This window comes from Sphingobium sufflavum (assembly GCF_021403115.1).
Lineage (GTDB): Bacteria > Pseudomonadota > Alphaproteobacteria > Sphingomonadales > Sphingomonadaceae > Sphingobium > Sphingobium sufflavum.
Window position 1 is genome coordinate 1 of sequence record NZ_JAJSSH010000021.1, and the last position, 50,766, is coordinate 50,766.

The following is a 50,766-nucleotide window of genomic DNA, read 5'->3' on the forward strand; positions in this document are numbered from 1 at the left end:
AAAACCATCGGTAGACTGTGCGCCATGGCGGAAAGCTGTCGGGCAGAAGCCGCCAAGGACATCCTGCCCGCAGCAAATAGAAAATAGCCTCGAAAATCTCGCGCATCGGCCAACGCCGTCGCCGTCCACATTGGCACGGAGCGGGCAAATACGGTTCGATCAAATACCATTCCGCGTCGGTAAGATCGCTTCCATAGCGAAGCTCTGCACGGCTATGATGCGCGCGGGCGGTCGGGTTCCACATGATGGCTTCCAAGGTTGGTGTCGCAACCCCTCGGAATCATATCGAAACTCGATCGTCCACCGTTACATCAGCGTTCCGACACAGCCTCTAAGCGACCGTGTCGGAGCACCTCAGTCCCGATGCGAACGTCTATTCGAGGCCCTGCTTTATCCCCCAACAGAAAATCTATATTCCTATAGAAATTATAGAAATTAAAAGGGTCGGGCGAGCGGGGATTGCGCAAACGAACCATGGGCCAATCCGGCGTGAGGCTGTCGACAGTCTCGCCTGCGGCATCATGTCGCTTCCTGCTCCAGCGACAACCACTAATGAAGAGATGAGGTCGAACAGATGGTCGGGGGGAATATCCAATATTCGCAGAGTCGCGGGATCAAGCGTGGCCTGGTAATCGGCTTGCTTTTGGCAGGGGCAGCCCTGCCGGTTGCAGCCTTCGCTGCCGATGCGGCGACTGCCGCCGCAGATGACGCGGATGACGCAGGACGCAACGATATCGTGGTAAATGGTCATCAAGAGAAGAAAGCGACGCCGGTCACTCTTTCGGTTCAGCCGACTGCGGGCATCGCCGCCGTTTATGAACTGAATCAGAGCGATATTGCCGGCCTTGCCATCACTACGCCTAACGACCTGCTGCGCGCCATTCCCGGTGTACAGGTGGCGGATCTGGGCAATGGCGGTATTCCGAACGGCGTTACCATTCGTGGCTGGGGTCTTGTGAGCGACGGCACGTCTGTGCGCGGTGTGGTCGATGGCTTTACACGCAATTTCTCTTCCGGTCCCAACGGGAACGGCTCGGACGATCTTAACGTCCTGATCCCCGAAACCATCGGATCAGTGAACGTCATCAAGGGGCCGTTCGATACCCGCTACTCTGGTAATTTTGCCTATGCGGGCACGGCCATCTTCACCACCGCCGATACGGTTCCAAACCGGGCCTCGGTCAGCTATGGCTCGTTCGATCGCAAACGGTTGCTCGTGACCCTTGGCAATGGGCAGGACGCGAATCAGGACACCAAATATTATGCCGCGCTGGAAGGGCTGTCCGAACGCGGCCGCCGTGATAACAATACGCAGGACAAAATCAGCTTTCTTGCCAAACTGACCAAGGAAATCTCGCCTAAAGACGTGTTGAAAGTCACAGGGCAGCTCTACACCAACGTCTTTGGTCAGCCCGGCTATATCCGCAGCGATCTGGTCGAGAGAGGCTTTATCAGCGAGAACAGCGCGACGTCCAACGATGCCAAGGGATATCGTCGGTCGGGCACGGTCACCGCTGAATGGCAGCATCGGGATGATGTGTTCAACTTCGACGCCAATGGCTGGGTAGAACGAGTGAGCCAGTATCGTTCGATCAACCGGCAGGACCTCGCCGTGTCAGAGATTTTCCCGACCAATGCGTTTCGCGACAAACGCTGGTCTGTCGGTCTCGGCTTCAACCCGTGGGTTAATTTCAAGGTCGCCGGGATCGATGCGATCTTGCGGGCTGGCGTGGAACTGCGCGGGGACTTCATCGATACCAAGCGTTATCCGGTCTTTCATAATCAGGCGGTGGCGCAGCCAACGATCCTCAACGCCTGGACCGGTTTCTTCAACTATTCCAACGGCAAGATCTGGAATCCGGATGTCTATGCCGAACTGTCTCTGAAGCCGGCGGACTGGATCAAGGTCACGGCTGGTGTGCGTAACGACTGGTTCCATTATGACGCGACCACGACTTATTATCCCAGCACAGCCACTGGACTGGTTTCCCCGTTCAGCCAGACCCAGCCGGTCGGCGTTGCCGTGCCACTCAGGACCGTCGATTACAGTCGCGGGACCAGTACGCCGACCCTGCATGGCGGTATCGCCATCTCGCCCGGTGCGGGCTTCACCCTTTTGGCCAACTTCGGCGAGGGTATCACCTCGCAGAGCATCAACATTGCGGGTTTCTATACCAGTGCGTTGTCGGCTTTGCCGACGCTCAAGCCAACCAAACTGAATACCAAAGAGATTGTCCTCAAATATGATAATGAGGAACTGGGAATCAATTTGCAGGGCGGTGTCTACCATACGCTGAATCAGGGCGAGTTGGCCGCCGATCCTCTGGGTTCCGGTAATCAGGTCAATCTTGGAAAATCGATCCGTAAGGGTATCGATATTGACGGGCGAGTGCGTCTCTATGATCGCGACGGCACCAGCGTTCGTATCGGGGCAAACTATAATTATCTCGATGCGCGGCTGACTGGTGGCACCAACAGCGGTTCTGGCTATATCACGGGTACGCCGCCCTGGACCGCAGGATGGAATCTCGACGCCGCAACGCCGGTGGGTGCGGAGGGGGAAAAACTGCGCCTCAGTGTCCAGCATAATTTTGTGGCTGGCACCTATTTGAGTTCCGGGAATGTGACGTTGTGGGACGGCACTACGGGTATATTGAAAAATGGCGATTATAACCGCCTCGCCGCCAAGCTGACCTATGAGAAGCCGGAGTCGCATAACCTGCGTGTTTGGGTCTCCAGCATATTCTATAACGGCGACCGTTTCGCCGAAATGGCGACGACGCAGGTCGGCTTTTTCACCAACGATTACACGGTTAGAACCCGTACCTACCGTGTAGGCAACTCGCAGGCACCATTCCGTGCCGAGATCGGAGCGTCCATCGACTTCTGATCCAATTCCTCTATCCCGGCGTGATCCTGCCCTGTGCAGGGCGCGTCGGCATAGAGCGCCCGCTTTCATCCTTGACGGCCATGCCTATTATGTTAGCCCCTGGTGAGTGAAGTGGTACACTTAGAGGGCTGTTCGGTGTGAACCCCGCCTCGGGGTCTGGCTCATAATAGACTGCTAGTCTGGGGGAGTGGAGGGTGCAGGCCGACCAGTGTAGCGGTTCGTCTATCGCTTTTCGGACCCCAGCTACCCTAGATTTTGCGCTCCTTGCGGACATTCGCCGCGACCGGCGCATGCAATCGATGTTGATGGCTATACCTGATCGGACGGATGATGCTGCCATCGCGGAATGGATAGATCGTCGGATCCAGGAGCCTCATGGGCTGTTCCGCGTTATCGTTGCTGGCGAACGGCAGGAAGCGGTGGGCTTCCTCCAGATCAGCCAAGTCCATCTCCGGAATCGTTATGGATATGGTGCGTTGGCCGTTTCAGATGGTTGCACTCTTCCTGGCGTGGCCCTGCTGGCCATGCGGGAATTGATACGGTTTGCACGGTTTGAACTTGGATTGACCAAATTGCTGGCGGAGATACGCGCCGACAATGATCTGGCCATCCGTATGAACGTCCTGCTGGGATATCAAATCATTGGCACATTGCGGAAGCATTTCGTGGATCATGATGGGGCGCGGCACGATGTCGTACTTCTGGAAAAAATCTTCTGATCCGGACATTGTGCGATATAGGCTGCCAACTCCGACGATATTGGGATAGGCGCTTTAGATGACCCTCGAACATAAGGTATTTGGTGCGTTTCAGGAGACATTTGATCTCCCGGATGCCTTTGATCGCACATTGCTGGTGTACCGCGAGTTTCCCGAATGGACCTCCATCGGGCATATGACCTTGGTTGCCGCGCTCGAAACGCATTTCGATACGATGCTGGAAGCGAATGATATATTGGCCATGAGCAGCTTCGATAAAGCGGTCGAGATCATGTCCAGATATGATGATAATTGACCTGTCCGGACGGATCGCTCTGGTCACGGGCGGTTCGCGGGGCATAGGCTTCGCGATAGCGCGGCGGCTTCTTGCCGCTGGTGCGACGGTCGTCCTAAATTCCCGACATATCGACGATAGTGCCGTGGCAGAGCTTCGTGCGACGGCACCGGAACAAGTGCATCTGGAGCTAGGCGATATAGCTCAGCCCGAAAGTGCCCGCCAACTCGTGCGGAACGTCTTTTCTCGCTACAAGCGGCTCGATATCCTCGTCAATAATGCAGGGATCATGCGGCCAGCGATGATTGGCATGATCTCGGATGAAGATGTACAGGCGACTTTCGACATCAATCTGACAAGCCCGATCCAGTTGATTCAGGCGGCTGCGCGTCTGATGGCCAGAACGGGGGGAAGTATCGTCAACGTCGCGTCCGTTGTGGGCTTGGAGGGTGCGCCCGGCCAGTTGGCCTATGCTGCTTCGAAGGCGGGTGTGGTTGGCGTGACCCGTGCGGCCGCCAAGGAACTCGCTCCTAAAGGAGTCCGGGTTAATGCAGTGGCGCCGGGCTACATCGAAACCGACATGACGCAGCATCTTGGGGATGCTGTAAGGGACCAATCTCTCCAGAGCATTGGGCTGGGCCGGGCCGGTTCACCAGATGAAGTGGCCGATGCCGTGCTGTTCCTCTGTTCGGATATGGCGCGCTACATCACCGGGCAGATTCTCCGGGTCGATGGCGGCATGGTTATCTGAGGGCGCGGGTTGCGATGATTGATCCGACATTCGCGGGCTTGCTGAACCGCCCTGCCGGTTTCACGGATCGACCGCTGCTGTGGGATGATATCACGCAGGCATGGACGTCGGAGTGCGAGATTGCCGACCTTTCCCTAAAGCTTGCCAGTCGACTGGAGCATGGAGAGAAGCGTCTTGCTTTCATCCTTGCGACCAACAGTAAGGCGACGCTGGTAGGCTTTTTGGCGCTGGTCGCGGCGGGGCATGCGGTCGCCCTCATTGATCCTGGCCTGCCAGAAGATAGGCTGGCCCATCTGCTGGCCTGCTATCAACCTGATATTCTGCTCGGTTCCGCACCTCTGTCCAGCCTCGCATCGACTATCGCGGGGAACTGGGTATGCAGTGATCCGACCGTCGACGTGCCCGCGACGGCAATACGGCAGGGTGGGAATGAGCCTGCGCGTCTTCATCCCGATCTTGGCCTGCTCCTGCTGACGTCTGGTACCACCGGAGGCGCGAAGTTCGTTCGTCTGTCGTGGAAAGCACTGGTCACTAACGCTCGCCAGATTGCCCATAGTCTTGCCATCACGTCGGAGAGCGTGGGTGTCGGGCATCTACCGTTCCATTATTCCTACGGTCTGTCGGTGGTGACGTCCCATCTGATCGCGGGCGCACGAGTTGCGCTTATGATAGATTCCCTGACGTCCGAGAGCTTCTGGGCCAAGGTGAAGGCAAGCGAGGGCACGCATTTCGCAGGTGTGCCGTTCCACTATACTGTTCTGGCGCGCCTTGGCTTCGATATGGTGCCATCGACGGTGAATATGTTCACCCAGGCCGGGGGTGGGCTTGATGCACGTATCCAGGCCATGGTGCTGGCGAAGGTCGAGGCAAGCCAGTCCCGTTTCTGTGTGATGTACGGACAGACAGAGGCGGCGCCCAGAATTGCATGCCTGCCAAGCGAATTGCTGCTCGACAAGCGAGGCTCTGTCGGTGTGGCGATGCCAGCGAGCGCCATCAGCATTTGCGGGCAAGATGGAGCAGCCTTGCCTGTTGGGCAGACCGGTCATGTCGTCTATGAGGGGCCGAACGTCATGCTGGGCTATGCGGATAGCCGGACTGACCTCGCGTTGGGTGATCTGATGAAGGGCAGGCTGGAAACTGGCGATCTCGGCTGGATGGACGAAGATGGTTTCCTTTATCTTTCCGGGCGTGTGGCCCGCTTTGCCAAGATTGCAGGCCTGCGCCTCAGCCTTGACGACATCGAAACGCAATTGTCGTTGCTCGGCTCCATCGCGTGCGTCGATCTGGGGGAGCAGATCGCGGTTGTGTTCGAAGGCGAAATTCCAGAAGATGCGAAGGCTCAGGCCAAGACATTGGCGCTCGCCAGCAAAATTCCACCAACCAGTTTTTTGGTGCGTAGGCTGGCGGAGTTGCCGCGCAAATCCAACGGCAAGATCGACTATGCTCTCGTGAAGGCAGCGCTCGATGTTTGATCGGCTTCTGGACAGCCAACCCTATTCCTTGAGGCAGGTCGAGAAGGACGCCTTGCTTCTTCCCGCTTTGAAAGATCTCACCCGGTTTCATTATGAACGCTGCCAGCCTTATGCTCAGATCGTGGATGCTGCCTGGGGAGGCGTGCAGGATTGGCAAGGCCTGTCGGATGTTCCTTTCCTGCCGGTCCAGATTTTCAAGGAACATGCGCTGACGTCCACGACTGCGCCGTCCATGATATTACAATCCAGCGGGACCACCGGGCAGACGCCCAGCCAGATTTTCGTAGATTCAGAGACCGCTGAGCGCCAGTCACGCGCCCTTGTCTCGACCTTGCGGCCGATACTGGGAGACAGCCGGTTGCCGTTCCTGGCTATCGACACCAAGGACGTCATCAAGCCCAATAATCTGACCGCACGAGGCGCTGGTGTCCTGGGCATGATGAAGTTCGGGGCCAGGGCAACCTTTGCCCTAACGTCCGATCTCGAAATGGACGAGGCCACGGTGCGCCGCTTTGTTGAGAGCAACCGTGGGCGACCCTTTCTGCTCTTCGGCTTCACGTTCCTCGTCTGGACAAAGCTCTTTGGGCAATTCGCTAACGGTGAACTCGACCTTTCGGATGCGATCCTCATTCATTCGGGGGGATGGAAGAAGCTGGAAGACCAGAAGGTATCCAGTGCGGTGTTCCGTGCGTCGCTTCGGCAACGCTTCAACCTGACGAAAATCTTCAATTTCTACGGTTTCGTGGAGCAGATCGGCTCGATGTTCGTCGAAGGGCCGGGTGGCTTCCTCTACCCACCGAATTTCACCGATGTTATCGTCCGGCGGCCCGGCAGTTGGGAAGTGGCTGAAGACGGCGAGGAGGGGGTGCTCCAGATATTGTCGTTGCTGCCCAAATCCTATCCCGGCCATAATGTCCTGACCGAGGACCGGGGAACAATTGTCACCACCGATGGGGGACTGGGCAATCGACTTGGCAAGGCCATTTCTATCGCAGGACGTGTCGCAAAGGCGGAGTTGCGGGGCTGCAGCGACGTTATTGCGGCTGAAACCGTCCCCCAAGCGACCCGCTGAGCGAAAGATGGTGCGAACATGAATTCCATGTTGTTCGAGGCGGAAGGTCGTCGGAGCGATATCTCCGCACATGTGCTGCGCGCCCGCATAGACGCCTCGCGGCTAAGCTTGCCCGCGCCGTTCGACCCGGACCGGGTGAGTCTGGTGGCGTCGATCGCGGATGTCATCGTCCGGTGGAAAGGGGATGTTGCGCCGGGGATCAAATACCTCGGTTTCTGGACGCGCCGGGCCGCCCTTCGGCATTTGGAGCGCAACTTTCTGGAGCGGTGCCCTGCTGACACTCTGTCGCGGCCGCGCGGGATGGTGTTCCATCTGCCCCCGAAGAATGTCGAGACCATCTTCCTCTATTCATGGATATTGTCCTATCTGGCCGGCAACGCGAACATCGTGCGGATGCCGCAGGCGGTTGGCGGCGATGTGATGCGGGTTCTGGACCGGGTCATTGCGGCGCTGGACGCGGCCCATGATCCGTCCCAGATGTTCGTTCATTATCCGGCCGATAACGACCTCAGCGAGATGATATCCGCCCATAGCGATGCGCGGGTGGTGTGGGGTGGCGATGCTAAGATCGCGACATTTGAACGTATGCCTCTGCGCAATGGTGGCAAGTCTATTTGGTTCGGTGATCGATCGTCGCTGTGCGTGCTCGATGGTGCCGTCGTCGCCGCCCTCGATGGCGCGGGACTGGCCGATCTAGCCCAGCGTTTCGCCAATGACATTTTCCTGTTCGACCAAATGGCCTGTTCTTCCCCGCATGCCCTGTATGTCGTGGGCCGCGCGCCGGAGCATCTTGCCGCGATCAAGGCGTTGCTGGACCTGATCAGTCAGGAGGCGGCAGGGAAGGGGAGCGCCGTCGCGGCGGGGCATCAGATCGCCAAGATGACCGCAGGCTTCTCTGCGGCTGCATCCGGGCAGGCTACGGAAGTGCTGTGGCGTGCCCCCCAATTGACTTCCATCATCTCAGAGACCGCGGCGCGTGCGGATCGCAGCGTCGGAGGTGGCTTCCTGAGCGTCGTGTTCCTGAACGAGCTAGCCGGCCTGAACGACCTGTTGCGGGACAAGGACCAGACGATCACCCATTTTGGTTTCGCGACATCGGACATCCGCCGGGCCGCGGAACGGCACCTTGGTCCCGGTGTGGCACGCTGGACGCCCGTTGGCTTGGCGCTGGAGTTCGACTCTATCTGGGACGGCTACGACATCCTCATGGAGACGACTCGACTGTGCCGGGTGGGCTGATCGGCCTGTATCGCAAGTTCTTCGGGTTCGACCATGATGCACGCTGGCGAGGGGCAACGGCCGGATCGTCGTCGGGAAAGAATTGCCACTAGGCGCTCCCGCCTGCTGTGGGACGATTGCCTGTGTGACGATGGTGACCCCTACGAGAATCGAACTCGTGTTTCAGCCGTGAGAGGGCCGCGTCCTAACCGCTAGACGAAGGGGCCAAATACCGTGCCCGGCATAGTGACAGTCGATGGTGACCCCAACGGGAATCGAACCCGTGTTTCAGCCGTGAAAGGGCCGCGTCCTAACCGCTAGACGATGGGGCCGTTCGACAGCCGCCATCCCGTAGGGTGCAGCGCTTGGGCGAGGGGCGCTTTACGAAGAAGGTGCCGGGGGGTCAACCCTCGTTTGTAAGCAATATGCTTATTTTGCTATCAGGCCCATGCTGCATCGTCGATATGGAGTTCCGCGCTGGTCCGTCCACTCCAGTCGTCGATCTTTGCCCGGCCCGTCAGCCAGAGCCGCCGGTCGCGCCCGCAGCCCAGCAATGCCTGGCCCAACGGCTGGTCCGCCTGGCGAAAGGCGACGGACTTGATCGACTTGCCGTCGTCACCGGAAAAGATCGCGCGGACATGGCCGTTGCCGACGACGTCCGCCTTGATGATGCGGGCAGGCCCGGTGGCGATGCGCGGGGCGGGCCAGCCATTGCCATAGGGACCGGCGCCGTCCAGCGCCTCCACCAGCGCGGGCGTCACGCCGCCGGGGGCGACCATGGTGTCGATGAGGAGGGCGCGATCCTCGCGCGCCTTTGCCACTTTGTCGGTCAGGCGCTGGTTGAGATAGGTGGTGAATTTTTCAACATGACCAACCAAAACGGTGAGTCCGGCCGCCATGGCGTGGCCGCCGCCCGCAAGGAGCAGGCCCTCGTCCCGTGCCGCCAGGACGGCGGCGCCCAGATCGACGCCGGTTATCGACCGGCCCGATCCCTTTCCCTTGCCATCATCGTCCAGGGCGATGACTATCGCGGGACGGCCGGTGCGCTCCTTGAGCCGGCCCGCCACGATGCCGATGACGCCGGGGTGCCAGCCCGTGCCGGACGCCACGACCACCGCGGCATCCTCCTGCGCGGCCAGTTGCGCCTCCGCCTCCTCCTGCACCGCCCCTTCGATGGCGCGGCGCTCCACATTGAGGGCGTCGAGCCGGGCGGCGATCTCCTCCACCTCCAGCGGGTCCATGCTGGTGAGCAGCCGCACGCCCAGGTCCGCTTCGCCCACGCGCCCGCCCGCGTTGATCCGCGGCCCCAGCGCAAAGCCGAGGTCGTGGCACAGGGGCGCGCGCTTCAGCCCGCTGACCCGCAGCAGGGCGGAGAGGCCGATATTCTGCCCGCGCGCCATCACCTTCAGCCCCTGCGCCACGAAGGCACGGTTGAGGCCGCGAATCTGCGCCACGTCCGCCACCGTGCCCAGCGCGACGATGTCGAGCAGGTCGAGGATATTGGGTTCCTTCCTCTGCGCGAACCAGCCCTGACCGCGCAGCCGCCGGATGATCGCCGCGCCCAGCAGGAAGGCGACGCCCACGGCGGCGAGATGGCCATGCTCCGCCGCCTCCGCCACCTCGTCCAGCCGGTTGGGGTTCACGAGCGCGAGGGCGGGGGGCAGGGCGGTGGCGCACTGGTGATGATCCACCACGATCACGTCCAGCCCGCCGACCTGCGCCGCCTCCAGCGCCTCGAACGCCTGCGCCCCGCAGTCGACGGTGACGACGAGCGTGCTGCCCTCCGCCCGCAGGCGCAGCAACGCGTCGCCGGACGGGCCATAGCCCTCCAGCAGCCGGTCGGGGATATAATAGCCCGCATCCAGCCCCAGATCGCGCAGCAGGCGGATGAGCAGCGCCGCGCTGGTCGCGCCATCCACGTCATAATCGCCGAAGATGGTGACTTTCTCGCCCGCGACGACGGCATGGGCGATGCGGTCGGCGGCGGTGTCCATGTCGCGGAACAGCGAGGGGTTGGGCATGAAATCGCGGATGGTGGGCCGCCGCTGCCGCTCCACGTCATGGTCCGGGCAGCCGCGCGCGCGCAGCAGGTCGGCGACGAGCGCGTCGGCATTGCCCGACAACGCACCCCCCGCGCCGCGCCAGCGCCAGCTTTGTCCGGTGAAACTGTGGGTGATGCCAAGGGCTGCTTGCGCGATGAGGGTCATGGCGGGGGTATAGGCGGGGGAGAGGGGGGAGCCAAGGGCGGGGTTTGAGGGGGCGGCGGGAAGGGGGATCAGCCTTGCGGCAGGGTTTCTGTCATACCGAACCTGATCCGGGGTGACGATGAGGTTTACGTCGCTCTCCTTATGTCAGGTATCGCGGACATCCACGGCCAACGGACCGGAAAACGGGGTGCGGGAGGGTGATGATGTTTTCGCCCTCTGGGAAAGGCAGGGCCTTGCCGTTAATTGTGCGCTGCCGCATTTGCGGGCCGTGAGGACGAATCATCCCGCGCCGTTCCCGTCATTTTCCGGTTGAAGATGCCGGGACATGTCGGGGGCTGACGATTTGCACGGGGTCGATCAGGGGGGGGCAGGCCGGGAGTTCAGGCCGGGGTTCAGGCCGGGGTTCAGGCCCGTATCTGGGGAATGATGGTGCAGACAGGTGTGATGGTGCGACGCGCCGGATTCGTGCGGAAATGGCTCGGCCCGACGAGCGGGAGCGGGCGCATGTCCGGTCCCCGGCTCCCCGTTCTGGATGCCGCGATCATCCTGATCGGCATCGCGCTCCAGCGATTGCCGTTCCTGGGCAACCCCCACCTCAATATCGACGAGCAATTCTACCTGCTCACCGGCACCCGGATGCTGCATGGCGCGCTGCCCTATATCGACATCTGGGACCGCAAGCCGATCGGCCTGTTCCTGATCTATGCCTTTGCCGGCCTGTTCGAGGACGGCATATGGGCCTATCAGTTGCTGGCGCTGGCCGCGCTGGGCGCGACCGGGCTGTTGCTGTACCGGATGGCCCGCCGTTATGCCGACCGGCCCAGCGCGATCGTGGCCGCGCTCTGCTATCCGGCGATCCTGCACATGATGCAGGGCGCGGGCGGCCAGTCGCCCATCTTCTACAACCTGACGATGACGCTGGCGGCCCTGCTGGTCATGCAGGTGATGACGGGGGAATGGGCCGGATCACGCAAGGGGCTGGTGTGGCGCGGCGTGTGGGTGATGCTGCTGGTCGGCGTGTCGATGCAGGTCAAATATAACGCCCTGTTCGAAGGCATATTCTTTGGCTGCGCCCTGTTATGGGCCAGTTGGCGCAGGGCGGGGCTGGCCTTTACCGTGCGGGCGGGCCTGCTGTGGATCGCCGTCGCGCTGCTGCCCACGGCGCTGGCTTGGCTCTTCTATGCGGTGCAGGGGGCGAGCGACGAATTTCTCTTCGCGAATTTCCTGTCCATCTTCCTGCGCCATCCCTTTGCCGACAGCGGCGCCGAAGGGCGGTTGATACGGTCGTTGAAAATGATCGGCCTGCCCATCGGCATCGGGTTGCTCAGCCATTATCTGGGCCGTCGGAAAGGCGCGATGCCATGGGGCGGCGAGTTGCGGTTCATTGGCGCATGGACCATCGCGGGCTTTGTCGCCTACCTCGCCTTTCCGCCCTATTTCATGCATTATGCCATGCCGCTGGTGGTGCCCGCGCTGCTGATCTTCGCCTCCGCCGGGCGGGTGTGGCTGCTGCTGCGGATCGCGCTGGTCGGCTATGCGGTGGTTGTCGGCATCGAGGATGGACAGGAGGAGGCGACCTTCCAGACCACGGACAGCAGCTATGCGCGGATCGATACGGCGCTGCGGGACAGCCGAAACTGCCCCTTCATCTATAGCGGGCCGAGCATGTATTATCAGACGGGCGGGCATTGCCTGCCGACGCGATACCCGTTTCCCTATCATATCAACATGATCCGCGAGCGCGGCGCCATCGGCATCGATTCGGATGCCGAACTGGCCCGGATATTGTCGCGGCGACCGGACTTCATCCTGATGCACTGGCCGCCGTTCGACGACATGCATCCCAACAGCCAGCATCTGCTGCTGACCAGCCTGAAGCGGGATTATCGCAAGGTGTTTTCCGGCGTCGATCCGCATTATGCAATGGAGCTGTACCGCCTGAAGCCGGGTGTTCAGCCGTTGCCGAACATCGTGGTGCCCGCCGTGCCGGGGCGGGTCGGGCGGGAACCGTTGCACTGAAGGTGTCGCGGGACGGGGATCGAACCGTTTTCAAACGAAACGAAGTTGCAATGCGGCCTTGCGTCTCTATTTATGCGGCCCAGCGACCAAGGAGACGACTCCCGTGACCAACATCCTGTCGGTGCAGGGCCTGCACAAGACCTACAAGTCCGGCGTTGTCGCGCTGCATCCCACCGATCTGGACGTGCGCAAGGGGGAGATTTTCGCGCTGTTGGGGCCGAATGGCGCGGGCAAGACGACGTTGATCTCGCTGATCTGCGGCCTCGTCATGCCCAGCGGCGGCCATGTGGCGGTCGGCGGGCAGGACCATGTGAAGCGGTTCCGCGATGCGCGTCGCCTGATCGGGCTGGTGCCGCAGGAAATGAACGTCGACATCTTCACCACGCCGATGCGCGCGGTGCGGCTGACGCGGGGGCTGTTCGGCAAGAAGCCGGACGACGCCTATCTGGAGCAACTGCTGCGTGACCTGTCGTTGTGGGACAAGCGGGACGCCCGATTGATCGAACTGTCGGGCGGCATGAAGCGCCGGGTGCTGATCGCCAAGGCGCTGAGCCATGAGCCGGAGGTGCTGTTCCTGGACGAACCCACGGCGGGCGTGGACGTGGAGCTGCGCCGCGACATGTGGAAGCTGGTCCACCGCCTGCGGGAACGGGGCGTGACCATCATCCTGACCACCCATTATATCGAGGAAGCGGAGGAGATGGCCGACCGTGTGGGCGTCATCAACAAGGGCCGCCTGCTGCTGGTCGACGACAAGGATGCGCTGATGGCGCGGATGGGCAAGCGGCAGTTGATCGTGACGCTGCAAAGCCCGCTGGCCGCGCTGCCCGCGTCGCTGGACCGTCCGGGGCTGGCGCTGGGCGGGGAGGGGACGACGCTGACCTACAGCTTCGACAGTCACGCCGGGGATACGGGCATCGCCGACCTGATGCGCGCCTTGCAGGCGGAAGGGATCGCGTTCAGCGACCTGGACGCGCGGCGCAGTTCGCTGGAGGATATTTTCGTGGACCTTGTGGCCGAAGACAGGAGCCGCGCGGCATGACCGGTTATAACCTGCGCGGCATGTGGACGCTGTACCGGCACGAGATGGCGCGGGCGATCCGCACGTCCGGGCAGAGCATCGTGGCGCCGGTGCTGACCACCGCCCTCTATTTCGTGGTGTTCGGAACCGCCATCGGATCGCGCATGGCGACGGTGGGCACGGTCGATTATGGCGCGTTCATCGTGCCCGGTCTCATCATGATGTCCGTCCTGACGCAGAGCATCTCCAATGCGTCGCTGGCCATTTATTTTCCGAAGTTTACGGGCACCGTTTACGAAATACTCTCCGCCCCGCTGGGCTATGGCGAGGCGCTGGTCGCCTATGTCGGGGCGGCGGCGACCAAGTCGGTGATTATCGGGCTTATCATCCTCGCGACCGCCTTTTTCTTCGTCGACCTGCATATCGTCCATCCGGTCGCGATGCTGGGCTTTCTGGTGCTGACGGCGGTGACGTTCAGCCTGATGGGCTTCATCATCGGCGTGTGGGCGGGCAATTTCGAGCAACTGGGCTTCGTGCCCATGCTGGTGGTGACGCCGCTGACCTTCCTCGGCGGGGCCTTCTATGCGGTGGACATGCTGCCGGAGCCGTGGCGGACGGTGACCTTGTTCAACCCGGTGGTCTACCTCATCAGCGGCTTTCGCTGGGCCTTTTTCGGGCAGGGCGACGTGCCGGTGCTGCTGAGCCTGGGCATGACCGGCCTGTTCATGGTGGCGGCGATCGCGGCGATCGCATGGATATTCCGCACCGGTTATCGTATCAAACCCTGACGAAAATCGGACCGGCGGGCAAATAAGCGTTCGATGACCTCTTGCGCGGTGGAGTAACCCGCCCCTAACGGTGGCGGCATATCCAAGATTCCGCACGAGGTATTTATGAAGCGCACCACGCTCACCCGTTTCCTGATCGAACAGCAGCGTCATGAGAATGCGCTGCCCGCCGAGCTGCGCCTGCTGATCGAGACGGTGGCCCGCGCCTGCAAGACGGTCAGCCATAGCGTTGGCAAGGGCGCGCTGGGCGAGGTGCTGGGCAGCCTCGACAGCGAGAATGTGCAGGGCGAGGTGCAGAAGAAGCTGGACGTGATCGCCAATGAGGTGATTCTGGAGGCCAATGAATGGGGTGGCCATCTGGCGGCCATGGCGTCCGAGGAGATGGACACCCTCTATCCCACGCCCAACCGCTATCCCAAGGGCGAATATCTGATGCTGTTCGACCCCATCGACGGGTCGAGCAACATCGACGTCGACCTGTCGGTCGGCACCATCTTCTCCGTCCTGAAGGCGTCGGACGAGGTGGCGGGCCGCGACGTGACGGAGGAGGATTTCCTTCAGGATGGGCGCAAACAGGTGGCGGCGGGCTATGCCATCTATGGCCCGCAGACGATCCTGGTGCTGTCGGTCGGCACGGGCGTTTATGAGTTCACGCTGGACCGGGAAGTCGGTGCATGGCTGCTGACCGACGCGGACATGAAGATGCCGCAGGGCAAGCGCGAATTCGCGATCAACATGTCCAACCGTCGCCAATGGTCGCCCGGTATCACCCGCTATATCGACGAGCGGGTCGCGGGCGCGGCAGGCCCGGCGGGTGAGGACTGGAACATGCGCTGGACCGCCTCCATGGTCGCGGACGTGCACCGCATCCTGAAGCGGGGCGGGGTGTTCCTCTACCCCTATGACGACCGCACCCCCGGCAATGGCAAGGCCAAGCTGCGCCTGATGTATGAGGCGAACCCGATGAGCTATCTGATCGAGCAGGCGGGCGGCGCGGCGACCGATGGCTTCATCCCGATCCAGGACGTGGCGCCGACCGCTCTGCACCAGCGCGTCGGCGTGGTGCTGGGTGACAAGGCGGAAGTGGCGCGGATTACGGAATATGGGAAGGCGAACTGAGGCGAACTGAGGCGGGCGCGCTGCCCGCCGGATGACAAGAAAAACGCCGCCCGGTCGATCCGCGCGGCGTTTTTCTTTGGGTGGAGAGGCGGTTTAGTTGCTGGCCGTGATGACCTCGATCGTCAGGGCGGGGCCACCGGCGGCGATGGCGAGCAGATGGTCGACATTGGGATGCGCGCCGGGACGGTTGCGGGCGTCGGCGACATGCTCGGCGAAGAGGAGCAGGCCATGCTCGGCCGCCTGCGCATCCAGCGCGCCAAAAGCCTGTGCGAGATAGTGATAGACGGCCAGCGAACCCTGCTTGCCCGGCTGGTTCTCGATGCTGGCGACCACGGCGCCCGCCGCGTCGCGCAGGTCGATACGCTGCACGCCGTCGATGGGCGGCAATTGCTGGAGATTGTCCTTGAACGTCGCACCGGGTTGAATCGTCGCCAGCATAATATCCCTTCCTGAGCGTCTTGCGCGCGGGCCTGTATCAGCTTCGCCGGGGCTTCGCCATGGGTGAGGGGGCGATGGTGGGAGGGGTGTTGGTGCCTTTCTCGCCTTCCGTGGTTGGGAGGGGAGCGGCAACCCTGTAAAGGCGTCAAACCCCGTCGTCCCAGACGTGATCCGGGGGCGCGATTCTGCGACGGACGGCGACATCACGAGAAAAGCGTCATCCCGGATCAGGTCCGGGATGACGGTGGCGATTGGCTATACCCGATTCATTCTCGCCGCTGTTTCGCCGGTGCTCAGTCGCGCACGTCGGCCCGATGCTCGCCCTTGACCCAGCGCACGGTGCCGGAGGAGGCGCGCATCACCACGCTTTCCGTCGTCATCTTGCCGCCGGGCAGGCGCTTGACGCCCGACAGCAGCGATCCGTCGGTCACGCCGGTGGCGGCAAAGATGCAGTCGCCCTTGGCCAGTTCCTTCAGGTCATAGACCTTGTCGAGGTCGGTGATGCCCCATTTGCGCGCGCGGGCCTTCTCATCCTCGTTACGGAAGAGGAGGCGGCCCTTGAACTGTCCGCCGACGCAGCGCAGCGCGGCCGCGGCCAGCACGCCCTCCGGCGCGCCGCCTGACCCCATGTACATGTCGATGGTGGTGTCCGGGTTGGTGGTCGCGATCACGCCCGCCACGTCGCCGTCGGGGATCAGCATGATGCCGCAGCCGATCTCGCGCAGTTCCTCGATGATCTTGTCATGGCGGGGGCGGTCGAGGACGCAGACGATGATGTCGGCGGGCTTCACGCCCTTGGCCTCCGCCACCGCCGTCACATTCTCCCGCACCGACTTGTTGAGGTCGATGATGCCGTCGGGGTAGCCAGGGCCGACCGCCAGCTTGTCCATATAGACGTCGGGGGCGTTGAGCAGGCCGCCTTCCTCCGCCGCCGCCAGCACGGCCAGCGCGTTGGGACCGGCCTTGGCGGTGATGGTGGTGCCTTCGAGGGGATCGAGCGCGATGTCGATCTTCGGTCCCTTGCCGGGTGCGCCGCCGACCTTCTCCCCGATGTAGAGCATCGGCGCCTCGTCCCGCTCACCTTCCCCGATGACGACGGTGCCGTCCATGTAGAGGTCGTTGAAGGCGAGGCGCATCGCCTGCACCGCAGCGGCATCCGCCGCCTTCTCGTCCCCGCGCCCGATCAGCCGGGAGGCGGCGATGGCGGCGGCTTCGGTCACGCGGACCATTTCCAGCACAAGCACGCGGTCTAGAACGGAGCTTGGCTGTACCATGGTCTTTCAATCCTCTGCTGTCTTATGCGCGCCCGATAGGGGAGGCATCAGCCAATGTCGAGAGAATCGGCGCGCAATCCGATCCACCGTCAGTCCAGTATATGCATCACCATCGGCGCGTCGATCAGGCTGTCCGACCCGGCCAGGCGGCGGAAGCTGTCGTCGATTCGCGCCTGTTCCGCCGCATGGGTGACGATGGCGACGAGGACACCGTCGCTGTCCGAGGGGCTGCGCTGGATCAGGCTCTCGATGGAGACGCCCGCGTCGCGCATGGCGGCGGTGATCTCCGCCAGCACGCCCGGACGGTCCTGCACCCGCAGGCGCAGGTAACTGCGCCCGACGCGCTGGCCCGCGTCCGCCTTCGTCTGGCGCTGGAGCCATTCGGCGGGCATGGCGAAGGCGGGGCCATATTCGTCGCGCGCCACGTCGATGATGTCCGCGACCACGGCGGATGCGGTCGGGCCTGCGCCTGCGCCCGCGCCCTGGAAGAAGAGGCGACCGACATAATTGCCCTCCGCCACCACGGCGTTGAGCGCACCGTCGACATGGGCGAGCGGGTGGTCGAACGGGATGAGCGTGGGGTGGACGCGCTGGAACAGGCCGATATTCCTGGTCTCGCCATTGTCGCTGGCCTCCTCGCACTCCGCCATGCCGATCAGGCGGATGCAGTAGCCGAGCGCCTCCGCCTCGCGGATGTCCTCCGCGATGACGTGGCGGATGCCGGTGATGTCGACGGAGGCGAAGTCGATCTCCGTCCCGAAGCACAGGCTGGCGAGGATGGACAGCTTGTGCGCGGCGTCGATGCCGTCGATGTCAAAGCTGGGGTCCGCCTCCGCAAAGCCCTTTGCCTGTGCGTCCTTGAGCACGTCGTCGAAGCTGCGGCCTTCATCCTCCATGGTGGAGAGGATGAAATTGCAGGTGCCGTTGAGGATGCCATAGACACGCTCGATCCGGTTGGCCGCCGCGCCTTCGCGCAGGCCCTTGATGACCGGCACGCCGCCCGCGACCGCCGCCTCATATTTCAGGGCGACGTCGACGCGTTCCGCCTCGCGCGCCAGACCCAGGCCGTGGTGCGCGATCATCGCCTTGTTGGCGGTGACGAAGGGCTTGCGATGGGCCAGCGACTGGCGGGCGAGGGTGAGGGCGGGGCCGTCCGCGCCGCCGATCAGCTCCACGATTACGTCGATGTCGTCGCGCGTGGCCAGTGATCCCATGTCGTCCACCCACTCATAGGGCGAGAGGTCGACGCCCCGGTCGCGGCCCCGGTCGCGCGCGCTGATTGCCACGACCTTGATCGGGCGACCCGCGCGGCGGGCGATCAGGGCCTCATTCTCCTCCAGCAGGCGGATCACGCCGGCGCCGACGGTGCCCAGTCCGACGATGGCAAGGCGCAAGGGATTTTCTGCGTTCATAATGGCTCTCGGCTGTTCCTGCTGGCCGGGGTCGGCGCGTGGAGGCGCTCTTACCTCCAGCCCGCTGGCTTGCCAAGCGCGGGGTGCCAAGCGCGGGATGGAGGTCGTGCCGATCACGCCCGAACGGGGAAGGCTCAGCCCGCGTTGGCGGGCGCATCCGGGTCGGGCGCGCCGCCGCCGGGAGCGGCGCGGGTGCGGGTGCAGGGGCCAAGCCGGTCAATGAAGCTGCGATAATCCGCCGCCGCCGCCTGCGCCGCCGCACCGTCCAGCTTGCTCGCTGCGCCGTGCGGCAGGGCGGGGGGGAGGCCGCAGGCGAGGCGATACCAGAGCAGGGTGTCGCGCGGCGGCGCATTGGCGGCCTCGTCCACGATCTCGCCCAGCGCCGCGCCGAAACGCGGCTCCTCCGACGGGCGGCGGATGATGGAGAGGGACACGGGTCGTCCGCTTTTCGTGGCGAGGAAGATCTGCGTCTCGCTCTCGCCCGCCACGGTGCCCTCGACATGGAAGGCCTCCACGACGCGGACGATCTCCGGCGCGGCGTCGGGGGCGACGACCTCCGCCGTGATGGCGCGGACGCGGGCGTCGGTGGCGGGGGTGGAGGGCAGGAGCGCGCTGCTGCTGAGCAATTGCACGTCGCCCGGCCGGGCGCCGGGGTGGCCGAACAGGATGAAAGGCCGCCCTTTCAGCGCGCGCGACGGCTTTACGTCCAGCGGGAGGTCGATCAGGAAGGCGATCCGCGGCGGCAGGCCCGCATCGCCCCGAATCAGCGAATCCACCTGCGCATCCACATAGAATCTTTGCATCCCCGCCGGTGCCGAAGCGCCATTCGGGGGCAGTTTCGCAAAGCTGCGCGGGCGGGCGACGGCGATGAGATTCGCGCGGCTGGCAAGGTCAGCGACATCGGCATAGGTGAAAGGCGAGGCTGTTTCGGTAATTGCCGTCGCGGGGGTCGGTGTCTGACTATATCCCCCTGATACGGAAAGGGAAATCAGGGTCGCTGCGGCTGCGAAACGGAGGGCGCGGCGACCGGCGGGAGCAAGCGTTCCGGAGGGAGAGAGATGGCTCATCATAGGGGCCTGAGCGGGGGTGGACATTGGGCTGATCCTCATTTTGCTCTGTGTTCATAGACGCTAACAAAGCGTTTGCGCTAACCTGATGGGCGCGATAGGAAACGCGGCGAAAATATGACCGTCCCCCATGGCGGACGGGGTTTTCTGACGGCGTTTCAGGGCGCTTGATAACCCCGGCCAACATGATAATGACTAGCATTATGAGTTAAGGAGTGTCGTTGCCGAATGGCTTATGCTGACCACTCGCAAGGATCGAGCCGTTGGGTTTCGATCATCATTGTGGCCCTCATTCATGCTGTTCTCGGTTATGCCTTCGTTAGCGGACTTGGCATCAAGTACGTTAAGAAGGCTGCAGAACAGCTGAACGTCATTGATGTTGCGGAAGAGCCGCCTCCACCGGAGGAGCCGCCGCCACCCCCGCCGCCGGATCAGCCGATTCCGCCGCCGCCGGTCTATGTGCCGCCGCCGAAGGTCTCGCTGGCCCCGCCGCCGTCGGCGCCCAGCCTGCCGTCCACGCCGGTTTTGCCGCCGCCGTTGCCGCCAGCACCCACCGCCCCGCCGGCCCCGCCACCGCCGCCCGCAGCACAGCCGGTGCCCGGCAAGCCGCGTGGCAATCCTGCGGACTGGGCGACGACCGACGACTATCCTGCCCGCGCCCTGCGTGAGGAAAAGGAAGGCACCACGGGTTTCCGCGTCTCCTATGGCACGGATGGCAAGCCGACCGGATGCGACGTCACCAGCTCCAGCGGAACGCCGGAACTCGACGAGGCGACTTGCAAGAATGTGATGCGCCGTGCGCGTTTCACGCCTGGCAAGGACAGCAGCGGTCAGCCGGTGGCAGGCTCCTACGCCAGCCGTATCCGCTGGGTGATCCCGAAATAAGGCCGGTAGCCGGTCAATCCGTCATGATGTTTAAAGTTTGAAGAGGAAGCAGAGCAATGTTCACCCAGATTTCAGCGGCCGCTGCGCCCGCTGCCGCCGCCGCCAACCCCTATGGCTTGTGGGAAGCCCTTGAGCAGGGTGGTGTGATCGCATGGTCGGTCTTCATCATTCTGGTCGGCATGTCGATCGGCTCGTTCTTCATCCTGTTCTCGAAGCTGATCGAGCAGCAGAAGGTCATCAGCCAGTCCAAGAAAGTCCGCCAGACCTTCTGGCGTTCGGCCAGCCTGAAGGAAGGTTCGGCCAAGCTGGAGAAGAACAGCGCCTACAAGCAGCTGGTCGACGACGGCATCACCGCGCAGGAGCATCACGCCAAGCTGACCGATCCGGTCGAAGCGCATGACTGGCTGCACGCCTCGCTGGGTCGTTCGGAAGCGGCGATCAACTCCAAGCTCAACGGCGGCCTGGCCTTCCTCGCCACCGTCGGTGCGACCTCGCCGTTCATCGGTCTGTTCGGTACGGTTATCGGCATCTACCGCGCGCTCATCAAGATCGGCGCGTCGGGCCAGGCATCGATCGACGCCGTCGCCGGCCCGGTCGGTGAGGCGCTCATCATGACCGCCCTCGGCCTCGTCGTCGCCGTTCCCGCCGTGCTGGCCTACAACTGGCTGCAGCGCCGTAACAAGGGCATTGCCGAAGACCTGAGCGGCTTCAACAATGACCTGCTCGGCTATCTGGTTTCGGGTGGCGCCGTTCGCCCCGTTTCCGGACCGGTCGCTCCGGCCGCCAAGCCCGCAGCCGCTCCGGCTGGCGCCAAGGCCTGATCTTCGGGCAGGCGAGGGGGCAGCCGGGTCATCCCGGCGCCCTCTCGCCACCCCATAGGTCAGGATGCGTTTGATAGGAAATTGATCGATGGCAATTAGTACGGGATCGGGCGACGACAAGCCTTTGTCGGAAATCAACGCGACCCCCCTCGTGGACGTCATGCTGGTCCTCCTCATCATCTTTCTGATCGCGGTCCCGGTCGTGATCCAGACGGTTGAGGTGAAGCTGCCGAACGTGGCGTTCGAAGTGACCACGACCAAGCCGGAGAATGTCTCCCTTTCGGTGACGAAGGCCGGTGATGGTAGCTGTGCGGTGTACTGGAATATGACTCGCGTCGATTCCAAGGAACTGCTCGACCGCGCCGTCGCCAAGCTGAAGGCCGACATCGAGAAGGTCGGCGGCGTCGAGAATATGAACCCGGAAGATCTTCCGGAAGTGCATATCCGCGGCGACATCGACACGCCCTACCGGTGCATCGGCGGCACCATCTTCACGATGCAGCTTGCCGGTTATCCGAAGGTCGGCTTCATTTCGCAGCCTGAAGCGGGTCAGATCCGCGTTCAGCGCCTCTAAGATTTAGGAGACTATTGCCATGGCAATGAGTGGAGGCAGCGACGACGGCGAACCGATGCTGGACCTGAACGTGACGCCGTTGATCGACGTCATGCTCGTGCTCCTCATCATGTTCATCATCACGATCCCGCCGCAGACCCATGCGGTGAAGATCGACCTGCCGACCAATACGCCCCCGGTGGACAATGTCGTGGTCGATCCGGTGAAGAACAAGCTGACCACGGATGCGGCCGGCACGATCCTCTGGAACGGCACGCCCATTTCGCCGGTGCAGTTGCGCCAGTATCTGGACCAGACGAAGCGCATGACGCCGGAGCCGGAATTGCAGTTCGAACCGGACTCGCAGACCCGCTATCTGGTGATCGACAATGTGCTCGCCATCATCAAGCGCAGCGGCGTAACGAAGATGGGCTTTGTCGGCAACGAGCGGTACGGCAATTTCTGAATCGGACGGGCGCAGGACGCGCCGCTGTCCGTCAGGATGATTTCGGGAAAAGGGGCCTTCGTGGCCCCTTTTTTTTGGTGCGTGGGGGAGGATGGATGCAGCTTTTATGTCGGGGGCATCGGGTTCCGGTCCGATGGAATACGGGGCGAGAGGAATCGTGAGGGTCGGATGGTCGCCAGTCTGACAGCCCTGCCCTCTGGGCCTGTCGTTTGCGGTATGCGTTACCCTGAAGGTGGCGGCTGGCGGGGAGGAGAGGGCTGGTTGGCTCGCGGAGTGAAGGATAGATAGCGGGGGGGCAGGGGGGTGGATGCAGGGAAGCGGTGCGGGGCGTGAGGGCAATGCCGGGAGGGCGTGGTGCGACAGCCTATTGAGCAGGGACCGTCGGCCTGTCTGCCCCCCGTCCCCCATCTGCTCTTCGTCAGTCGGTGCGTGGAGTGATGCCCCGGTGGTGAGCTGCTTGGTAACCCGAAAATCGTCGGATGTTGTCCGCTTCGCGAAGGCGGTGGGGTCGGGACTCTCGGCGGTGTCGACTTTTGGCCGGGGCATTTGGAGTAGGGAGGGCGCGCGCCCGCCGTTAAGGGCTGGCTAAGGCCGCTGCTGTAAGGGGAGAGAATGACCCGGACGTCCCATCAGTCCGCTCCTCTGGCGTCGGGGAGCCTGCATCATAGTTCGCGACTGCTGGCGCGGCAGGCGGTGCTGGTCGGCGTGTACCTGAGCTGCCCCCGGCCCGTGGGGCTCAACGGGGCGCAGGTCGCGGGTCGGCAAGAGGAGGATGCGGTCTGGCATGCCAGCAGCGTCACCGATATGTCCCGCGTCGGTTGCGGCCTGCGCGGCGCGGGCACGTTGCTGCCGGGCATGGCGATCCGCATCATGTTCCCCGGTTTCGAAGGGCGCCCGGCGACGGTGATGTGGGCGCGGGAGGGGGCGGCGGGCTGCGCCTTTGCGACGCCGCTGCCCGCCGCTATCCTCGATTATATCCTGCGTATGTCCGACCCTGCCGCACGGGGGTGAAGTCTGGTGACTTCGATGCAGCGTCATTCGGAGCAGGTGATGCTGAAGGCGCAGGTTGGAGTGGTTATGGAACACTGCGCCGCACTTCACGCGCGCAGTGAGGCCGCACGGGACGCATTGGGCACGCGGGTGCGCTTGCCCCGCAACGCCCCGGCCGACCTCCTGCCCTTGCCCTCGAGCAGGAGAGATCAAAGCATCAATCGGCCGTGGTGAATTGCAGGCTGGCGAGACGGGCGTACAGGCCGGATCGGGCCGACAGTTCCGCGTGGGTGCCGGTCTCCACGATGCGGCCGCCGTCCATCACCACGATCCGGTTCGCCGCGCGCACGGTGGCGAGGCGGTGGGCGATGACGATGGTGGTGCGCGATCCCATCAGTTCGGCAAGGGCGGTCTGGATGGCATGTTCCGATTCCGCGTCCAGCGCGGATGTCGCCTCGTCCAGTAACAACAAAGGCGCATCGCGCAGCAGGGCGCGGGCTATGGCTATCCGCTGGCGCTGGCCGCCGGAGAGGCGCGCGCCGCCTTCGCCCAGATAGGTGTCGAGGCCGTCCGGCAGGGCGCGCAGGAAATCCTCCGCATGGGCGGCGCGGGCGGCGGTCCAGAGCGCATCGTCGTCGGCGTCCCAGCGGCCATAGCGCAGATTGTCGCGGGCGGAGGCGGCGAAGATCACCGTCTCCTGCGGGACGAGGGCCATATGGTTGCGGACCGCGACCGGGTCCATCGCGGGCAGGGGGATGGCGTTGAAGGCCACGCTGCCCGCATCGGGATCATAGAAGCGCGAGGCGAGTTGCAGCACGGTGGACTTGCCCGCACCGGACGGACCGACCAGAGCGACCGTCTCGCCGGGACGGACGTGCAGGGTGAAATCCGCCAGCGCGGCGGTGTCTCGCCGGGTGGGATAGTGGAAGGTCACGCCGTCGAAATGCAGGCTGGCGGGCGCATCGGCGGGAACCGGCACGGGGTCTGTAGGGGCGGTGATGCCCGGTTCCTCACCCAGCAATTCGGTCATGCGGCTGGCGGCGCCCGCGGCGCGGAGCAGGTCGCCATAGGTCTCGCTGAGCGAGCCGAACGCGCCCGCGACCAGTCCGCCGGTGACGACGAAGGCGGCGATGCTGCCGCCGGTCATCCGGCCGCTCGCCACGTCCAGCGCGCCCTGCCACATCAGCAGGACGAGCGCGCCGAAGATGAGGCCGATGACCAGCGCGGTCAGGCCCGCACGGACCAGGATGCGATGGCGCGCAGTGCGAAAGCCATCCTCTACTGCGTTGGAAAAACGCTCCTTTTCCCGCGCTTCCTGCCCGAACGCCTGCACGATCTTCATCGCGCCCAGCACTTCCGTCGTCATGCTGCCGATGCCGGCCATGCGGTCCTGGCTGGCGCGGGCGAGGGTGCGCAACCGCCGCCCGATGAGGATGAGGGGGATCAGGATCGCGGGTATGGCGAGGAGAAGCATCGCGGTCAGGCGCGGCGCGAGGGTGAAGAGATAGATGATGCCGCCGACGCCGGTGAAGGCGTTGCGCAGCGCGACGGAGACGGTCGATCCCACCACCTGTTCGATGATCGCGGTGTCGCTGGTCATGCGCGAGGCGATTTCCGACGGGCGGTTGACCTCGAAGAAGCTGGGCGAGAGGCGCAGCAGCCGGGCCTGCACCGCGACCCGCATGTCGGCCACGACCCGCTCGCCCAGCCAGGACACGCAATAGAATCGGGCCGCCGTGGCGATGGCGAGCAGCGCGACGATGCCGAGCAGGTAGCGGAACCAGTGGGCGATGTCCGCCGTCGCCCCGCCCGCCGCGAAACCCCGGTCGATGACGAGGCGAAAGCCGCTGGGTATCGCCAGCGTGGAGGCGGAGGTGAGGATGAGCGCCACGGACGCCCCCGCGATCACCCAGGGGTAGCGGCGCGCAAAGCCCCAGATGAGGCCGAGGTCGCCCAGGCTGCGCTTGCGCCCGTCATCCTCCGGCGTTGCGGTCGGGCTTTGGGCAATTTGTCTGTTTTGTGGACGTCGGGCCATTGCGGGGCTTTAGTCAGGGCCGGGCTTGCTGTAAAACAAGATTTGGGAGGGGGAGCATGATCGTCTCCGGCTGTCGGACGGCGGGATCGGTGCGGCTTGTCCCGCAGGTGCGGGAGGGAACTTTCCCTTCCGCCAGCCTATCCTGTCCTATGCTTTGGTCTATATCGCAAATCGAAAGCTTTTCCATATACAGGATAGTCGCCTGCACCGTTCGCCCGATCAGCGGGGGGACGGGGCGGCGGTACGCCAGAGGGTCGCTTCATGCTCTATAATGCCTATGAACTTCAGCGCAGCTTTCTCGCCAGCGCCAGCGCGATGGCGACGGCGGGGGCCGAATTCCTGCAAAACCCGGCCAATCCGTTCGCCTATTTCGGCGGTGGGCCGGTGCTGGCGTCCGCTCTGGATGTGTTCGCCCATGCTTCCGCTCCGCGCGGCAAGCCCGAATTCGGCCTCGACACGGTGGAGATCGACGGGCGGACGGTGGCGGTGACGGAGGAGATCGAGGCGCGCAAATCCTTTGGCCAGCTCAGGCATTTCGTGCGGGAGGGCGCGCCGGAGGGGCAGCCACGGCTGCTGATCGTGGCGCCGATGTCCGGCCATTTCGCCACCCTGCTGCGCGGCACGGTCGCGCGCATGTTGCCGGGCCATGACGTCTATATCACCGACTGGCGCGACGCGCGTAACGTGCCGCTGTCGGAGGGGACGTTCACACTGGACGACTATGTCGACTATCTGATCGAGTGGCTGGCGCATATCGGTCCCGGCGCGCACATGCTGGCCGTCTGCCAGCCGTCGGTGCCCAGCTATGCTGCGCTGTGCGTGATGTCGGCGGCGAAAGACCCCAATCTGCCGCGCAGCCTGACCATGATGGGCGGTCCCATCGACACGCGCGAAGCGCCCACGGCGGTCAACGAACTGGCGATGGAGCGGCCGCTGAGCTGGTTCAAGCAGAATGTCGTGGCGACGGTGCCGTTCAACTATCCGGGCGCGGGGCGGCAGGTCTATCCGGGTTTCCTGCAACTGGCGGGGTTCATGTCGATGAACTTGGGCAACCACCTGATGAGCCATTGGGGGATGTTCAAGCATCTGGTCGAAGGCGACGATGAAAGCGCGGATTCGACCAAGAAATTCTATGAAGAATATCGGTCTGTCTGCGACATGACGGCGGAATTCTACCTGCGGACGGTGGAAGAGGTGTTCCAGAAGCACAGCCTGCCCAAGGGCGAACTGCTGCATCACGGCGTCCGCGTCGATCCCGGTGCGATCACCGATGTCGCCCTGCTGGCGATCGAGGGCGAGAAGGACGATATTTCGGGGCTGGGCCAGACGAAGGCCGCGTTGACCATCGCCACCAACCTGCCCGATGAGAAGAAGCAATATTATATGGCCCCCAATGTCGGCCATTATGGCATCTTCAACGGCAGCAAATGGCGCAACCAGATCGCGCCGGTGCTGGAACAGTGGATTGCCCGGAACGACGGCTGAACGCTGGTCGGCCGGGGTGTGATGTGCGGGGAATGACAGGCGGCTCATGGCGGAATTGATTGCGGTGGGCGTCGAACGGTGGCCGGTGGCGGGCAGCTTTGTCATCAGCCGGGGCGCGAAGACCCATGTGGACGTCGTGACCTGCATCGTGGGCGATGGCCTGCACCGGGGACGGGGCGAGGGCACGCCCATCTATTATAAAGGCGAGGATGCCGAGGGCTGCGCGGAGGCGATCCGCGCCTTTGCCGCGCGCGGACCGTTCGACCGGGCGTCGGTCAACGCCGGTATGACGGCGGGCGCGGCACGCAACGCGCTGGATTGCGCGCTGTGGGAGCTGGAGGCGCAGGCGGGCGGGCAGCCGGTCTGGGCGCTGGCGGGGCTGGCCGAGCCGGTGGCCATGGCGACGGCTTTCACCATCAGTCTGGGCGAACCGGATGTCATGGAAGCGGCGGCCCTGCGCGCGGCGGCGGCGGGCTATGGCCTGTTGAAATGCAAGCTGACCGGGGAGGGTGACCTGGCCCGTGTCGGGGCGGTGCGGCGGGGCGCGCCGGACGTGCGCCTGATCGTCGACGCCAATGAGAGCTGGGGCGACCTGGACATTGCGGCGGAAGCGGCGGCGCTGGCGGCGCTGGGCGTCGAACTGGTCGAGCAACCGGTGCCGCGCGGGCAGGATGAGAGACTCTATGATGTCGTGTCGCCGATCCCCTTTTGCGCCGACGAAAGCTGCCAGACGGCGGCGGACCTCGACCGGCTGGGCATGTATCAGGCGATCAACATCAAGCTGGACAAGGCGGGCGGCCTGACCGAGGCGCTGCGGCTGGCCGAAGGCGCGCGGGTGCGCGGGCAGGTGATCATGGTCGGGTGCATGCTGGGCACGTCGCTGGGCATAGCGCCCGCCTTTCTGGCGGCGCAGGATGTGCGCTGGGTGGACCTCGACGGTGCGCTGTTGTTGGCGGAGGATCGTGAGGGCGCGCTGGTGGCCGAGCAGGGCCTGCTGCGGCCCGGGAGCCTGTGGGGGTAAGAGTGCCGTTCCGGCGGGCGGCCCGGTCATGCTATCGCTCATCCTCCCATCTTGTCCCGTCGCCGCCATTTCCTGTCGTGCGCCGGAGTCGATGGACAGAGAGCCTAGGGGCTTTTGCGGTCGACGCCAGCCTGCGCCGCATCGCCGAGGCGGTGATTGTGCCGGGCGTCGTCGCGGTCGTCATAGGGCAGGACCATCCGGCCATCGGGCGCGGCGGTGAAGCTGGTCTGGGTGGGATAAGCGAACTCTATCCCCTCCGCATTGAAGCGTTTGAGGATGGCGAGCGCGACGCGGTGCCGGGTCATGAAATAATCCGCCGTGTCGGGATCGGGCACGTCCAGTTCCAGCTCATAGTCCAGCGAGCTGGCGCCGAAGCCGATCATGCCCGCATGGATGAAGACCTGGCCTTCGCCCTCCACCACCTGCTTCAGCATGGCGGGGATGGTTTCGGCGACATCGGTGGGTGTCTGGTAGATGATGCCGAGCGCGAACTTGATGCGGCGGCGCTCCAGCGTCTGGAGGCTGGTGATCTCTTTTTGCAGGAGCTGCGCGTTGGAGATGATCTTGCGCTCGCCGCTCATGGCGCGCAGGCGGGTCGATTTCAGGCCGATGCGTTCCACCCGCGCGGTGGTCTGGTCATAGGTGATGACCTCCCCCTGACGGAACGGCTTATCGAAGATGATGGAGAGGGCAGCGAACAGGTCCGAGAAGATGCCCTGCGCCGCGAGGCCGATGGCGATGCCGCCGATGCCGAGGCCCGCGACAAGGCCGGTGACGTTCACGCCCAGATTATCGAGCACCACGATGGCCGCGATGGCGAACAGCCCCACCGTCACCAGGAGGCGGATGATGCCCATCGCGTTGCTGAGCGTGTCATTGCCGGTTTCCGGGGCGGCGTTGCGCTGGATCAGGCCAAGGATGATCTCCCGCGCCCACAGCGCGACCTGGAAGGTGGCGACGATGGTGAAGAGGATGCGGATGGTGCCGCTGAGCCATTCGGGCGGGTTGGCATAGCCCATCACCATCCGCGCCGCGACGAGCATCAGGAAAAGGTGGGAGGTGCGCGCGATGGCGCGGCCCGCGACAATGCCGAGCGAGTGCGGGCTTTGCTGCCCCAGCCGGCGCCCGGTACGGCGCGCGAGGTTGAGCGCGAAATAGATGAGGACGGCGGCGCCGACCGCGATGGTGATGTTCAGCCAGTGCGTGCCGAGCCATCCGCCGATGTCGATCACCGCCTGCTGGGGCGATTGCATCGACAGGTCGAACTGCTGTTCGGCGCGTGCGGCCTCGTTGGTGATGGTCTGGGTGGTGGGCGACGCCATGCGCGCTCCTCAAAAAAACTGGACCTCTATGGCCACTCTGGTGATGGCTCGTTCGCCTTGCTAACCGATCGGGACCGAAATGGCTCCCGGTGGCGCCGTGACCCTAGGCCAGAGGCACGGCGGTCATCAGATAGTTGATTCCCATGTCCGGGCTGCGCTGGAAGCCGCGATCCGGGCGGAAAGCGATGCCTTCGCGGTCGATGACCTGCATCGACGATGCGGTGAGATGCGCCTCCATCTCGTCCGGCGTCAGGAAGCGGTGCCAGTCGTGCGTGCCGCGCGGCACCAGGTTCAGACCCTCGCCGATGGTGATCATCGTCAGGCGCGACAGCGGCGTGCGGTTGGGGGTGGAGAGGATCAGCAGGCCGCCGGGCGCCACCAGCCGGGCGAGATGGCCGATGAACAGCGCCGGATCCTCCACATGCTCGACCACCTCCATGCAGGTGACGAGGTCATAAGGGGCGTCGGTCATCGTCTCCACGCTGCCCGTGCGATAGTCGATGGGGAGACGGCCCTTGTCCGCATGGGCGCTGGCCACGGTGATGTTGGCGGGGGTCGCGTCGATGCCCGTCACCGCCGCGCCCAGCCGGGCGAGCGGTTCGCACAGCAGGCCCGCGCCGCAGCCCACGTCCAGCGCGCGTCGGCCCGCCAGTGGGCGTATGTTATGATGGTCGAGCGACCAGTGCGCATCCACCCGTTCCCGGATATAGGCGAGGCGCACGGGGTTGAGCTTGTGCAGCATCGCGCTGCTGCCGCGGGGGTTCCACCAGTCCGCCGACAGGGTGGAGAAATGCGCGACCTCATCCGGCCTGATCGTCGACTTGTCCGCGTTGCTTGCCATGGCCGATCCTGCTGACTAAAGGGGGCGCCTGTTGGGGGACGGACGGCATGCGCCATCCGTGCCTCGCTCCTTTAACCCAATCTGCGGGAAAGCAAACGGCAAAGCCATGGCGCGGATCGTAATGAAGTTCGGCGGAACGTCGATGGCGGGGATGGATCGCATCCGCAACGTCGCAGCCCGCGTCAAACATGTTGTCGAGCAGGGCAATGAGGTCGCTGTCGTCGTGTCCGCCATGGCGGGCGAGACGAACCGGCTGGTCGCCTTCTGCGAGGACGCAAGCCCCCTCTATGACCCCGCGGAATATGACGTGGTGGTGGCGGCCGGTGAACAGATCACCAGCGGCCTCCTCGCCATGACGTTGAAGGCGATGGGCGTGGATGCGCGCAGCTGGCTCGGCTGGCAGATGCCCATTCGCACGGTGGAAGCGCATGCGAAGGCGCGTGTCGAGAGCATCGACACGACCGCTCTGGACGCGGCGATGAAGGCGGGACAGGTCGCGGTCATCCCCGGTTTTCAGGGGCAGATGGCGGATGGCCGTGTCTCCACGCTGGGCCGTGGCGGTTCCGATACGTCGGCGGTCGCGGTTGCGGCGGCGGTGAAGGCGGATCGCTGCGACATCTATACCGATGTGAACGGCGTCTACACCACCGACCCGCGCATCGTTGCGCGCGCCCGGAAACTGGACCTGGTGACGTACGAGGAAATGCTCGAACTCGCATCGGTAGGATCGAAGGTTCTCCAGACCCGCTCCGTTGCTTTGGCGATGAAGGAAAAGGTGCGGGTGCAGGTGCTCAGCAGTTTCGACGACCCGACACAGGATGAATTGCCCGGCACCCTCATCGTCAGCGAAGAGGAAATCGAGGCCAAACTCAACAAGGATGCGAACGTGGAACGCCAGCTTATCACCGGCATCGCCCATGACAAGAATGAGGCGAAGATCATCGTCACCCGCGTGCCGGACAAGCCGGGCGCCATCGCCAACATCTTCGGCCCGCTCGCCGACGCCAGCATCAATGTCGACATGATTATCCAGAATGTCGGCCATGAAGGCGCGGAGACGGACGTGACCTTCACCGTGCCCGGCGCGGACCTTGCCCGGTCGCTCGACATCCTCGCCAGCCGCAAGGACGCGATCGGCTACACCAGCCTGATCTCCGACTCAAAGGTCGCGAAGGTCAGCGTCGTGGGCGTCGGCATGAAGAGCCATGCGGGCGTCGCGGCGATGATGTTCCAGACGCTGGGCGAGCGCGGCATCAATATCCAGGCGGTCGCGACCAGCGAGATCAAGGTGTCCGTCCTGATCGACGAGGATGAGACGGAACTGGCCGTGCGCGTTCTCCACACGACCTACGGCCTCGACGCGGATCAGCCACCAGCGTGAGCGTATTGCCCCTGAGTGGCCGTGCGCGCCTGCGCGAACTGGAAGCGCGTGGCGCGGCCTTCCTCGGTTGCGACCATGCGATCCTGTGCGGCGCGATGAGCTGGGTCTCCGAACGCAATCTGGTCGCGGCGATCAGCAATGCGGGCGGATTCGGTGTGATCGCGTGCGGCGCGATGACGCCCGAATTGCTGGATGCGGAGATTGCGGGCACCAAGCTCCTCACGCAAAAGCCGTTCGGCGTGAACCTCATCACCATGCATCCGCAGCTGTTCGACCTGATCGAGGTCTGCACGCGGCATGAGGTCGGCCATGTCGTGCTGGCGGGCGGCCTGCCGCCCAAGGGCAGCATCGAGGCGATCAAGGCGTCGGGCGCAAAGGTCATCTGCTTCGCGCCCGCTCTGTCGCTGGCCAAGAAGCTGCACCGGTCGGGCGTGGATGCGCTGGTGATCGAGGGTATGGAGGCGGGCGGCCATATCGGCCCGGTCGCCACCAATGTGCTGGCGCAGGAAATCCTGCCCACGCTGGCCGACGAACTGCCGATCTTCGTCGCGGGCGGCATCGGCCGGGGCGAGATGATCGCGAGCTTTCTGGAGATGGGGGCGGCGGGCGTGCAGCTGGGCACGCGCTTCGTCTGCGCGACGGAGAGCATCGCGCATCCGGCGTTCAAGAAGGCGTTCCTGCGCGCCAACGCCCGTGATGCGGTGTCCAGCGTTCAGGTCGATGCGCGCCTGCCGGTGATCCCGGTGCGCGCGCTGAAGAACACAGGCACCGAGGCGTTCACCGCCAAGCAGCGCGAAGTCGCGCAGATGCTGGACGATGGCAAGGTCGACATGGGGCAGGCCCAGCTGGAGATCGAGCATTATTGGGCGGGCGCGCTGCGCCGTGCGGTGATCGACGGCGATGTCGAGAATGGATCGCTGATGGCGGGCCAGTCGGTCGGCATGGTGACGAGCGAGGAGCCGGTCACGGCGATCATCGGCACGCTGCTGGAGCAAGCGGCGGCGGCCCTGGCGCGGATGAAATAAGTCAGGCGCATCCAGACAGAGGTATGAAAGGGGAGAGGGCGAACCTCTCCCCTTTTTCATTCAATAGCTCGCGGTCAGGGCAATCGCGATATAGCGGGTGTCGCCGGTGCGGGGGGCGTTGGGGGCGTCCTTCAGGAAACGGCCCTTTGCGATATAGGAGGCGTTGACCTCCGCGCGCAGGGCCTTGGGGATCGCCCACCAGCGGATGCGCCCGTCGAAGCTGTGCCCGGCGAAATTGCCCGCCGCGCCCGTCGCATCGCGCACCCCCGTGGTGGAAAAGCTGTCGAAGCGGTTGGCCAGCCACATGGGGTGATAGCTGGCCATGCCGTCCAGCCGCTTGCCGGGCGCGGCCTCGAAACGGACGCCGGGCGTGCTGATGTTGGTGCGACCGATGGCGGCATAAATGCCCGACGGCACGAAGTCCGCCCGGCGCATGCCATATAGGGTGTCGAAGCGGCCCATCTTGCCGCCGGGACCGTCGCCGCTGGCATAATCATATTCGAGCGAGACGCGCGCCTTCAGGCTGCCGGGAAAGATGTAGCCGACATCGGCGTGGACGAACCATGCGGACACATCGGACCGGGCGGCGGTCAGGGCGGTGCCGCCGCTGGCGGTGCCGAACTGGTGGATACCCTCCACCTCATAATCCCATTTGCCGGGGACGGGGTCGGACATCAGCCGCGCGCTGACGGAGGACAGGCGGCGGTCGCGCGAGGGGCGGCCTGGCGCGTCCTTCTCCGCAAAGCCGACATAGGCGACCTCTCCCATGGCCCGGCCGACCAGTTTCTGCCGGGACAGGAAGGCGCCCCAGAGCTGGGTGTCGAAATTCTCCCTGTCCATCTGCACCTTGCCGCGCCGGAAGGACGCCAGATCCTCCGGCAGGCGGCTTTGGGGCAGGACGTAGAGGACGGTCGCGGCGAGGCCATTGGCCAGCTTCGTATCGGCGCGGATGCCGGTGTAGCCGTTGGTGGTGTTGCGATAATCGTCCGCCGCGATCAGGCGGCGCGCGCCGATGTTCAGCATCATGCGGCCCATCTGCACACTGGTCTTGCTGCCCTTGCCGAACAGGTTGGGCAGGGCGACGGTGACATGGGCCTGCACCAGTTCGAAGGTGTTCACCTCATTGGCGGTGACGACGCTGCCCGCCTGGATGCCGGAGACGCGGCTGTCCCACAATTCCCCGCCGATCTTCACATTGCCGGTGCGATATTCGGCGGTGATGACGGTGCGCAGGCTGACCAGATCCTCTGACTCGCCGAACCCGGCGCGCGCCTGACCGCCCAGCGCCTCATAACGCAGCCGGGTCGCGCCGCTGATCGTGAAATCGCCGGGGTTGCCGATGGCGGATTGCAGGGTAGGGGTGTCGCCCGCCTTGGCACCGGCGGCTGCGGGCAGGGCCAGCAGGGCGGATGCCAGCAACAAAGCGGCCAGCGGGCGAGGGGGCGTCGATAAGCGCATGCGTGTTCCTTCGGCCTTCGCGAGGAAGGTTCATAAAGGCAACGCTTGGGCGAAAGACTCTCCGCCTGATCGGGAGGTTGCATCGACCCGATGGCGTGTGCCGATAGCTTTCCCTTGTGCCCTTATCAACCCGTTCGACGACCGTTTTTTGCCTGATTATGTCGAAGGCGCACTCTTATAGCGGACCTCTTATATTTCTGTTAGCATCGCGACATGAACGCATCCGTACCCCCTTTGAATGCCCTGTCCGCCGTTGCCTCAGCACGTAAAATTCTGCAACGTCTCCATGATGTTATGGCCGCCCGTACCAACGCGCAGGCAAAGCTGAACAAGGTCGTCGAAATCATCGGCGAGGAGCTGACCAGCGAAGTCTGCTCCATCTACCTGCTGCGCGAGGGATTGCTGGAACTGTTCGCGACGCAGGGCCTGAAGCAGGAAGCCGTCCATGTCACCAAGCTGGCGCTGGGCGAGGGCCTGGTCGGCACCATCGCGCAGAATGTCGAAACGCTGAACCTGGACGAGGCGGCGGCCCACCCGGACTATGCCTATCGTCCCGAAACGGGCGAGGAACTGTTCCACAGTTTCGCGGGCGTGCCTATCGTGCGGCGGGAGAAGGCCGTGGGCGTTCTGGCCGTGCAGCATGTCGAGCCGCGTCCCTATCAGGAGGTGGAGATCGAGGCGTTGCAGACGGTCGCCATGGTGCTGGCCGAACTGATCGCCAATGCGGGGCTGATCGACCTGAACCCCGGCGAGGAGCGGCGGCTGGATACCGGCACGGGCGTGGTGCAGGGCCTGCAACTCGTCATGGGCATGGCGCGGGGCCATGCGGTGTTCCACCAGCCGCGCGTCGTGATCGAGCATACCGTCGCGGAGGATATTGAGGAGGAACGTCAGCGGGTTATCAGCGCCTTCTCCAAGATGCGCGAACAGATTGAGCGGATGACCGGCTCCGCCGAATTCGGCGTCGATGGCGAGCATAAGGAGGTTCTGGAGACCTACAAGATGTTTGCCTATGACGAGGGCTGGGCGCGGCGCATCAATGAGGCGATCGACAGCGGCCTGACCGCCGAAGCGGCCATTGAGCGGGTGCAGCAGCGCACCCGCATGCGGATGCGGCAGATCGACGACCCGTTGCTGCGCGATCGCATGCACGATCTGGAGGATCTGGCGAACCGGTTGCTGCGCATCGTGTCGGGCCAGCTGGGCACGGCGGCGTCGATGGGGCTGCGACAGGACACGATCCTGATCGCGCGGAACCTCGGCCCGGCGGAACTGCTGGAATATGACCGGCGGCGGCTGAAGGGCGTGATCCTGGAGGAGGGGTCGCCCACCGCCCATGTCATCATCGTCGCGCGCGCCATGGGCATTCCGGTGATGGGCCGGATGCGCGATGTCCGGCATCAGGTGAATGACGGCGACCTGATCCTGATGGATGTGACGGAAAATCGGGTGGTCGTCCGCCCCTCCGCCCCAATGGACGAGGCGTTCGACGCCAAGCTCTCCCTGACGCAGAAGAAGCGCGCCGCTTATGCCGCAATGCGCGACCTGCCGGCGGTGACGCGTGACGGCGTGCGGATCGAGCTGATGGTCAACGCGGGGCTGCGCGACGATGTGGCCGCCATCGACGTGACCGGCGCGGACGGCATCGGCCTGTTCCGCACGGAGTTCCAGTTTCTGGTCTCCGCCACCCTGCCACAGCGCGAGCGGCAGCAGCGATTGTACCGCGACGTGCTGGACGCGGCGGGCAACAAGCCGGTGATTTTCCGCACCGTCGACATCGGCGGCGACAAGGCGCTGCCCTATCTGCGCAGCGAGGACAGCGATGGCGAGGAGAACCCCGCTATGGGCTGGCGCGGGTTGCGGCTGGCGCTGGAACGCGACGGGTTGATGAAGGTGCAGGCGCGCGCGCTGCTCGACGCGGCGGCGGGCAAGACGCTGAACGTCATGTTCCCGCTCATCTCCGAACCTTGGGAGATGGAGCTGGCGCGCAAGATCTTCGACGAGCAGCGCGACCTGCTGGTCGCGCAGAAGCACAAGCAGCCCAACGCCATCAAATATGGCGCGATGCTGGAGGTGCCCGCGCTGGCGGAGGTGCTGGACCAGTTGCTGCCGATGCTCGACTTCCTGTCCATCGGCACGAACGACCTGACGCAATTCCTGTTCGCCGCCGACCGGGCGCATCCGAAGCTGTCCGAACGCTATGACTGGCTGAGCATCGCGATCATGCGCTTCCTCAACCGTATCGTGCTGGCCTGCCGCGAGCATAAGGTGCCGGTGGGCGTGTGCGGGGAGATGGGTGGCCGCACCATCGACGCGATGGCGCTGCTCGGCCTCGGTTTCCGCCGCCTGTCGATCACCCCGGCGGCGATCGGTCCGGTCAAGTCGATGATCCGCTCGCTGGAACTGGCGCCGCTGGAGACGGAGATGCAGGGGCTGCTGACAAGCGGCGTCCGCACCGTGCGGCCCGCGCTGCTGCAATGGGCGGCGGACAAGGGCGTGGAAGTCGGCTGAACCGGCGCCCTATCGGATCGGCCGTTGGCGTCGAGGCGTGAACGGCCCTTAACCTCGTTGACATCATGGCGACGCTGGTGTGACAAGACGCACGGGCTCGCATTGCGGAAATCTTGGATAAAATCATGGACAGCGAAACGGAGGGGCAGCCGCACGAAGCCGTGGCGACTGTGACCGCAAGCGCGCAGATGCGCGCTGCGCGAGAGGCCGCGGGCCTGCCACTGGAGGAGGTGGCGGCGCGGACGCGGGTGCCGCTGCGCCATCTGGAAGCCCTGGAGCGGGGCGACTTCGCGGCATTGCCGGGCATCACTTATTGTGCGGGTTTCGCACGGGCCTATGCGCGTGCCGTCGGGCTGGATGAAAAGGCGCTGGTCGCCAAGGTCCGGGAGGAAATCGACACGGCGGGCGATTTTTCCGCCGCCGACGCCTATCAGATCGACGAGCCGACCGATCCCGCGCGCGTACCCCCGCGCAGCCTGGCCTGGGTAGCGGCGATCGCGGGCCTGATGCTGGTCAGCGGCTATGGCCTGTGGCGCATGCAGATCAACACGCCGCCGGGCGAGGAGGCGCTGACGGAAGCGCCCGTGGTCGCACCGCGCGGCGTGCCGCAGGCGCAGCCCGCGCCGCAGCCGGTCACCACCGGGCCGGTCGTGCTGACCGCCGTGGAGGATGTGTGGCTGCGTATCTATGACGCGGATGGCAAGTCGCTGCTCATCAAGACGCTGACCAAGGGCGAGAGCTTCACGGTGCCCGCCGATGCGAATAATCCGATGATCCTGACGGGGCGGCCCGATGCGCTGGCCGTGACGGTCGGCGGACGGGCGATCCCGCCGCTGGGCACGGCGGAGCGGACGATTTCGGACGTGCCGATCAGCGCGGCGGCGCTGCTGGCGCGTGGCGTGGCTCCGGCGGCGACGCCCGCAGCGGTGCCAGCGACGACGGCTCCGGCGACGGGGCAGCCCACCGCCGCCACCGCGCCGCAGACGGGACAGGCACGACCGGCGCAGCCCGGTGCGGTGCAGGGGCAGGCGGCGCGTGCGCCAGCCGCCGCCACGACCGCGCGTCCCGCGACGGGAGCGGGCCAGACTGTCGGCCAGTCCGCACGACCGCAGCCGGCCGCACGGCCCCAGCCATCCTCGCGTCCCGCAACGCCGGCCCGGACGGAAACGCGCAGCGCGCCCGCGCCTGCCGCATCCGCCACGCCGCCGGGCGTCACGCCGACCCCGGCTCCTGCACCGGCCTCGCCGTCATCGGGTGACGCGCCCGGACAGTGATTCTAAGGTCGCATATTGCCGATCGTTACGCTTTCCCTATTGTTGGCGCCTGTTTCGCCGGAGAAGATTGATGCGTTTGCCCATAGTCGCGCTGCCCATGATGGCGCTGATGCTGTTGCCGTCCGCCGGGGCGCTGGCCCAGACGAGCGTGGAGGGCCGCGTCGGCCGTCTGGAACAGGAAATGCGGGCGGTCCAGCGCAAGGTCTTTCCCGACGGCGCGGGCAAATATTTCCAGCCGCAGGTGACGATCCCGACCGGCACGGTGGCTGCCCCCGGATCGCCAGCGTCGTCGCCGGTGACCGACCTCAGCGGCCGGGTGTCGGCGGTGGAGGAGCAATTGCGGACGCTGACCGGGCAGGTGGAGCAGAACAGCTTTAAACTGCGGCAACTGGAGCAGGCGTTCGCCCAATATAAGACCGACATGGCGGCCAGCGCCAGCAGCGCCGCCGCCGCGCACGTGCTGCCCGCCGTCAAGCCAGCAGCGCCTGTGGCCACAGGCAAGCCAGCGACACCCGCGACCAAGCCCGCAGCCGGTGGCGCTGCCGCCGCGTCCGGCGCGAACGAAGTCCGCAAGGCCGCCGTCGCCGCCATCGAGCGGCCCGAAACCGGTAATGATGCCGACGACGCCTATAATTATGGCTATCGCCTGTGGTCCGCGAAATTCCTGCCCGAAGCGCAGGCGCAGTTGAAGGCCACGGTGGAGAAATATGGAACCACCGGTGTCGCGTCGCGCGCGCACAACCTGCTCGGCCGGGCCTATCTGGACGATGGCAAATATGCGCTGGCGTCCGTCGCCTTCTATGACAATTACCAGAAGCGTCCGAAGGGCGACCGTGCCGCCGACAGCCTGACCTGGCTGGGCGAGGCGCTGATCCAGCTCAAGAAGCTGCCCGATGCGTGCAAGGTCTATCAGGAACTGAACGATGTCTATGGCGCGACCCTGCGGCCTGAGCTGAAGACGCAGGCGGAGAAGGGCAAGGCGCGCGCGAAATGCAGTGCCTGAACCCCTCCCGGAATTATCGCCGGATGAGGCGTCCGATCCGCTGATCGGGGCTTTTTCGGGCGGGCTGGCTGCTTTGCTTGGCCGTGCACCGCGGGAAGGCGAGCGTTTCGGCGTGGCCGTATCGGGCGGGCCGGACAGCCTGGCGTTGCTCGATCTGGCCGGGACCGTCCTGCCGGGGCAGGTGGAGGCCGCGACGGTCGATCATGGCCTGCGCGTAGAGGGTACGGCGGAGGCGGCGATGGTGGCGGAATGGTGCGCCACCCTTGCCATCCCGCACCGGACGTTGCGACCCGCTGAGCCGATTGGCGGGTCGGTGCAGGCACAGGCGCGGGCAGCGCGCTATGCGCTGCTGGATGGCTGGATGGCGGACCGGTCGCTCGACTGGCTGCTGACCGCCCATCATGCCGACGATCAGTTGGAAACCATGCTCATGCGGCTCAACCGGGCGTCGGGCGTGTCCGGCCTTGCCGGGGTCCGGGCGCGGCGGGGGCGAGTGCTGCGCCCGTTGCTGGGCGTTCGCAAGGCGGTGCTGGAGGCCCATGTGCGGGTGCGGGCCATCCCGCATGTCACCGATCCCAGCAATGCCGACGACCGTTTCGACCGCGCCCGGCTGCGCGGGATATTGGCGGGAGTGGACTGGCTGGACCCGGTGGCGGCGTCGCGCAGCGCGCAGGCGCTGGCGGACGCGGAGGCGGCCATCGAGTGGAGCGTGGAGCAGCTTTACCTCCGCCATGTCGCAGCGCGCGGCGATACGCTGGTGCTGACCGATACGGCTATGCCGCACGAATATCGCCGCCGTATCCTGCGCCGCATGGTCGCCACGCTGGCCCCCGACGCGCCCGAACCGCGCGGGGAACAAATCGAGCGGGCAATTCTTCAACTTTCCCATGGTAGCAAGCTGAGCATCGGCGCGTGCGTGGCGACGGGCGGAAGCGTGTGGACGATAAGGCGAGCGCCGCCGCGTCGCAGCGGCTGAACCCATGGCTCGCCTTGCGCTTTGCCGTAATCGGCCTATCTTGGGTCGTGAAAGAGAGACAGCATGAACGACGACAAGGACCCGCAGGCCAATCCCTGGGTTAAGAGCGCCCTTATCTGGGCGGGCGTGATTCTCGCGCTGCTGCTCTTTGTGACGATGTTCGACAGCCGGACTGCGACGCAGGGCGGCACGACCATCGCCTATTCCGATTTCCGGCAAAAGGTCGCCAATGGCGCGGTGAAAGAAGTGGCCATCGCGCCCGACCGCATCACCGGCACGCTGGACAATGCACAGCGTTTCTCGACCGTGCCCGTCGCCGATCCCGGCCTGACGACGCTGCTCGATGAAAATAACGTCAAATATAGCGGCGAGAAGGAGGAGCAGCCCAGCTTCTGGATGATCCTGCTGTATCAGTCGCTGCCGTTCGTCCTGATCCTGGGCATCGCCTTCTTCGTGCTGCGCCAGATGCAGAAGGGCGGCGGTGCGTCCGGCGCGATGGGCTTTGGCAAGTCCAAGGCCAAGCTGCTGACCGAAAAGCATGGTCGCGTCACCTTCGACGATGTGGCCGGTATCGACGAGGCGCGCGAGGAATTGCAGGAAATCGTCGAATTCCTGAAAGACCCGACGAAATTCGCACGGCTGGGCGGCAAGATCCCCAAGGGCGCGCTGCTGGTCGGTTCGCCCGGCACCGGCAAGACGCTGCTGGCCCGCGCCATTGCGGGTGAGGCGGGCGTGCCCTTCTTCACCATCTCCGGTTCGGATTTCGTCGAGATGTTCGTGGGCGTCGGCGCGAGCCGCGTGCGCGACATGTTCGAACAGGCGAAGAAGAACGCGCCCTGCATCGTCTTCATCGATGAAATCGACGCGGTCGGCCGCCATCGCGGCGCGGGCCTCGGCAATGGCAATGACGAGCGCGAGCAGACGCTGAACCAGCTTCTGGTCGAGATGGACGGTTTCGAGGCCAATGAGGGGATCATCATCGTCGCGGCGACCAACCGTCCCGACGTGCTCGACCCCGCGCTGCTGCGTCCCGGTCGCTTCGACCGTCAGGTTGTGGTGCCCCGTCCCGACATCGACGGCCGTGTCAAGATTCTGGAAGTCCATATGAAGAAGGTGCCGCTGGCGCCCGACGTGGACGCCCGCACTATCGCGCGCGGTACGCCCGGCTTCTCCGGCGCGGACCTTGCCAATCTCGTCAACGAAGCGGCCCTGATGGCGGCGCGCCGTTCCAAGCGCCTCGTCGCCATGGCGGAATTCGAGGCGGCCAAGGACAAGGTGATGATGGGTGCGGAGCGCCGCTCCATGGTCATGACCGACGATGAGAAGAAGATGACCGCCTATCATGAGGCGGGCCATGCCATCGTCGCCTGTCATGAACCGGCGTCCGACCCGATCCATAAGGCGACGATCATCCCGCGCGGTCGTGCGCTGGGCATGGTGATGCGCCTGCCGGAACGCGACAGCTACAGCTATCATCGTGACAAGATGCACGCGAACCTGGCCGTGGCGATGGGTGGCCGCGTGGCGGAAGAGATCATCTTCGGCTATGACAAGGTAAGTTCGGGCGCATCGGGCGACATTCAATATGCGACCAAGCTGGCCCGCGACATGGTCACGCAATGGGGCATGTCGGACGAACTCGGCCCGCTGCAATATGAAGAACCGCAGGGCGAGACCTTCCTCGGCTATTCGCAGAGCCAGCGCGTCCATATGTCGGACGAGACCGCGAAGCAGATCGACAAGGAAATCCGCCGGATCGTGGACAGCGGCTATGACCGCGCCAAGTCCCTGCTGTCGGAGCATGAGAGCCAGCTCCACTTGCTGGCCAATGCGTTGCTGGAATATGAGACGCTGTCGGGTGACGAGATCAAGGCGTTGCTGGAGCGGGGCGAGATCGTTCGTGATGGCGGCTCCGTGCGGCCTGCGGCGGTGCCCGTGACCGGCACGTCGATCCCTAAGAGCGGCGGCAAGCGCAGTGGTCCCTTTGGCGATCCGAGGCCGCAGGGTGTCTGATCTGCCCTGATGCGATATGATAGCAGATAGAGGAGGGGAGGGCTGAGGCTCTCCCCTTTTGTTTCGGGCTGATAGTTTGCGTGCGGTCGTACGGCAGGGTTCGGCGGGTGATGCGGTGACGCCGCTGCGGCAGCTTGTGGGCAGGGTGGTGAAAGGCAGCGCAACCCTGCCGGCGTAGTGAGGTTTACAGGCGCCTGTCATCTTTGAGTGCAGCCCACCGTCATCCCCGACTTGGTCGGGGGGGAGGGCGCTGATCTGAGGGCATCAAGGCATGCAGCGGGGCCTGGGATCAAGTCCGGGATGACGAAAGTAGGAGCATAGCCAGCCCTCATTGTCTTTCGCCATCCAGCGCAGTCTCATCAGAATTTACAGGGCGGTGGGCCGCCCAGCGTCCGCGTGTTGCTCCGCCCGCGCTTTTATCAGGGCGAGCAGATTATTCTCCAGATCGCCGAGGAACAGCTCGCCCCACAGGCGGGAATAGGCGTTGACCGGCGTCTGGATGCGATATTGGGTGGAGAGGGTCAGACGGGTGCGGCCGCCGCCTTCCGGGCGCATCTGGTAGCCGCCGGTGGTCACGCGGAAATAGGGGGAGTTGGGCATCAGATGCCGGTCCGTATAGGCCCAGCCCGCAACATCGTCGAAGAGGAAGCGCCATGCGATGACGCGCCCCGGAACCCAGTGGGTGATCCGTTCGCGGAAGCGGACATGATGGCCCCAGTCCGCATGGCGATCCGCCCCCACGCCTTCGCCCACCAGCCGCGCACCGAGGGGGCGGGGCACGCCGATGACATCCTGCGTGATGTTCCAGCGGCCCTCGTCTGGCCGGACATCGGGGATGCCGCGCAGCATGGGCCAGATGCGTTCCGGCGGCGCAGCGATGACGATGGACCGGGAAACGTCCGCCATTTCCGCAGGCAGGGGGATATGCGGTTCGACCTGCATCGCAACCAGCGGCAGCGCGAGGATAGCGATACAATAGCTCTGCCGGTTTCGGATACGCTTGCGCATCTTGTACGTCGCCAGCGACCCGGCCAGCCCGGACACCATCCACAGGGGGGAGAGAAGGATGACGCAGATCACGCCCTCTCGCAGCAGGACGAGGGAAATGGCCACCACTGCGCCCAGCACCCAGAGCGGGATGGAGAGATAATAGCCAACGGTCCGCCGCCCCTGCGGGTCGATGACATAGGAGAGGAAGGCGCAGATAGCGGCGGGCAGGAACAGCAGGAAGCTGAAACTGACCAGCCCACCATTGGGCTGTACCGCCTCGATCAGCCAATAGATGCCGAGCGCGACGCTGCTCGCCACGATGCAGGCGCCAATGATCCGGGCGATGGTGCTGGGCGAGGACGGGGGCGGGGCCGATGGCTCTGGCCCGTCTGCCTGTTCCTGATCGTCCATCTGCGCGTCCTTTCGGCTTCGTCTGGCGTGGGCCGGATGCTTACCTTATCCTGCCTGCATCGTTTCGATAAGGAAAAGACGTGCCGATATACATAGATGAAAGCGGCGGCCTGCCCGCGGGCGCGATGACCATGGCGGGGGTGGAGATAGAGGAGGATGCGGCCGAGGCGCTGCTGGCCCGGTTTGGCGCGGTCAGCGGCCTGCATGGCGAATTGAAGGGCAGCCGTATCGAATTGATCGAACGGGCGATGGTGCTGGAGCTGCTGGAGCGGTTCGGTGGCCGGGCGCGCATTTGCGCGGTGGACCGCGCCGCGCTGGGCGACAGGCCGTTGCCGCGTGACCTGGATGTCTATGTGGCGCTGCTGAAGCAACTGGTCGAGGACTGGCTGCCGGAAACGGATGGATGCGCGAATTTCGTGGTGGACGAGGGGCGCTATGACCTGCTGATCCAGGAGCGGGTGCGGGTGGACGTGGCGACCTTGCTGGATAGCTGCGGGGTGGTGCGGATGGTCAACAGCCGCGCCTCCGCAGGGGTGCAGGTGGCGGATGTGGTGGCCAACTGCTTCTTCAACCTTGCCATCCACTCGACCCGCGCGGAGCGGATCGGGCGGATCGTCGCGCCGTTCGTGGAATCGCAGATTCTGCGCCTTGCGCCGCTGCGTCTGCCGATTGTCGGGACGGCGGTGGGTATGCGGGGCTGAAGGGACGGGAGAGACGCGCGATGGCTTGATTTCGGTCGTGGGTCTGTCCTGTGCCGTGCAGCAGGTGTGGATGCTTCCGTTTCGGGAAGGGGGCGTGCGGTGATCGGATAAGCCTCAATTGGCTTATCGTTTGTGGGCGCGCGGGCCATCACAGGTTCGCGGTTGGGTTCCATCTCCATCCCGCATCGCCCAAACGGCAACGGCCCGCTCACCTGTGCAGGGAGCGGGCCGTCGATGGGTCGGTCAATATGACGGGAGCGATCAGCCCTCGTAATCGCCGCCGATATTATGGTTGCGCGGCGGTGTCGCGGCGGTGAGGCGCAGCGCCTCCGCCGAGCGGGCCAGCGAGCCGATCTCATCCGGCGTATCGTCGTCGTCGATCTGCACCTTCTGCATCGAACCGATCAGGTCGGCCTTCAGATCGTCCGGCAGGATGGTCTCCTCCGCGATTTCGCGCAGGGCGACGACGGGGTTCTTGTCGCGGTCACGGTCCAGGGTCAGTTCCGCACCGCCCGAAATGGAGCGGGCACGCTGGGCGGCCAGCAATACCAGGTCGAACCGGTTGGTGACCTTGTCGATGCAATCCTCGACGGTAACGCGCGCCATAATGCTGATCCTGAAATTCTGGGATGACGGGAAGTCCGACCCGCTAGCAGCGGTGAGGGAGCAAGTCAAGTTTTTGGCGGAACAGCGCGCGGACCGGAGCAGTTGGCAAATGGCCGGGGCTGGCGCACTATGGGTCGGTCCGGGGTGATTGCAGGAAACAGGGAGAGAATGTGGCCGCGAATCCCGACATGTCGGATCGGATGACGCCGGGCAGCGTGGCGGCGACGGATGCGCGCGCGCCTGACCCGGCGGCGACGGTCGATGGCACAGGGCTGAGCCTGATCGAGACGGGGCCGGAGAGGCTGGCCGCGATGCTGGGCCTGATCGAGGGCGCGCGGGAGCAGCTGTGCCTCTATTTCTATATCTTCCATGGCGAGGGGGCGGGGGTGCTGGTCCGGGACGCGCTGATCGCGGCGTGCGGGCGGGGGGTCGCGGTCACGCTGATGATCGACGGGTTCGGGTCGGCCGCCACGTCGGACATGTTCTTCACGCCGTTGCGGGATGCGGGCGGACGTTTCGGCCGGTTCGGCACGCGCCGGTCCACCCGCTACCTGATCCGCAACCACCAGAAGATGGCGATCGCGGACGGCCGCCGGGCGATGATCGGCGGCTATAATGTCGAGGACGGCTATTTCGCCGGTGCCAGCGACCCGGAGGGCTGGTGCGACCTGGCGCTGCTGGTCGAGGGACCGGCGGTGGAGCCGCTCCAGCACTGGTTCGACGGGCTGGCCCATTGGGTGCTGGACAGCCGGCAAGGCTTTCGCGCGCTGCGGCGGCTGGTGCGGCACTGGCGGCATGGGACGGGATCGCTGCAATGGCTGATGGGCGGGCCGACGGTGCGGCTGAACAGTTGGGCGCGGCGGGTGAAGGCGGATTTGCAGCATGCCCGGCGGCTGGACATGATCGCGGCCTATTTCTCGCCGGGGCACAGCATGTTGCGGCGGATGATGCGGATCGGCGAGCGGGGCGATGCGCGGCTGATCGTCCCGCTGCGCTCCGACAATCTGATGACCATCGGCGCGGCGCGGCACCTGTATGGGCGGATGATCCGTCGGGGGATGCGCCTGTATGAATATGAACGGTGCAAGCTGCACATGAAGCTGATCGTGGTGGACGACATCGTTTATGTCGGGTCGGCCAATTTCGACAAGCGCAGCCTGTTCCTGAACGTGGAACTGATGCTGCGGATCGAGGATGCGGGCTTTGCGGCGGTAGCGCGCGCGCTGGTGGAGCGGCGGGAGGCGGAGAGCCGCCGCATCGACGAGACCGCCTATCGCGCGATGACCGGGCCGGTGGCGCGGCTGCGCTGGCTGGTCAGCTATCTCATTGTCGGCGTGATCGACTATACGGTCACGCGCCGCCTGAACTTCAGGAATGAGCCGCGCTGACCGCCCGCTCCTCGACAATGTCCGCTCCCGCTGGCTTGCGCGCGCGCATCAGCCGGGCGGGCGGGATGCAGCGCCATTCGCGGCCCACGTCCACGCGCGCGAAACGGGCTTTGAGCCAGGGCAGGACGAACAGCGAATATTGATAGACGAGGAATGCGCCGCCGGGGGCCACCGCTCGTTCCGTCGCGGCGATGATCGTCTCGCCCACGCCGGGGGGCAGGGTGGAGAAGGGCAGGCCGGAGAGGATATAGTCCGCCTGCGTCCGGCCATGCGCGGCGAGGATCGCCTCCACGTCCGCCGCCGATCCCTCCACCGCTTTCAGCCGTGGGTCGGGCATCCGGGTGCGCAGATGCTCCACGAACACCGGATTGGGGTCGATGGCGATCAGCAGCAGGTCGGGATGGGCGCGGGCGAGGATGCTGCGCGTGAAAACGCCTGTCCCCGGTCCATATTCGACGAAGGTGCGGCAGGCGCTCCAATCGATGGGGTCGAGCAGCGCGTCGATCGCGGCCTGCGAGGTTGGGATGATCGACCCGACCGATTTGGGCGAGGCGAGAAATTGGCGAAAGAACAGCAGGGCGGCGGCGGGAAGCGTGGGGCGCCCGTCATTGCGTGCGTCGTTCGGGCGACTGGCTCGGTCGGACTTGTCCATCCGGCATCTCTCCTGATTATCTGTTCTTGGCGGCTGCGAAGGGAAGGCGGTCTATTGCCCCTTGTCCTCGCCCAGATCCAGCCCGTTGCGCAGCAGCATCGGCACGTTCGCGACGGCAAAGAGCATGGAGACGATGGTGATGCCCCAGACCTTGACCGACAGCCAGTTGTCGAAGGACAGCGATGCGCGCATGGCCTCGTTCGCGGCGGCCATGCCGATGAAGAAAAAGCCCCAGTTGCGTGACAGCTTGAGCCATCCCTGTTCGGTCAGCCCCTTATAGGCCGCCCCGAGCAGATATTTCAGCAACGGCTTTCCGCGCAGCCAGCCGCCCAGCAGCATGACGGCGAAGAAGCTGTAGATGATGGTCGGCTTGATCTGGATGAACCGCTCGTCCCGGAAATAGATGGTGAGCGACCCGAAGAAGAGCACGAGGATGGCGGAGAGCCACAGCATGGGCGAAACTTTGCCCAGCTTCACCTTCGACACCAGCACTGCAACCGCGATGGCGGCCATGAAGGCGGCGGTGCCGACGATCATGCCGACGATTTTATAGGCGACGAAGAAGATCAGCAAAGGGCCGAAGTCGAGCGCCAGCGGCAGCCAGCTTTCCTGCTTCGCGGGCACGGGTGCGATGACGGGCGCGCCATCGGTGGGCGTCTGCATCGCCTTATCCTCGCTGTGCATATCGGTGGGATCAGCGGGCATAGGCCACCCCGGCAATGGCCCGCGCCAGTTCGGCGGGGTCGAAGGGGCGCAGGTCGTCGATGGTCTCGCCCACGCCGATGGCGTGGATGGGCAGGCCCTGGGTGTCTGCGGCCGCGACCAGCACGCCGCCGCGCGCGGTGCCGTCCAGCTTGGTCATGACAAGCCCCGTGACCTTTGCGACATCGCGGAAAACGTCGATCTGATTGAGGGCGTTCTGGCCCGTCGTCGCGTCGAGGACGAGGACAATGTCATGCGGCGCATCGGGGTTCAGCCGGCCCAGCACGCGCCGGATCTTGTCCAGTTCGTCCATCAGTTCCCGCTTGTTCTGGAGACGGCCCGCCGTGTCCACGATCAGCACGTCGGTGCCGACGGCGGTTGCCTGTTTGACCGCCTCATAGACCAGACCGGCTGCGTCGCCGCCTTCCCGGCCGGAGACGAGGGGCACGCCGATGCGGTCGGCCCAGACTTTGAGCTGGCCAATGGCGGCGGCGCGGAAGGTGTCGCCCGCCGCCAGCATCACGCTATAGTCCTGTTCCTGCAGCAGATGCGCCAGCTTGGCGATGGTCGTGGTCTTGCCGGAGCCGTTAACGCCGATGACGAGGATGACATGCGGGCGCGGGAAGGCATCGATTTCGAGCGGCTTGGCGACTGGCGCCAGCACTTTTTCGATTTCTTCCGCGATGATCTCGCGCAGATAATCCTCGGTCAGTTCGCGGTTGTAGCGCCCCTCCGCCAGCCGTTCGCGGATGCGTGCGGCCATGCGCGGGCCGAGGTCGGTGACGATCAGCGCCTCTTCGATCTCGTCGAGGGTCTGATCGTCCAGCGCGGCCTTGTTGAACAGGCCCGTGATATTCTCGCCCAGACGGTCGGACGTGCGGCGCAGGCCGCCGAACAGCTTGTCGCGCCAGGATCGGTTGGGCGTGTCGGGGTCAGTCATGGCCGCTCTCTTGCGCGATCAGCCCGTCCGCCTCAAGTCCCGTGACGCGCGCGCTAACGATTTTCCCCGGCTGGGCGGGTGCGGACAGGCGGACTGGCGCGAAGTTGGCGGCATGGCCATGGTTGCCGCTGCGTTCGACCAGCACCTCGACCCGGTCGCCTATTTGGCGGGTGAGCCATGCAGTTCGCTGCTCCGCGCAGGCGGCGCGCAGGCGGGCTGCACGCTCTCGGACTATGGGCGGGGCGACCGGTGGCATGCGCGTCGCGGGGGTGCCGGTGCGCGGCGAATAGGGGAAGATATGGCCATGGACGATGCGGCAGTCCGCGACGAGGGAGAGGCTGTTGTCGAACATCGCCGCATCCTCGGTGGGGAAGCCCGCGATGATGTCCGCCCCGATGGCGATATCCGGGCGGCGTTCGTGCAGGCGGGCGACGAGGTCCACCGCCTGCGACCGGCTGTGGCGGCGCTTCATCCGCTTCAGGATCATGTCGTCGCCCGCCTGGAGCGAGAGGTGGACATGGGGCATGACGCGAGCCTCGCCGGTCAGCAGGTCGAACAGGCGCTCGTCAATCTCGACCCCGTCGAGGGAGGAGAGGCGCAGGCGGGGCAGATCCGGCACGCCTTTCAGGATGCGCTCGACCAGCAGGCCCAGTGTGGGGGTGCCGGGCAGGTCATGGCCATAGCTGGTGACGTCGACGCCGGTGATGACGATCTCCGCTATGCCGGTGTCGACCAGCCGCCGGACTTGATCGACCACGGCCCCGGCGGGCACGGAGATGCTTGGCCCGCGGCCATAGGGGATGATGCAGAAGGTGCAGCGATGATCGCAGCCGTTCTGGACGACGACAAAGCCGCGCGTCCGGTCCGAATAGGCGCTGGCCATGTGGGGCGCCACGTCGCGGACGGTCATGATGTCGGCCACCTGCGCCTTCGGCCCCGTCTCGCGCCCGAAGCCGTCGGCGAGCAGCTTTTCCCGGTTGCCCAGCACCCGGTCGACTTCCGGCATGGCGGTGAACATGGCGGGGTCGGTCTGGGCCGCGCAGCCGGTGACGATCAGCCGTGCATCGGGACGGCGGCGGCGCGCCTTGCGGATCGCTTGCCGGGTCTGGCGCACCGCCTCCGCCGTGACCGCGCAACTGTTGACGATGATGAGGTCGTCGGCATCCCCCGCCAGTTCCGCCATGGCGGAGCTTTCCGCGATATTGAGGCGGCAGCCGAGGGTGATGATCTCCGGCGCGGTCAACCCGGCCGACCCGGATCGCCCAGCGCGGCAAGGTCTATGGTGCCGTCGAAGACATGGGTGGCGGGGCCGGTCATCTGGATGGTGCCGCCGGGCCGCCAGTCGATGACAAGGTCGCCGCCGGGCAGGGTAACGGTGACGGGACCGGTGCACAGCTTGCGCCGGATCGCGGCGACGGCGGTGGCGCAGGCGCCGGTGCCGCAGGCGCGGGTGAGGCCCGCACCGCGTTCCCAGACGATCAGCCGGATATGCGTCTTGCTCAGCCGCTGGGCGAAATTGACGTTGACGCGCGCGGGGAAGAGCGGGTCCGTCTCGATCAGCGGGCCGAGCCGTTCGATGTCCACCGCGTCCAGATCGTCCACGAAGAAGATGACATGCGGGTTGCCGACATTGACGGCGGCGGGGGCGGGCAGATCCTCCCAGCTCGCCGCCATGGTCAGCGTGTCCATGGCATAGGCCAGCGGGATGGCGTCCCAATCGAGGCGCGGCGCGCCCATGTCCACGCTGGCCCCGTCACCCGCATGACGGGCGTCGAGCAGGCCGGCCTTCGTCTCCACGATGACGTCGCGCCCGACGAACAGGGGCACGCAGCGGGTGGCGTTGCCGCAGGCCTCGACCTCGCTGCCGTCGCTGTTGAAGATGCGCATGGCGACATCGCCCTTGTCCGACGCGCCGATCAGGATGAGCTGGTCGCAGCCCACCCCGCTACGCCGGTCGGCAATGGCGCGGGCAAGGGCAGGGGGCATCGCCAGCGGGCTGGTCCGCTCGTCGATCACCACGAAATCATTACCGAGGCCGTGCATCTTGGCAAAGGGACGTGTCATGCCGCTGCATGTAGGGATGGCGACTCGCCGAGTCCAGTTGCGATCATGGCGGTCGTCGCGCTGCCTCTCGCGGATCTTTTGCTGCGCGCTGTAATCGAACTTAAAGATTATTGTTGGAGAGCATGGCCTCTGTATTCACATATCGTGCCGCAATGAAAGCTGGCGGCGCGTCCTGATGATCTTAATCGACGGAGCGGTCCTTCATGAGAATCACGATGATTGGTTCGGGCTATGTTGGCCTTGTGTCCGGGGCCTGTTTTGCGGATTTCGGTCATGACGTGATCTGCGTGGACAAGGACGACCGCAAGATCGCGGCGCTGAAGGCGGGGCAGATCCCGATTTTCGAGCCGGGGCTGGATCATCTGGTGGCGGGCAATGCGGCGGCGGGTCGGCTGTCCTTCACGACCGACATCGCGTCGGCGGTGGCGGGCGCGGACGCGGTGTTCATCGCGGTGGGCACGCCCTCGCGTCGCGGCGACGGCCATGCCGACCTCAGCTATGTCTATGCCGC

45 protein-coding genes and 2 tRNA genes are annotated in these 50,766 nt (G+C 64.9%); 28 read left to right on the forward strand and 19 right to left on the reverse strand.

Annotated elements, in window-relative coordinates; translation table 11 throughout:
* The coding region (locus LWE61_RS19560; protein WP_234152329.1) for a transposase at window positions 1-244 on the reverse strand (244 nt) is incomplete at its 3' end.
* Between the two features lie 330 nt (window positions 245-574).
* On the opposite strand from LWE61_RS19560, the gene LWE61_RS19565 reads away from it, so the two are divergent.
* From LWE61_RS19565 to LWE61_RS19595, 7 genes are all read left to right on the forward strand, one after another.
* Window positions 575-2,890: a TonB-dependent receptor gene (locus LWE61_RS19565; protein ID WP_234152330.1), complete on the forward strand. Its 2,316-nt coding sequence runs from the start codon at window positions 575-577 to the stop codon at window positions 2,888-2,890.
* Between the two features lie 194 nt (window positions 2,891-3,084).
* Window positions 3,085-3,609 (forward strand): GNAT family N-acetyltransferase, encoded by a 525-nt coding sequence (locus LWE61_RS19570; RefSeq protein ID WP_234152331.1) that lies wholly within the window; start codon window positions 3,085-3,087, stop codon window positions 3,607-3,609.
* 58 nt (window positions 3,610-3,667) lie between these two features.
* The gene (locus LWE61_RS19575) at window positions 3,668-3,904 is read left to right on the forward strand and encodes a hypothetical protein (RefSeq protein WP_234152332.1); all 237 of its coding nucleotides are present in this window, start codon (window positions 3,668-3,670) and stop codon (window positions 3,902-3,904) included.
* Window positions 3,891-4,634, forward strand: a complete 744-nt coding sequence (locus LWE61_RS19580) for an SDR family NAD(P)-dependent oxidoreductase (protein ID WP_234152333.1) — start codon at window positions 3,891-3,893, stop codon at window positions 4,632-4,634. The genes LWE61_RS19575 and LWE61_RS19580 overlap by 14 nt, the downstream gene beginning before the upstream one ends.
* 14 nt (window positions 4,635-4,648) lie before the next feature.
* Window positions 4,649-6,106: an AMP-binding protein gene (locus tag LWE61_RS19585; RefSeq protein WP_234152334.1), complete on the forward strand. Its 1,458-nt coding sequence runs from the start codon at window positions 4,649-4,651 to the stop codon at window positions 6,104-6,106.
* Window positions 6,099-7,178, forward strand: coding sequence for a LuxE/PaaK family acyltransferase (locus LWE61_RS19590; protein ID WP_234152335.1), 1,080 nt, complete (start codon window positions 6,099-6,101; stop codon window positions 7,176-7,178). Before LWE61_RS19585 ends, LWE61_RS19590 begins: the two co-directional genes overlap by 8 nt.
* A gap of 72 nt (window positions 7,179-7,250) precedes the next feature.
* Complete coding sequence (locus LWE61_RS19595; protein ID WP_234152336.1) at window positions 7,251-8,417, forward strand: acyl-CoA reductase; 1,167 nt, start codon at window positions 7,251-7,253, stop codon at window positions 8,415-8,417.
* Between the two features lie 131 nt (window positions 8,418-8,548).
* On the opposite strand, the gene LWE61_RS19600 is transcribed toward LWE61_RS19595, so the two are convergent.
* The 3 genes from LWE61_RS19600 to recJ form a co-directional block, all read right to left on the reverse strand.
* A tRNA-Glu gene (locus tag LWE61_RS19600) sits at window positions 8,549-8,623 on the reverse strand.
* Window positions 8,624-8,653: 30 nt separating this feature from the next.
* Window positions 8,654-8,728, reverse strand: a tRNA-Glu gene (locus LWE61_RS19605).
* 108 nt (window positions 8,729-8,836) lie between these two features.
* Window positions 8,837-10,603 carry a single-stranded-DNA-specific exonuclease RecJ gene (gene recJ, locus LWE61_RS19610; protein WP_234152337.1) on the reverse strand — a complete coding sequence of 589 codons (1,767 nt, stop codon included), beginning with the start codon at window positions 10,601-10,603 and terminating at the stop codon, window positions 8,837-8,839.
* 504 nt (window positions 10,604-11,107) lie between these two features.
* Between recJ and LWE61_RS19615 the strand changes: the two genes are divergently transcribed.
* The 4 genes from LWE61_RS19615 (at window position 11,108) to LWE61_RS19630 (ending at window position 15,550) form a co-directional block, all read left to right on the forward strand.
* On the forward strand, window positions 11,108-12,622 hold the full coding sequence (locus LWE61_RS19615) for an ArnT family glycosyltransferase (protein WP_234152338.1): 1,515 nt from the start codon (window positions 11,108-11,110) through the stop codon (window positions 12,620-12,622).
* A 103-nt stretch (window positions 12,623-12,725) separates the two neighbouring features.
* Window positions 12,726-13,664 (forward strand): ABC transporter ATP-binding protein, encoded by a 939-nt coding sequence (locus LWE61_RS19620; protein ID WP_234152339.1) that lies wholly within the window; start codon window positions 12,726-12,728, stop codon window positions 13,662-13,664.
* Window positions 13,661-14,431: an ABC transporter permease gene (locus LWE61_RS19625; RefSeq protein WP_234152340.1), complete on the forward strand. Its 771-nt coding sequence runs from the start codon at window positions 13,661-13,663 to the stop codon at window positions 14,429-14,431. Before LWE61_RS19620 ends, LWE61_RS19625 begins: the two co-directional genes overlap by 4 nt.
* 105 nt (window positions 14,432-14,536) lie before the next feature.
* Window positions 14,537-15,550, forward strand: a complete 1,014-nt coding sequence (locus LWE61_RS19630; protein WP_234152341.1) for a class 1 fructose-bisphosphatase — start codon at window positions 14,537-14,539, stop codon at window positions 15,548-15,550.
* A 93-nt stretch (window positions 15,551-15,643) separates the two neighbouring features.
* Here the strand turns inward: LWE61_RS19630 and LWE61_RS19635 are convergent, their stop codons facing one another.
* The 4 genes from LWE61_RS19635 to LWE61_RS19650 all read right to left on the reverse strand — a co-directional run bounded on the left by LWE61_RS19635 (window position 15,644) and on the right by LWE61_RS19650 (window position 19,450).
* Window positions 15,644-15,988, reverse strand: a complete 345-nt coding sequence (locus LWE61_RS19635) for a DUF2322 family protein (protein ID WP_234152342.1) — start codon at window positions 15,986-15,988, stop codon at window positions 15,644-15,646.
* A 293-nt stretch (window positions 15,989-16,281) separates the two neighbouring features.
* Window positions 16,282-17,262, reverse strand: coding sequence for a class II fructose-bisphosphatase (gene glpX, locus LWE61_RS19640; protein WP_234152343.1), 981 nt, complete (start codon window positions 17,260-17,262; stop codon window positions 16,282-16,284).
* A gap of 89 nt (window positions 17,263-17,351) precedes the next feature.
* The gene (locus LWE61_RS19645) at window positions 17,352-18,674 is read right to left on the reverse strand and encodes a homoserine dehydrogenase (RefSeq protein WP_234152344.1); all 1,323 of its coding nucleotides are present in this window, start codon (window positions 18,672-18,674) and stop codon (window positions 17,352-17,354) included.
* 134 nt (window positions 18,675-18,808) lie between these two features.
* On the reverse strand, window positions 18,809-19,450 hold the full coding sequence (locus LWE61_RS19650; protein WP_234152345.1) for a hypothetical protein: 642 nt from the start codon (window positions 19,448-19,450) through the stop codon (window positions 18,809-18,811).
* Window positions 19,451-19,969: 519 nt separating this feature from the next.
* Here LWE61_RS19650 and LWE61_RS19655 point away from each other — a divergent pair.
* The 5 genes from LWE61_RS19655 (at window position 19,970) to LWE61_RS19675 (ending at window position 23,477) form a co-directional block, all read left to right on the forward strand.
* On the forward strand, window positions 19,970-20,626 hold the full coding sequence (locus LWE61_RS19655; RefSeq protein ID WP_234152346.1) for an energy transducer TonB: 657 nt from the start codon (window positions 19,970-19,972) through the stop codon (window positions 20,624-20,626).
* Window positions 20,627-20,682: 56 nt separating this feature from the next.
* Window positions 20,683-21,447: a MotA/TolQ/ExbB proton channel family protein gene (locus LWE61_RS19660; protein ID WP_234152347.1), complete on the forward strand. Its 765-nt coding sequence runs from the start codon at window positions 20,683-20,685 to the stop codon at window positions 21,445-21,447.
* Window positions 21,448-21,535: 88 nt separating this feature from the next.
* Entirely contained in the window at window positions 21,536-22,021 is a 486-nt protein-coding gene (locus tag LWE61_RS19665; protein ID WP_234152348.1) for an ExbD/TolR family protein, read from the forward strand.
* A 19-nt stretch (window positions 22,022-22,040) separates the two neighbouring features.
* A complete protein-coding gene (locus LWE61_RS19670) occupies window positions 22,041-22,466 on the forward strand; it encodes an ExbD/TolR family protein (RefSeq protein WP_234152349.1) in 426 nt (141 codons plus the stop codon).
* A gap of 612 nt (window positions 22,467-23,078) precedes the next feature.
* A complete protein-coding gene (locus LWE61_RS19675; RefSeq protein ID WP_234152350.1) occupies window positions 23,079-23,477 on the forward strand; it encodes a PilZ domain-containing protein in 399 nt (132 codons plus the stop codon).
* A gap of 196 nt (window positions 23,478-23,673) precedes the next feature.
* Here the strand turns inward: LWE61_RS19675 and LWE61_RS19680 are convergent, their stop codons facing one another.
* Window positions 23,674-25,491 (reverse strand): ABC transporter transmembrane domain-containing protein, encoded by a 1,818-nt coding sequence (locus LWE61_RS19680; RefSeq protein WP_234152351.1) that lies wholly within the window; start codon window positions 25,489-25,491, stop codon window positions 23,674-23,676.
* A gap of 261 nt (window positions 25,492-25,752) precedes the next feature.
* Here LWE61_RS19680 and LWE61_RS19685 point away from each other — a divergent pair, with 261 nt between their 5' ends.
* Window positions 25,753-26,976: a polyhydroxyalkanoate depolymerase gene (locus LWE61_RS19685; RefSeq protein WP_234152352.1), complete on the forward strand. Its 1,224-nt coding sequence runs from the start codon at window positions 25,753-25,755 to the stop codon at window positions 26,974-26,976.
* A 46-nt stretch (window positions 26,977-27,022) separates the two neighbouring features.
* Window positions 27,023-27,997, forward strand: coding sequence for a dipeptide epimerase (locus tag LWE61_RS19690; RefSeq protein ID WP_234152353.1), 975 nt, complete (start codon window positions 27,023-27,025; stop codon window positions 27,995-27,997).
* A 104-nt stretch (window positions 27,998-28,101) separates the two neighbouring features.
* On the opposite strand, the gene LWE61_RS19695 is transcribed toward LWE61_RS19690, so the two are convergent.
* Complete coding sequence (locus LWE61_RS19695) at window positions 28,102-29,250, reverse strand: mechanosensitive ion channel family protein (RefSeq protein ID WP_234152371.1); 1,149 nt, start codon at window positions 29,248-29,250, stop codon at window positions 28,102-28,104.
* Window positions 29,251-29,422: 172 nt separating this feature from the next.
* Window positions 29,423-30,160: a bifunctional 2-polyprenyl-6-hydroxyphenol methylase/3-demethylubiquinol 3-O-methyltransferase UbiG gene (gene ubiG / locus LWE61_RS19700; RefSeq protein ID WP_234152354.1), complete on the reverse strand. Its 738-nt coding sequence runs from the start codon at window positions 30,158-30,160 to the stop codon at window positions 29,423-29,425.
* A 106-nt stretch (window positions 30,161-30,266) separates the two neighbouring features.
* On the opposite strand from ubiG, the gene LWE61_RS19705 reads away from it, so the two are divergent.
* Together LWE61_RS19705 and LWE61_RS19710 are read left to right on the forward strand one after the other, a co-directional pair.
* A complete protein-coding gene (locus LWE61_RS19705; RefSeq protein WP_234152355.1) occupies window positions 30,267-31,541 on the forward strand; it encodes an aspartate kinase in 1,275 nt (424 codons plus the stop codon).
* Window positions 31,542-31,552: 11 nt separating this feature from the next.
* Window positions 31,553-32,566, forward strand: a complete 1,014-nt coding sequence (locus LWE61_RS19710; RefSeq protein WP_234152372.1) for an NAD(P)H-dependent flavin oxidoreductase — start codon at window positions 31,553-31,555, stop codon at window positions 32,564-32,566.
* Between the two features lie 60 nt (window positions 32,567-32,626).
* On the opposite strand, the gene LWE61_RS19715 is transcribed toward LWE61_RS19710, so the two are convergent.
* Window positions 32,627-34,024: an alginate export family protein gene (locus LWE61_RS19715; protein WP_234152356.1), complete on the reverse strand. Its 1,398-nt coding sequence runs from the start codon at window positions 34,022-34,024 to the stop codon at window positions 32,627-32,629.
* 294 nt (window positions 34,025-34,318) lie between these two features.
* Between LWE61_RS19715 and ptsP the strand changes: the two genes are divergently transcribed.
* From ptsP to ftsH, 5 genes are all read left to right on the forward strand, one after another.
* The gene (gene ptsP / locus LWE61_RS19720) at window positions 34,319-36,535 is read left to right on the forward strand and encodes a phosphoenolpyruvate--protein phosphotransferase (protein WP_234152357.1); all 2,217 of its coding nucleotides are present in this window, start codon (window positions 34,319-34,321) and stop codon (window positions 36,533-36,535) included.
* A gap of 125 nt (window positions 36,536-36,660) precedes the next feature.
* Window positions 36,661-37,809 carry a helix-turn-helix domain-containing protein gene (locus LWE61_RS19725; protein ID WP_234152358.1) on the forward strand — a complete coding sequence of 383 codons (1,149 nt, stop codon included), beginning with the start codon at window positions 36,661-36,663 and terminating at the stop codon, window positions 37,807-37,809.
* A gap of 70 nt (window positions 37,810-37,879) precedes the next feature.
* On the forward strand, window positions 37,880-38,812 hold the full coding sequence (locus LWE61_RS19730; protein ID WP_234152359.1) for a tetratricopeptide repeat protein: 933 nt from the start codon (window positions 37,880-37,882) through the stop codon (window positions 38,810-38,812).
* Between the two features lie 43 nt (window positions 38,813-38,855).
* On the forward strand, window positions 38,856-39,788 hold the full coding sequence (gene tilS / locus LWE61_RS19735; RefSeq protein WP_407696274.1) for a tRNA lysidine(34) synthetase TilS: 933 nt from the start codon (window positions 38,856-38,858) through the stop codon (window positions 39,786-39,788).
* Window positions 39,789-39,851: 63 nt separating this feature from the next.
* A complete protein-coding gene (gene ftsH, locus LWE61_RS19740; protein WP_234152361.1) occupies window positions 39,852-41,801 on the forward strand; it encodes an ATP-dependent zinc metalloprotease FtsH in 1,950 nt (649 codons plus the stop codon).
* Window positions 41,802-42,167: 366 nt separating this feature from the next.
* On the opposite strand, the gene LWE61_RS19745 is transcribed toward ftsH, so the two are convergent.
* Complete coding sequence (locus LWE61_RS19745; RefSeq protein WP_234152362.1) at window positions 42,168-43,202, reverse strand: SRPBCC family protein; 1,035 nt, start codon at window positions 43,200-43,202, stop codon at window positions 42,168-42,170.
* An 80-nt stretch (window positions 43,203-43,282) separates the two neighbouring features.
* On the opposite strand from LWE61_RS19745, the gene LWE61_RS19750 reads away from it, so the two are divergent.
* Window positions 43,283-43,903, forward strand: a complete 621-nt coding sequence (locus LWE61_RS19750; protein WP_234152363.1) for a DUF3800 domain-containing protein — start codon at window positions 43,283-43,285, stop codon at window positions 43,901-43,903.
* A gap of 261 nt (window positions 43,904-44,164) precedes the next feature.
* Here the strand turns inward: LWE61_RS19750 and rpoZ are convergent, their stop codons facing one another.
* The gene (rpoZ, locus tag LWE61_RS19755; RefSeq protein ID WP_234152364.1) at window positions 44,165-44,509 is read right to left on the reverse strand and encodes a DNA-directed RNA polymerase subunit omega; all 345 of its coding nucleotides are present in this window, start codon (window positions 44,507-44,509) and stop codon (window positions 44,165-44,167) included.
* Window positions 44,510-44,709: 200 nt separating this feature from the next.
* On the opposite strand from rpoZ, the gene LWE61_RS19760 reads away from it, so the two are divergent.
* A complete protein-coding gene (locus LWE61_RS19760; RefSeq protein WP_267961930.1) occupies window positions 44,710-45,897 on the forward strand; it encodes a phospholipase D-like domain-containing protein in 1,188 nt (395 codons plus the stop codon).
* On the opposite strand, the gene LWE61_RS19765 is transcribed toward LWE61_RS19760, so the two are convergent.
* From LWE61_RS19765 to dapF, 5 genes are read right to left on the reverse strand one after another with little or no spacing between them, the layout of a single operon-like run.
* Window positions 45,878-46,549, reverse strand: coding sequence for a class I SAM-dependent methyltransferase (locus LWE61_RS19765; protein ID WP_234152366.1), 672 nt, complete (start codon window positions 46,547-46,549; stop codon window positions 45,878-45,880). The genes LWE61_RS19760 and LWE61_RS19765 overlap by 20 nt on opposite strands.
* A gap of 51 nt (window positions 46,550-46,600) precedes the next feature.
* A complete protein-coding gene (ispZ, locus tag LWE61_RS19770) occupies window positions 46,601-47,212 on the reverse strand; it encodes a septation protein IspZ (RefSeq protein ID WP_234152367.1) in 612 nt (203 codons plus the stop codon).
* Window positions 47,213-47,243: 31 nt separating this feature from the next.
* The gene (ftsY, locus tag LWE61_RS19775) at window positions 47,244-48,191 is read right to left on the reverse strand and encodes a signal recognition particle-docking protein FtsY (protein WP_234152368.1); all 948 of its coding nucleotides are present in this window, start codon (window positions 48,189-48,191) and stop codon (window positions 47,244-47,246) included.
* Window positions 48,184-49,434 (reverse strand): tRNA (N(6)-L-threonylcarbamoyladenosine(37)-C(2))-methylthiotransferase MtaB, encoded by a 1,251-nt coding sequence (mtaB, locus tag LWE61_RS19780; protein ID WP_234152369.1) that lies wholly within the window; start codon window positions 49,432-49,434, stop codon window positions 48,184-48,186. Before mtaB ends, ftsY begins: the two co-directional genes overlap by 8 nt.
* Window positions 49,431-50,255: a diaminopimelate epimerase gene (gene dapF, locus LWE61_RS19785; RefSeq protein ID WP_234152370.1), complete on the reverse strand. Its 825-nt coding sequence runs from the start codon at window positions 50,253-50,255 to the stop codon at window positions 49,431-49,433. Before dapF ends, mtaB begins: the two co-directional genes overlap by 4 nt.
* A 203-nt stretch (window positions 50,256-50,458) precedes the next feature.
* Here dapF and LWE61_RS19790 point away from each other — a divergent pair.
* Window positions 50,459-50,766, forward strand: a 308-nt coding sequence (locus tag LWE61_RS19790; RefSeq protein ID WP_234150808.1) for a 3-hydroxyacyl-CoA dehydrogenase NAD-binding domain-containing protein, incomplete at its 3' end; no start/stop codon positions are given.

Excerpts from the sequence above, each read along its gene's own strand:
- LWE61_RS19565 (WP_234152330.1), top strand. The coding sequence starts at position 575 with ATGGTCGGGGGGAATATCCAATATTCGCAGAGTCGCGGGATCAAGCGT.
- ubiG (WP_234152354.1), bottom strand. The coding sequence starts at position 30,160 with ATGGCAAGCAACGCGGACAAGTCGACGATCAGGCCGGATGAGGTCGCG.
- ftsH (WP_234152361.1), top strand. The coding sequence starts at position 39,852 with ATGAACGACGACAAGGACCCGCAGGCCAATCCCTGGGTTAAGAGCGCC.
- LWE61_RS19580 (WP_234152333.1), top strand. The coding sequence starts at position 3,891 with ATGATGATAATTGACCTGTCCGGACGGATCGCTCTGGTCACGGGCGGT.
- LWE61_RS19660 (WP_234152347.1), top strand. The coding sequence starts at position 20,683 with ATGTTCACCCAGATTTCAGCGGCCGCTGCGCCCGCTGCCGCCGCCGCC.
- glpX (WP_234152343.1), bottom strand. The coding sequence starts at position 17,262 with ATGGTACAGCCAAGCTCCGTTCTAGACCGCGTGCTTGTGCTGGAAATG.
- LWE61_RS19645 (WP_234152344.1), bottom strand. The coding sequence starts at position 18,674 with ATGAACGCAGAAAATCCCTTGCGCCTTGCCATCGTCGGACTGGGCACC.
- ptsP (WP_234152357.1), top strand. The coding sequence starts at position 34,319 with ATGGCCGCCCGTACCAACGCGCAGGCAAAGCTGAACAAGGTCGTCGAA.
- LWE61_RS19615 (WP_234152338.1), top strand. The coding sequence starts at position 11,108 with ATGTCCGGTCCCCGGCTCCCCGTTCTGGATGCCGCGATCATCCTGATC.
- LWE61_RS19725 (WP_234152358.1), top strand. The coding sequence starts at position 36,661 with ATGGACAGCGAAACGGAGGGGCAGCCGCACGAAGCCGTGGCGACTGTG.
- LWE61_RS19670 (WP_234152349.1), top strand. The coding sequence starts at position 22,041 with ATGGCAATGAGTGGAGGCAGCGACGACGGCGAACCGATGCTGGACCTG.
- LWE61_RS19590 (WP_234152335.1), top strand. The coding sequence starts at position 6,099 with ATGTTTGATCGGCTTCTGGACAGCCAACCCTATTCCTTGAGGCAGGTC.
- dapF (WP_234152370.1), bottom strand. The coding sequence starts at position 50,255 with ATGACACGTCCCTTTGCCAAGATGCACGGCCTCGGTAATGATTTCGTG.
- LWE61_RS19585 (WP_234152334.1), top strand. The coding sequence starts at position 4,649 with ATGATTGATCCGACATTCGCGGGCTTGCTGAACCGCCCTGCCGGTTTC.
- LWE61_RS19690 (WP_234152353.1), top strand. The coding sequence starts at position 27,023 with ATGGCGGAATTGATTGCGGTGGGCGTCGAACGGTGGCCGGTGGCGGGC.
- LWE61_RS19675 (WP_234152350.1), top strand. The coding sequence starts at position 23,079 with ATGACCCGGACGTCCCATCAGTCCGCTCCTCTGGCGTCGGGGAGCCTG.
- ftsY (WP_234152368.1), bottom strand. The coding sequence starts at position 48,191 with ATGACTGACCCCGACACGCCCAACCGATCCTGGCGCGACAAGCTGTTC.
- LWE61_RS19665 (WP_234152348.1), top strand. The coding sequence starts at position 21,536 with ATGGCAATTAGTACGGGATCGGGCGACGACAAGCCTTTGTCGGAAATC.
- LWE61_RS19635 (WP_234152342.1), bottom strand. The coding sequence starts at position 15,988 with ATGCTGGCGACGATTCAACCCGGTGCGACGTTCAAGGACAATCTCCAG.
- LWE61_RS19685 (WP_234152352.1), top strand. The coding sequence starts at position 25,753 with ATGCTCTATAATGCCTATGAACTTCAGCGCAGCTTTCTCGCCAGCGCC.
- LWE61_RS19575 (WP_234152332.1), top strand. The coding sequence starts at position 3,668 with ATGACCCTCGAACATAAGGTATTTGGTGCGTTTCAGGAGACATTTGAT.
- LWE61_RS19760 (WP_267961930.1), top strand. The coding sequence starts at position 44,710 with ATGACGCCGGGCAGCGTGGCGGCGACGGATGCGCGCGCGCCTGACCCG.
- LWE61_RS19730 (WP_234152359.1), top strand. The coding sequence starts at position 37,880 with ATGCGTTTGCCCATAGTCGCGCTGCCCATGATGGCGCTGATGCTGTTG.
- LWE61_RS19630 (WP_234152341.1), top strand. The coding sequence starts at position 14,537 with ATGAAGCGCACCACGCTCACCCGTTTCCTGATCGAACAGCAGCGTCAT.
- LWE61_RS19625 (WP_234152340.1), top strand. The coding sequence starts at position 13,661 with ATGACCGGTTATAACCTGCGCGGCATGTGGACGCTGTACCGGCACGAG.
- LWE61_RS19705 (WP_234152355.1), top strand. The coding sequence starts at position 30,267 with ATGGCGCGGATCGTAATGAAGTTCGGCGGAACGTCGATGGCGGGGATG.
- LWE61_RS19655 (WP_234152346.1), top strand. The coding sequence starts at position 19,970 with ATGGCTTATGCTGACCACTCGCAAGGATCGAGCCGTTGGGTTTCGATC.
- LWE61_RS19745 (WP_234152362.1), bottom strand. The coding sequence starts at position 43,202 with ATGGACGATCAGGAACAGGCAGACGGGCCAGAGCCATCGGCCCCGCCC.
- LWE61_RS19680 (WP_234152351.1), bottom strand. The coding sequence starts at position 25,491 with ATGGCCCGACGTCCACAAAACAGACAAATTGCCCAAAGCCCGACCGCA.
- LWE61_RS19695 (WP_234152371.1), bottom strand. The coding sequence starts at position 29,250 with ATGCAATCGCCCCAGCAGGCGGTGATCGACATCGGCGGATGGCTCGGC.
- LWE61_RS19715 (WP_234152356.1), bottom strand. The coding sequence starts at position 34,024 with ATGCGCTTATCGACGCCCCCTCGCCCGCTGGCCGCTTTGTTGCTGGCA.
- recJ (WP_234152337.1), bottom strand. The coding sequence starts at position 10,603 with ATGACCCTCATCGCGCAAGCAGCCCTTGGCATCACCCACAGTTTCACC.
- rpoZ (WP_234152364.1), bottom strand. The coding sequence starts at position 44,509 with ATGGCGCGCGTTACCGTCGAGGATTGCATCGACAAGGTCACCAACCGG.
- LWE61_RS19765 (WP_234152366.1), bottom strand. The coding sequence starts at position 46,549 with ATGGACAAGTCCGACCGAGCCAGTCGCCCGAACGACGCACGCAATGAC.
- ispZ (WP_234152367.1), bottom strand. The coding sequence starts at position 47,212 with ATGCAGACGCCCACCGATGGCGCGCCCGTCATCGCACCCGTGCCCGCG.